A 57,671-nucleotide genomic window follows, 5' to 3' on the forward strand; every position below is an offset into this window, starting at 1 on the left:
CCGCCGGTACCACTGTGGGCCTGTGTTACCGTCACGGCTTTCCTCGCCTGCATGATCTACAGCGGGCTGAACTGGCGGCTGGGCAATAGCGCGGAACCCTTATTACGCGATATCTATCAAACGCCGTTGCCACAGGTGAACAATGGCCGCAATGCCAGCTCCCCCCAGAGTCTGCTCGATCTGCGCAAGGCGCTGGGTGATGTGATTGTCGCCGAACAACTGGAGGTCAGCGATGGACCTTTTGGCAGCAAGGTGCTGTTATCCAGCGACAAGCTGTTTGACCGGGATACCACCACACTGAATGCGGTTGGCCGGGCGCTGATTACCCGCGTCGCGGCGGCAATGAATGATATTAAAGGCAAAGTGGTCGTCACGGTTTATACCGACGATCGGCCGCTGCGTAATAGTCGTTTTGCCTCAAACTATGAATATTCACTGGCGCTGGCGCGCACCATAGCCAGCCAGCTGGAACAGCAACTGGCGCCCGGTCACGATATCCGGGCGGAAGGTCGCGGTGATAGCGAAGCGCTAATGCCCAATGACAGTAAGGAAAATCGCGCCCATAACCGCCGCGTTGAGATTACCCTGTTTGCCGCGCCAGAGCCACCGGCCACCCCGGCTAATAAAGGAACGCCGTGATGCGTAATCTACTGTTTTCACTGCTTACCAACCGCCTGCTATGGGGTTTTATCGGCATTACCGCCCTGAGCAGTGTTATCTGGATGCTCGGCCCGCTGATGACCATTAACGATCTGCGCCCGCTGGAAGCGCCGCTGCATCGTCAGATCCTGACTGGCATCAGCTATTTTTTCTGGATCCTGTTTCAGCTGATCCCGCATCTCTACCGCGCCTGGTTTAACAGTAAATTGCTGCATAATCTGCAGTTCAGCAACGTTGATCACGGGGAACTGATGGCGACGGAGGAACTGTTAACCTCGCGCTTTAACGAAGCGGCATCATTACTGAAGAAAGCTCACTTTTATCAGCAACCCCCCTCCAGCTGGTTTCAGCGTTACAGCGCCCGTTATCTCTATCAGCTGCCGTGGTATATGATTGTCGGCGCGCCTGGCGCCGGTAAAACCACCGCCCTGATTAATTCGGGTCTGGAGTTTCCGCTCACTGACAGCATGGGAAAACAGGCGATACGCGGCGTGGGCGGCACCCGCCACTGCGACTGGTGGTTTACTGACCGCGCGGTGCTGCTGGATACCGCCGGACGTTACACGCTGCAGGAGAGTATGCGTGCCCGTGATGCCAGCGAGTGGCAAACCTTTATTAATCTGCTGAAGCACTATCGTGCGCGTCAGCCGATTAACGGCGTGATTATCACCATCAGCGTCGCCGATCTGCTCAGCGATTCCGCCGAAGCACGCTATATCCAGGCCACCGCGCTGCGCAGCCGCATGGCCGAATTGCATCAGCAGACCGGCATCCATTTCCCGGTGTATGTAATGGTAACCAAGACCGACCTGCTGAAAGGGTTTATGAGTTACTTTGCCAGCCTCGATAAATCACAGCGCGAACAGACCTGGGGTTTTACCTTCCCGTGGGAGCCTAACCGTAATAGCGAGCGCGCGCTTAACCGGCTGTTTGATCAGCAGTTCCGCGTCCTTTCCAGCCGCCTGACCGATGATCTGGCCAGCAAGATGGCCCAGGAAAATGATTTAACCCGCCGCGCCGACTGCTTCCTGTTCCCACAGGAATTTGCCTCGCTGCGCCCGCTGCTGGCGGAATATCTGGACATTATTTTTTCTCCCGGCGCCGGTGAAGTCGCCTGGTCGGCGCGCGGTTTATTCTTTACCAGCGGTACCCAGGAAGGTTTGCCATTCGACCGCGTGATGGGCGAACTGACGCGCAAACTGCAATTACCGCAGGCGCAACGTCACTCCATCGCCAGCTGGGATAGCGTTAACCGCGCCGCGCCGATTCCGGGTAATAAGGGCCAGAGTTTTTTTATCCACGATCTGTTAAGCGAAGTGATTTTTAAAGAGAGTGGCCTCGCCGGCAGCGATCGCTCCTGGGAGTATCGCAATCGCCTGATGCACTGGACCGGCTATGCGGCACTGGCGTTAACCCTGATGGTCACCAGCGCATGGTGGTTATTGAGCTACTATCAAAATCAGCGCTATTTACAGCAAATTGCCGCGCGCGTCCCGGCTATCTCGCAGCAGGCGGCGCATTTTTCCGCAGTGGATAACGGCAATATCCTTGATCTGCTACCCTTCTTAAATAATCTGGTGAAATTGCCGCAGCCCGAGGGATTTTCCCTCGACCATCCGCCGCTCAGCATGCGTGCCGGGTTATACCGTGGTGACCAGGTGAGTGATGCGGCCTGGGCGATGTATCAGAATGCGTTGCGATCGCTGTTACTGCCGCGCGTGGCGCGCCAGATCACCGCTACCCTGCGCAATGATCACGGCGAGGATAATGAGTTCAGCCGTAATGCGTTGCGTGCCTATCAGATGTTGTATCAGCCGCGTAATTACGACGGCGAATTTCTGCGTGGCTGGGTGATGCAAAATTTCCAGCGCACCCTGCCAGCGGAGGTCACCACGCGCGATTTACAGCAACTCGACTGGCACCTCAGCCAACTGCTGGATCGTCAGATCCAGACATCGCCTTATGCACGCGATAACGCATTAATGATGCGTAAGCTGGCGGACAATCTGGACAGAGCAGGCCAGAACAGCCCTGCTCTGGCGTTAACGCCAGGCGTGCTGTTTCCAACAGCGACCCGGAACGTTCAATAATCCGAAGGATAAGGTTATGGCAGAGAGACTAAGCCTCGGTTGGTACGGGAAGCTGCCGATCACCGGTGACTTTATCCAGCGAGCGTTGCCTGAACCCATCGTCGCCAGCTGGTCGAACTGGTTTCAGCAGGGGCTAACCCACTGGCACCATCACACCGGCGCGACCAGCGATGAGTTTTTACGCGCGCCGGTATGGAATTTTGTGTTGCCGGCCACCATTGGCGTGCAACGGATCCAGATGGGTTGTTTACTGCCGTCGCGCGATCGCGTTGGTCGTGCCTGGCCACTGCTGGCGCTGTGCAGCTTTGCACCGTCGGAGTGGCATCCGGCCCAGCTGACCATTTCCGGCGACTGGTATCAGGAACTGGGTGATACACTGTGGCGCGGCGTGCGCGACGGCCTGTCGCCAGAGGCGCTGGAAGCCAGTTTGCTGGCGCTGGCGCCGCTGTCGGTGCCGGAAAAGCAGCGTTCGGCGATTATGGATGTGATTGGCTATCAGGATCTGCCCTGCACCCTGAGCTGGCGCGAAGTCGCGGATCGTTTTGATCCACAGCAGTATATTAGTTACTGGTGGAGTAACCGCAGTGATGGTTACCCGCATGCCACCCATAAACATAGCGGCAATCTCACCGCCCAGCTGTTTTCGCTACTATTTAATCCGGCGGCCGGTGCGCCTCCGGGCCGTAACGGACTCTATCCGCCGATGTTTGAATAGCGTCTTTTGCCGTTTTGGCCTTTTAATGCAGGATACCTCATGCGATTTACCATTGTGCAGAGCAAAACGGCAATGCCGCAAACGGCATTTGATTTCCATCCTCCGGGCGGAACCATTGGCCGCAGCGTCGACAACGATCTGGTATTGCCGGATGAAGATCGTGCTATTTCGCGCCTGCAGGCGCTGGTGCATATTACCGCCAGCGGCGATTGCCGCCTGACCAACCGTGGCAGTGTCACCTCAGTGGTACTGAATGGCAACTCGCTGGAGTGTGGCCGCCAGGTTGAATTGCAGCACGGTGATATTCTGGATATCGGCAGCTATCAGATTGAGGTCAGCGATCCGCATCGTCCTGCGGAAAACCGCGCCGGTACCCTCGACCCGCTCGCTCTGTTTGGCGAACACCACCCGCCGATCATTGACCCGCTGGGTATCCTGGCCCCGGAAGCGTCGCCAGCCGCCGGCGGCAGCGACCCTCTCCATGCGGAACCGTCGGCGGCGCGCAGCGTCAGGAACAGTGGCGCCCGGCTGGATATCGACCCGTTACCGCATGAAAGCAGCGAGCGCAATGGCGACGGCAATACCAGCAGTAATGAGAGACTGATTCGGGCGTTGCTGGAAGGCATGGGGCTGGACAGTAGCCACAACAGCAGCCTGTGCAGCGAAGAGGATATGCGCATGACCGGTCGCATGCTCAGCCTGTTCTCGCAGGGCACGGTGGCGCTGCTCTCTTCGCGCTCCATTCTGAAACGTGGGGTGAAAGCGGAAATGACCATGATCCTCAACGAAGCCAATAACCCGTTTAAGATCCTGCCATCAGGCAAAACCGTATTGATGCAGATGTACCAGAGTCAGATGCCAGGCTTTATGCAGCCGGAGCAGGCGGTACGCGATGCACTGGTGGATCTGCAGGCCCATCAGCTCGGGATGATTGCCGGTATCCGCGCGATTATTGCCGCCATGCTGCAGTCATTTAATCCGCAACGGCTGGAAGAGAGCGCCCGGCGTGATGGCATATTGCCAAAAATCAGTTTTACTACCTCGCGCAAAGCGGCGATGTGGGACTACTTTGTGCGCAACTACCAGAATACCTCTGGTGAAATTGAAGATGACTTCCATACCCTGTTTGGCGAGGCGTTTCTGCATGCATACGACGTCGAGGTGAACCAGTATAAAGATTCACAACTGAAAGCGGACGACGAATGAAAATAACTTTTGCCTCCACCTCGCAGATCGGCGGGCGTGACAGCAATCAGGATTTAACCGGCAGTCTGCCGGGTGATCATCGCGCCTGCTTTCTGGTGTGTGATGGAGTTGCCGGTTTACCAGGCGGTGATAAAGCCGCGCGGATCGTCTGCGACAGATTGCTCAATGAGCTGAACCAAGACCGCCGTTACTCGCCGCAAGAGACGCGGCTGGCAGTGGAGAAAAGTGCGCGTTCGGTGCGTGAAGCGCAACAGATAAATCCGAAATTCTCCCATATGAGCACCACGCTGGCGGCCCTGTTTATCGACCGTGACCAGCAACTGGCATGGTGGGCGCACGCCGGTGACAGCCGCATTTACCACTTCCGCCGCGGCTATATTTATCAGGTAACACGCGACCATAGTCTGGCGCAGCAGATGAAAGATGCCGGTTATGAAAATACCGGAATTAACAGTAATTTACTTTATAATGCGCTCGGTGCCGAAGTCGAACGTGATGCCAGTTATAGCGATGCGCTGGCGCTGGAAGATGGCGACGCCTTTTTAGTCTGTACCGATGGTTTCTGGCTTAACCTGACCTCTCAGGAGATGGAACAGGCGTTGCACATGGTTAACTCACCCGACGAGTGGCTGGCCCTGATGCAAATCGCGATAAATCGCAGCGCAAAAAGCGATAATTTAAGTGCCGTCGCCGTATGGGTTGGCTCACCACAGGAAACGACATTATTACAATCACTATCAGATTCGGCACGCTTTCTGCCGCCTCGCGATTAACACCAAGGAATGTTATGAAATACTGGTTGTCCGGCGTTATGACATTGTTGATGGCTTCTGCCGCCAGCGCGGAGGACTATCGGGTAGTCTATTCACCGAGCCTGGCGCTGGAAGTGTTTATCGACAACGTTGAAAGTAACGCGCCGCAGGACTGGTGCAAACAGACGCTACATCTGCGTATTGTCTCGGAACAGAGCAAAGAGTCGCAGGTGTTAGACAGTTTCCTGCCGCGCGTAGGCAACCTGCTGGCCAATCAGTGCGGTAAACTGGAAGAACTACCGTGGCAGATGACCAATAAACAGGGTTCCGTATTGGCCAGCGGTACCGCGGCCAAACTGCAAAGCTGGCGGCCGATTATCACCGCGGATGCTACCGCCACTGCCAATGCCAGCAATGCGGCCCCGCTCGATCTTTCTCGCCCGGCTGATAATCAGCCATTACAACACTTTGACCTGCCCGGCGGCTGCCACTTCCGTACCTGGTGGGATGAAAATGGCCAGTCGATGTTTATTCCTGACGATCGCGCAATGAGCTGTTCCACTGAGGGCTGGGTGGAGGGCGACAGTCAGATCACGCTTGCCAGCGATGGCGCTACCCGGGCGATAGCGGTCAACTTCTACCAGGGTTATCCATTACAGAATATGCATCCGGGTAAAAATGCGCTGGATGTGGTCGCGATTAATAACCAGCGCATGGTGGTCGCCACCAAAGAGGCGGCGGACAGCTGGCTGGTACTGCCATTTGACCCGCGTCTCCACGTCTGGTCGTTCAACGGCACGCTGCTGGTGAAGATGAAAAAGGATGAGGCCGCCGATGTTGCGACGGTGAAAGCGCGGGTTGATGCGGTGAAGAAAAGCTGGTCAGCCCAATATGACCCTAAGGTGAAACTGAATGTGCTGTTGATCGACGAATTACATGCCGATCTTGCCGATCCGGCGATTGGCGCATACCGGACCCTTAATTAATCGCAGGCCTTCAGCCGGCGGTAGTCAGGCCCGCCATACTTCAGGCTGCAGGTGCGTTGGTCGCCCCGCTGCCGTGTCACACAGTGTTTTGTGCGCGCGGCGACTGGCAGGCTTGCCGCCTTCCTGCAACTCGAATTATTTAGTGTATAGCTCGCAGAGAGTGTGAAATATGTCGGCAAATGAGAATCAAAAAACCGTGCCAAATGCATTACCTAACGGGCACCGTTTTAATGAATTCGAGATTAAAGAGGTTATCGGCGGCGGCGGATTCGGCATCGTCTATCGCGCCTGGGACCATTTACTGGAACGCACCATCGCCATTAAAGAGTACATGCCGATCTCTCTGGCGATGCGCAACGAGGATCTGAGCCTTGGCCTGCGCGGTGAGCGCTATCATAAAATGTTCCATGCCGGACTGAACAGCTTTATTCAGGAGGCACGCCTGCTGGCACGGTTTAATCACCCCGGCCTGCTTCACGTATTGCGTTTCTGGGAAGAGAACGGTACGGCCTATATGGGTACCCTCTACTACAGCGGTATGACGCTGAAAGAGTGGCAGCTGACCAGCCCGCAAATGATCGACGAGAACTGGATCCGTCAGCTGCTACCGCCACTGTTTGGCGCCATTAATACCATTCACCGCGCGGGCTATCTGCACCGTGATATCTCACTCGATAATATCCAGATTCAGGAAAATCAGCTGCCGGTACTACTGGATTTTGGTTCTGCGCGTAAAGAGATTGGTAATCTCTCTGATGAAACAGAGATTATGCTGAAACCAGGCTTTGCGCCGATCGAGCAATACAGCGAAGAGAGTGATAGCGAACAGGGGCCATGGACTGATATCTATGCCCTTGGCGCAGTATTACATACGCTGGTCAGCGGTAATCCGCCTCCGGCCAGTGTGGTGCGCTGTATCGAAGACAGTTACCAGCCGCTGGCCACCCTGCAGCCGGCAGGCTATTCGCTGCCGCTGCTGCATGCCATTGACCGTGCGCTGGCGATGAAGCCCCAGGATCGACCACAAAGCATTGACGAGCTTGCCGCACTGATTGACCTGCCGGTCAGCGAAGTACAGGAGCTGGTAAGCGCCATCAGCGTGCCGTCGTATGAGCAACAGATGGAAGCGGAGATGATTGAACCGGCAGATAGCGTGGTGCTGGCGGTCAATCCGGCGGCGGGCGCGGCAGAGAATGTGGCGGTGCCGGTACGTCGTCGTAAACTCTCCCCGGCCCTGCTGCTGCTGAGCGGCGCGGCGCTGGTGGCGGTTATCGCCCTGACGGTAATACTCAACCGTAGCGATAGTGACAGCGAGGTGGAACATGCCGCCTCCGTCAGCAATGTGCCAGTGAGGGCAGCGGCGACCTCCGCGGTCAGCGATAAGGTCGTCGCCAGCGCGCCGACCCTGGCCACGGTCTATCTGAAGCTGAAAAGCGGTGAGAACGTGCTGTTAAACGGTGAGGTGATGGATGTGAAACCAGGCAACAGCGGCTATGCCTCACTGAATCTGGCCGCCGGCGAATATAAAATTGAAGTTCAGCAGAAGGATCGCGTGCATTCGCAGACGCTGAAAATCGATCGCGCCGGAACATGGTTGATTAATCCGGGGTCGTGACGCGGCCGGGCCCCCCTGATGGCTCCCCGACCATCATCCCACGCAGCGGCGGTATTTATGCCGCCGGGTATGGGTGTAATGCCTGTAACTGACGCACCTGCTGCACCAGATCGGTCAGGCATTCATCATGCATGCCTCGCTTCAGCAGCTCCTGCTCCAGTGAGTACAGATACTGCGCATTGGTGCCCAGCGGCCCACTGGCACGGGCAATCAGCGGCGCGATGGTTTTTGCGCAGGAATCGGACTCATACAACGGATGGCGCGGGTCCATCACAAACACCAGCGCGCTGACCTTACGCCGATCTTCCAGCACCAGCTCACACCAGGTCGGCAGATAGCAGCCGGTGATCATTTCACGCTTCCACAGCAGCTCCAGCTCTTCATGCAGCTTATCTTCCGGCAGACGGAACGCCAGCCCGCGGGTGGTTCCACCCTGTTTCAGCGCCAGCATCCGTCCGGGCTGATGGTGGGTGCCGCGTCCGGCCGTCAGGCGCAGACAGAACGCACGATGCCAGCCCTGTAAGGTCCCGCTGGCAACTTCATCCGATTCAAACACCGGGTTCCACATCAGCGAGCCATAGCCAAAAATCCATACCGGACTATTATCAGGGCGACAGGCAAGGGCTGCCGCCAGTGACGCTGCCCGCTGTTCGCAGGTCCATAACAGCGACTCCTCGATGGTGCCAAAAGCAGTTTTACAATCAGCTTTTAATAAGAAATCCCGCGTTAACATATGAACCTCCCACGCCACAGCTCCACTTCCCTGTCACACACAACCACTTTTCCTTCAGTATTTAATTATTTGAGCAACTCTCGTTGCGCTTACCACTATGACCTTATTCATTTATCAGCCGCCAATCAAGTTTGAAGGCGATCACAAAAGAAAAAAAGTGTCATAAACTGCATCGGCAGGCTGGCGGTATTCTTGAGCACTATGTTGTCAGCGTAAGGCAAATTTTCTCCGGCACGCGCTAACGCGGGATTTCAGGGGGGAGTTATTTACGCTGCCACTTATCATCATCCCCTTTTGCATACTGATTTTTCACTGCAGACCAGGCGACCTTATGCGCCACTTCTTCGCGTGATTCATCACCCCGCCGCTGCTGTTTATCCTGGTACTGATCCCAGGCGCTGTTAAACGCCTCCTTATAGATCTCCTGGGCATGGGCAGGCAGCACGTTTTTTACGCTATCGGGTAACTCGGATTTACTCTGATAAGGCATGATTTTTCTCCTTTTCAACTGACTCCCTTTAAGCCTGGTTGATTATCACCAGAGTGCAAAGTCGTGGTTACGCCAGCATACCCACTAAACATCGATAAGCGCTTATTTATCACGATTATCCATTAAATTAAGCAGATAAAAACCAATGATAATTGAGGATATTGGTTTTATAACCCTATTAAAAATCATCATATATTTATCATATAACGCGGTTATCATAATTCTGCTACGTTTATTCACCCAATGGGTAAAATTACGTAAAAGTTGAATAATTATACAGCTAACTTGTTACACTGCCGCTGCGGGTAAAATACACTAACTGTAGTAAGGAGATGAATGCCTATGGGAGTGCATGAAGGCGCCAAAACGCGCCATAGCGAATATTCACTGATTTTTCCCGTTGCCGCTCTGAGTGTGCTGGCGATGTGGGGCTCATCCACCTCCTTTCCGGTTGTGATTGCGATTAACCTGCTGGCGCTGGTCGCCATTCTCAGCAGCGCCTTTAGCGTCGTGCGCCATGCCGATGTGCTGGCACACCGTTTGGGCGAACCCTATGGCTCACTGATTCTCAGCCTATCGGTGGTGATCCTCGAAGTCAGCCTGATCTCGGCATTAATGGCCACCGGCGATGCGGCACCGGCGCTGATGCGTGATACGCTCTACTCGATTATTATGATTGTCAGTACCGGGCTGGTTGGCTGTGCGCTGCTGCTGGGGGGCAATAAATTTGCCACCCAGTATCTGAATCTGGCGGGAGTAAAGCAGTATATGATCGCCATTTTCCCGCTGGCGATTCTGGTGCTGGTGTTTCCGAACGCGCTGCCTGGCGGCAACTTCACCACTGGCCAGGCCCTACTGGTCGCCGCGATTTCCGCCTCGATGTATGGCGTTTTTCTGCTGATTCAGACCAAAACCCACCAGAGTCTGTTTATTTACGAACATGAAGATGAAGGCGACGGTGATGACCCGCATCACGGTAAACCTTCGGCGCACAGCAGTCTGTGGCATACGCTATGGTTACTGATCCATCTGGTTGCGGTGATTATCGTAACCAAAATGAACGCCAATCCGCTGGAGTTCCTGTTAACTGAACTGAATGCGCCGGCCCAGTTTACCGGTTTCCTGGTGGCGTTACTGATTCTGTCGCCGGAAGGATTAGGCGCGATTCGGGCGGTGCTGGCGAATCAGGTACAGCGCGCGATGAATTTGTTTTTTGGCTCCGTGCTGGCCACCATCTCATTAACCGTACCGGCGGTGTCGATTATCGCTACCCTGACCCACCAGCAGCTGATTTTCGGTCTGGAACCGCCCCATATGGTGATGATGATTGCGACGCTGATCCTCTGCCATATTTCGTTTTCCACCGGCCGTACCAATGTCCTCAACGGGGCCGCGCATCTGGCGCTGTTTATCGGTTATCTGATGACGATTATGCTGTAGCATTCGGCAGCGCGCTGTTCAGGGCGGCATCACTGTCGCCCCTTCGGGGTAACGGGCTCCCAGGGGGTATTAATGCCGCCCTACGGGGCGCCGGTCTGATACTGCAGAATATGACCACCACCGGTCAGGGTTAAATTCCCCTGTTCCAGCGTCACCTGCGCGCCATTTGACAATGTGTCAGCGACCACATGATCCCACTGACTGAGCAGGGCATCACTGCAGATCATCCGCGTCGTCCCCATCTGCTTCACCGTCAGCACATTGCCCTGTAACTCACCCTGGCCAAAAAAGCGATTACACATTTTACCGCTAATACGTAAATCGCCGCTGAAGGCGATTTCCGCTGGCTGGCCCTGATGGCTGTGGGGCGCGACACCATCAACGCTCTGTAAAACAAAGCGCTGGTTTGCCAGCTGCTGCGCGTTAAGCGGCGTACTGGACGGCTGGCAACCACCGATCATCACGGCCAGCAACGCCAGCGAAAGAATTTTACTCATGGTACTGCTCCTTATTGTGGGACTCTCCATAACGACAGAATACGTTAACCAACCGCATAGCCAACCAGTGTACCCACGCCAGCCGATATTCCCATAGCCAGCGCACTCCAGAAAGTGACTCGCAACATGCCCGGCAACACGGCAGCACTTCCTGCTCTGGCTGCCACCGCACCCAAAATCGCCAGCGATAACAGCGTAGAGAGCGTCACCGCCGGCAGCGTATATTCTGGCACGGTGATTAACGCGACGACAAGCGGAAGCACCGCGCCGACAGCAAAACTTAACGCTGAAAACAACGCAGCCTGTAACGGGCGCGCACTACTGATTTCGGTTATACCGAGCTCATCGCGCGCATGCGCAGCGAGAGGATCATGAGCCATCAGTTTCTCTGCAACCTCCCGGGCAAGAGCAGGTTCCAGCCCCCGGCGCAGATAAATTGCGGTAAGTTCATCCGTTTCACCGGGGAAATCGGCATGCAACTCGGCCTGCTCCTCTGCCAGCGCCGCTTTCTCGCTATCCGACTGCGATGATACAGAAACATATTCACCGGTTGCCATCGACATCGCACCAGCAACCAGACCGGCGATACCTGCCAGCAAAATATTTTGCTGACTGTTGCTGGCTGATACCACCCCGAGCAACAGACTGGCAGTAGAGACAATACCGTCATTGGCGCCCAGTACAGCGGCTCTCAACCACCCCACTCGCGCGATACTGTGTTGCTCAATATGCATCCGCTGAGGCCCTTATGTCGGTTTCAGTTTAGTTTTGCCAGGTCATGCGCAATATCGCTGTGGCGGCCGCTGTCAGCGATTTCTCTGCCCGGCCGCGCCGGCGCTTTTAACGCTTTCTCGAGATAAATTTTGGCCAGCGCCTTATTACCCTGTTTAAGCTGAAAATCACCGTAAAAGTAATTGGGATCGATACCATCCGGATTGAGCGCCAGGGCTTTTTTCAGCATTTCATTGGCTTTGTCATTATCGCCAAAACCTATCGGCCAGCCTGGCACCTGATAGTAAAGCGCGCCAAGACTGGTCCATGCCGAACCTTGCAGCGCGTCCGGATCAATGGCAATCGCCTGCTCCAGGCTGCTACGCGCTGTTTTTACCAGACTCAGCGCCCCCAGTCCGCCTTTCGCTCCCGCCCAGCTGCTGTCGATGATCGCCGACCAGATCAGCAGGCTGGCATCTTTGGGATTCGCAGAGTCTGCCGCCGCATGCGCTTTTTCACTCAGCGAACTAAAACAGGCGATTTTTTGCGCATCCAGCGTGCGGTATTGACAAACAGACCAGCTTTGTTGCAGATCGCTTAAGGTGACCGCTGCCTGCGATACGGCAGGCAGCAGCAGAATGAATCCCGGAATTATCGCGTTAAGATGTCTCATTTTATCGTACCTGTTGTCGACTGGCGGGCAAACCGGTTTATCACGGCCATTTTCTTACTGAGTGCGCGATCAACAACCGATGGCACCAGAGCATTAATTTTCACAAACAGACGCTCGGCAAATCCGAGTCGCTTGCGTTTTTGCTGCCGTTCAAGGGAAATCACTATTTCACGGGCAACCTGTTCCGGTGAATCACTGCTGTTTCCCAGCGAATCATTCATCGCGGTTGCCATCTCGCTGTTAAACCCAGTGCGTGTGGCGCGCGGAGCAATATACAGAACAGATAGCCCGGAGCCTGGCTGTTCGCGCCCCAGAGCCTCAGAAAAACGATGTGCCACCGCTTTCGTCGCACTGTATACGCTGTAACCGGGATGCCCTATCTCACCCAACACCGAGCCAATATTGAGAATGATGCCGTTAGTATTGAACTGGCGACACAACGCGCTGGTTAGCAACAACGGCAACTCCACATTAGCGCGGATCTGATCGCGGATATCGCCGAAAGTCTGATCTTCAAATAGCGCGAAGCGGCTACAGCCGGCATTATTAATCAGAACATCCAGCCGGGAGTCCCCACTGAACATTGCGGCAATACTCAGAATTTCATCATCGCTGTAGCTGTTCATCGCCAGAACCCGATGACGGTCATGATGTGGCAGTTGCGCACAAAGTGCGGCAAGTGCTGATGCATTCCTTCCGGCCAGCCAGAGACAGGCACCTTTAGCTGCCAGTGCCTGCGCCAGTGCCTGACCAATTCCCCCGCTGGCGCCGGTCAGCAGGATATTTTTATTCTGCAGCTTCATAGACCGGCCCGCTTAACTGATTAAGCATCTCGCCATACAGTGAATAAACCCGTTGGGCGGTATGGATGATGGCCTGCTGATCGTCCGGATCAGTAACACGATCCATTAGTGAAGCAAAAAACTGCAGGTGTTCAACGTCCAGCGCACCATGTGAACGCAAATAGCTGGTGGCGCTGTCAGACAGGTTGAGCGTTTTCTGAATCGCTTCAGCCACCGGCGTAGCGATAATGACACTGGTGCCTTCCAGTACATGGACCATGCCAAAAATACTCATCGGGTTGACACGCTCAATCCGGTGATAGAGGTAGGCGATCATCAGTTCAATCGGCTGGCCCGGGAGGCCATTTTTCACCGCCTCAGCGTCACCGCCACAATGACGAATATCATTGAGTATCCATTCCTGATGGCCATACTCCTCGGCAATATATTCGGCAATCGCGCCTCTGACCGATTCGTGTGAAGCTGGCAAACGACTGCCAGCACACATTAATAGCGGTACCGTATGGCTGACGTGATGCCAGGCCTGGGTAAGAAAAGCGATATACATCGCGCGGGTGATATTTCCCTGACTGCAACGGGCAATAACCGGTGCAGAAAGCATTTGCTGGCGTACCGCCTGCGTCTGTTGCTGAAGTTGTTGATAAAAGGACATTATGCTTCCTCACTCTGACTGAGAATCTGTTCACGCATCATTTGCCAAATTACCCCACGGCGCGCACGGCCATTAGCGGTTAACGCTGCCGGAGAGGAGATCGCCGGGGTAAAGATCAGATGATGTAACCGCGCATAATCCGGCAGCGTTGCGGATAGCGCATTCAGCTGTTCACGCGCCGCTGGCTCCATTCCAGGCAGAGCATCGACCAGCGCCACATTTTTCGTCATACCTTCGCCAAAAATCACCACGCGGCGCACCGCCGGGCAGGTGATGGCTTCGGCCTCGATCCATTCCGGCGAGAAGTTACGACCAAATGCATTAATCTGTACATTGCTGCGTCGCCCGGTGATGTAAACAAAGCCCTCATCATCCATATGGGCGATATCGCCGGTTTTAACCGGCCCGGTTGCTGCCGGCGCATTCAGATAGCCGGCAGCGTTACCCGGGCTCTCTACCCACAACTCACCGTCGCCGTCGATAGTGACGCTGATCCCGGGCAATGGCTTACCGGCACTGCCGGTCCTGCTGTTACCCGGCAAATTCAGCGTAACGACGGAACCACATTCAGACAGACCATACCCTTCATAAACCGGCAGACCCTTTGCCGTCGCGTGGCTGAGCAGCGCGGGCGAGATTTTCCCGCCGCCGGCCGCCACCAGACGCAAAGACGCGGTGCTTGTGGGATAAGCAGAATGAATATGCAGCAGCAGGCGCAACAGCTCAGGTACCAGAACCAGGCTTTGTGGCTGCCACTTTGCCAGTACCTGCGCATAGATGGCAGGACTGAACTTGCTGGAACCTTCGAACCCGGTCCCGGCTGCAGACAGAATAACGGTTGCCGCACCAAGCGACAGCGGGACATAAATACCGCACAAATTTTCCAGTAAGGTGCACAGCGGCAGCGTCACCAGATGGCGCTGTAATGCCAGCGGCAGCATCAGCGTACCGAGGGTTTCAGTACTCCATGCCAGGTTTTTGCGGCTCAGGCAAACACCCCTCGGTTCACCGGTAGTGCCGGAGGTATAAGTCACTTTAGCGGTACCCGCCGGCAGAACGGGAAGATTGCCGCGCGGGCACCTTTGTAGCTGGCCGAAGGTAAAATCAGCCGGCGTCCAGCCAGTGCGCAATGCGCCACCAACGATTGCGTCGGCACCGCTGCTATCAAGCAGCCAGCGCTGCTGCCGATCGGAAAAAAATGCAGGTAGCGGAATACAGACAATACCGCTGCACAGGCAGGCAAGATCGATAATCGCCCATTCCGGACTATTATCCAGCGCCAGTGCCAACCGGTTGATCTTCATTGCGCTAAGTTGGGCCGCCGCATCACAAACCGCAGCGTGATATTCCCGCCAGCTCCAGCTACCCGTTTCACTGTGCAGTGCCGGTTGATCGGGGTATTGTTGCGCCCAGTGTTCAAGCTTTGTCAGAAACATGCTGTACTCCTGAAGTCGATATCCATGGCGCTGCCGGGATCTCACGGAAAAGGCTGAAGAGCAGGCTGTTACGGCTAAGCTCGCTCTGACCACCGGCCAGTTCACCGGCCATTAGCTGCGGCTGATACTGATAGTAACTTCCCCACTGATCTGCCATCTGCCCAAGACGTTCGGCACTGGCTTCCGCCAGCAGAACCGGTTTCAGACTGAGCCGGGCAAAGATATTGCGGATTTTCCGCGTGCCGGTGAACACGATGTGCGTAAAGTGGTAATGGTTAAGCAGCAGACAAACTGCGGCATACATTACGCGCGCGGCTCCTTCAGTCGCCGCAAAATTACCGATTTCGACAATACGTTCACGGCGCAGGCCGCTGGCGAAATGGTGATGCATCAGTTGTTCTACCGGCTGATCGATATAGTTCTCGAGAAATAACCGGCCTTCAGACGCCAGCCGGATACCACAGACCGCTTTAAGCTCCCCCTGAGAATCATGCATACTGAGTAACCATGGCATACATTCAGTCAGGCTGGCCTGGTAGGCTTGTTGGTAAATGTCGCGAATAAAATCAGTCGCTTCATTAATTACCAGCCCACCGACACTCCATTTCAGATTACAGGGCGACATTATATTCACGGCAATATCTCTCATCTTCACATTAGAAGATATCCACCTGCAGGTTGACTTAACCTTCAGCAGCGTTTTATTTACGCCTGGCTCTTACTGCCCCGCCGGTTGAGAATTAAATGAATAATTCCCATTGCGCCATGTGAATAAAAATAGATTTCAATAAACAGGGTAAGAAACTTATGCCACAGCAGAATGCTTTCAGCCAAAGGGCTTTGTAGGCTATTCAGCCAAAACCATGCGCCGCCGCAAGCAGCCACCACGAGCAGCGTAATGACGCCCATTCCCTGAACGCTGGCGGCGATGCCTCCGGCATGCGCTTCAGGAAGTTCGCAATCGAGAATCGTGTTGATATCCTGTCGGATGGCGCGAAAATCGAGGCATAACCATGAGTAATAGAAGCGAAAGCCACGCTGCGTTAGCATCCATGCCAGCATAAACAGACCGCAGAAAATCAGACTAAATCCCGAAATAATATGCACCCATGTAATAATACCGGTGAGGCTATGTTTCCCCAGCGCGTCGACTTCAGTCAGATTTGAATTTAAAATCTGCGCCAGGATTAATAGTGCGACCAAAATATGCAGGTATCGGAAAACCTTATGATCGGCATGCGGACCGAAATTCAATAGTTGTGATTTCATAGCGGGCGCCTTCTGTACGCCACCTCCCAACAATAGACTCCAGTATAAATGGCAATTGTTAACTGAACCTTAATTTTTGATTAACGACAGAGGAAACAATGTGAATTTTTTATTATAGCGGGTAGGCGAAAAGGAATTAAACAGATGAAAAATAAATATGATAATAATTACTATTTATCTTACCGGCTGTGATCAACGACGGTCAGCATCGCCCCAAAAAAAAGCCAGTCACCTTATATGACTGGCATTTAGCCCGCAGGCATTTCCCGATCGCCGCAGACGGCATTACTGCTGCTGCTGTCAGTTGCTGGTATCGAGTTCCGGGAAATTCTTCACCAGATCGTCAATCGCTTTAATCTGTTTCAGGAAGGGTTCCAGCTTATCCAGCGGCAGCGCGGATGGACCGTCGCACTTCGCATTCGCCGGATCCGGGTGCGCTTCAATAAACAGCCCCGCCAGACCTACCGCCATACCGGCACGCGCCAGTTCAGTTACCTGACCACGACGACCGCCGGAAGCGGAGCCAAACGGGTCACGACACTGCAGGGCATGGGTCACGTCGAAAATGACCGGGCTGCCGTTAGTGACTTGTTTCATCACGTTAAAGCCCAGCATATCGACGACGAGGTTGTCATAACCAAAGTTCGCACCGCGGTCACAGAGGATCACTTTATCGTTGCCGCCTTCCGCGAACTTCTCGACGATATTCCCCATCTGACCCGGGCTGACAAACTGGGGTTTCTTAACGTTAATTACCGCTCCGGTTTTCGCCATCGCTTCCACCAGGTCGGTCTGGCGCGCGAGGAAAGCCGGCAGCTGGATCACATCAACCACATCGGCCACCGGCTGCGTCTGGCTGGCTTCGTGGACGTCGGTGATCACTTTCACGCCAAACGCCTGCTTCAGCTCCTGGAAGATTTTCATCCCTTCTTCGAGGCCAGGGCCACGATAAGAACGAATTGATGAACGGTTTGCTTTATCAAAGGACGCTTTAAATACGTAAGGAATACCGAGTTTATCGGTGACGGTGACGTAATGTTCACAGATACGCATCGCCAGATCGCGCGATTCCAGAACATTCATGCCGCCAAACAGTACAAATGGCAGGTCGTTTGCAACTTTGATGTCACCGATATTAACTACTTTCTGAGTCATGCCTTCGCCTTTTTTTTCTTCAGGTCTGCCCGGGTTTAGTGAAGCGTAACCTGCTTATGCTCAATCGAATGAATTTGTACTTTAATCATTTCGCTGACCGGATCTTCCGGGCACTGCTCAACGAAATAGGTCAGGTCGGTTAGCGCAATATGTTCGCACTCCAGCTGGGCGTAGATCAACCCGCGGTCACGAATTTCATACGGGTCGTGCGGATCGATCTGCAGCAGCACATTACTGACGTTCAACGCCATCTCCATGCGCTTCTCTTCCATCAGCGCCGACTTCAGCGTGTCCAGCATTTTGCGGATCACCGTGGTGGATTCGGCCTCTTCCAGATCGTCTTCATACAGCTCCGCCGTCGGACTGATATTGCCCTTCAGCCACACTTCCAGCGTATGTTCGTCAAGAGTTTCGCCATTAAACGGATTGATAAGCCACATTTCGCCATCAAGCCAGTCGGCGCGCAGGATCAGCTGCGTCGGGAAAATCACCGGCATCAGCGGCAGGTCCAGCTCTGCGGCAATATGCAGCAGGATAACGCCCAGTGATACCGCCGTGCCCTGGCGGCTTTTCAGTACATTGTCCAGCCACAGCGCGTCTGACAGCTTATAGATACCGCTGGCGCCGCCAAATCCCCACTGCTTATAAAACAGCTCCAGCAGTTTTTCCAGCTTCAGATCCTGCTCGGTTTCAGCAGCGACATATTGTTGTGCTTCCGCGACCAGCGCGCGAAGCTGAGTTCCTACATCTTCTGATGGAAAATCGTCGCGGATCTCACGCGATGCCGCAATCACCGCCTCACAAAGCGGTGACTGTGAAAAATCAAACTTCGCAACTGACGTCATACAATCCCCAACAGTGGCATTTTACTTATGGCCAGCTTGATGATCAGCCCGATCACCACTAACGCCACCAGGAAGGCAATCCAGCGCACTTTGTCGGCGCGCGGGCGGCGTCCCAGGACGATAATGCCGAGCACGATATAGATAATAACGCCAAACAGCTTCTCAGTCAGCCAGCTACCTTGCGGTGAAAACGGATAAAAATGGGTAATGCTTACTAACAGAATACCGGAAACAAACAGTAAGGTATCGTTCAGATGTGGAACAATGCGCACCCAGCGGCGTTGCAGCATCGCGGAACCCGCCTGTTGCCAGTAAAAACGCAGGATAAACATCACGATAGTAATGACAACCGTCAGCAGATGAAAATGTTTTATTGTGGCGTAGTATGCGACCATAGAAGTTCCTTATTCCGATATTTTCCCGCCGGTGACCCGATCGTTGCCGCCGTAATCCTGACAGGTTTCCACCTGCAGAAAATTGTGATAGCGCAAGATCTCACGCACCGCGCCAGCCTGCTGCCAGCCATGCTCAAACAATAACCCGCCCGCCGGCAACAAAAATTGCCGCGCGGCGGCGGTAATGCGTTTAATATCCGCCAGCCCCTGGTCGTCAGCCACCAGCGCACTCAGTGGCTCAAACCGCACATCCCCCTGCAACAGATGCCGATCGGCAGCATCAATATAGGGTGGATTACTGACGATCAGATCGAAAAATTGCTTTTCCAGCGCTGAGAACCAGTCGCTCAGCACAAAGTGTACATTGCCGATCTGCAGTTTATCGGCATTATGCTGCGCCAGTGCGACCGCTTCAGCAATCCGGTCAACACCGACCACCTGACAATCGGGACGTTCACTGGCCAGCGCCAGCGCCACGGCGCCGCTGCCGGTGCCGAGATCGAGGATACGCGCCGGAGATGACGGCAGACGCGCCAGCGCCTGCTCGACAAGGATCTCGGTATCGGGACGGGGAATCAGCGTCGCCGCAGAGACCGTTAGCGGCAGCGACCAGAATTCGCGCTCTCCGGTCAGATGGGCGACCGGTTCGCCACGGGCGCGGCGCGCAATCAGGGCATCAAGTTGCGCCAGCTGCGACGCCGTCAGCAACGTCTCATCAAAAGCGATCAGCCAGCTACGCGACTTGCCGGTCACAAAGCCCAGCAAGATCTCCGCATCGCGCTTTGGACTGTCGCCACCGCACAAGGTGGCGGTGGCCGCTTTCAGCCAGCTGCGGATATCCATTAATCCTGCTCGGACAACGCGGCCAGCTGGTCAGCCTGATATTCCTGCACAATCGGCTCAATCAGCGAATCCAGTTTGCCTTCCATCACTTCATCCAGACGGTAGATGGTCAGGTTGATACGATGGTCCGTAACGCGCCCCTGCGGGAAGTTATAGGTACGGTTGCGATCCGAGCGGTCGCCACTTCCCAGCAGATTACGCCGCGTCGAAGCCTCGGCAGCGTGTCGCCTGGCGATTTCGGCGGCGCGAATACGCGAGCCGAGCACCGCCAGCGCTTTAGCTTTGTTTTTATGCTGTGAACGCTCATCCTGACACTCGACCACAATACCGGTTGGCAGGTGGGTAATGCGGATCGCCGAGTCGGTGGTGTTAACGTGCTGACCGCCCGCGCCCGAAGAACGGAAGGTATCAATACGCAGATCGGACGGGTTAATATCCGGCAGCTCGGCTTCCGGCAGCTCCGGCATCACCGCCACGGTACAGGCTGAGGTGTGAATACGTCCTTGTGATTCGGTTTCCGGCACCCGTTGCACACGGTGTCCACCCGATTCAAACTTCAGACGGCCATAGGCGCCCTCGCCGATCACTTTGGCAATCACCTCTTTATAGCCGCCGTGCTCGCCATCGTTGGCGCTCATCACTTCCACCCGCCAGCGGCGCGCTTCGGCATAGCGGCTGTACATACGGAATAGATCGCCGGCAAAGATCGCCGCTTCGTCGCCGCCGGTTCCGGCGCGCACTTCCACATAGCAGTTACGCTCATCATCGGGATCTTTCGGCAGCAGCAGCACCTGCAGCTGTTGTTCCAGCTGTTCGCTGCGCTCGCGTGCGGCGTTTAACTCTTCCTGCGCCATATCGCGCATTTCCGGGTCGGCGATCAGCATTTCCGCCGTTTCAATATCTTCCTGCACCTGCTGCCACTGACGAAAACACTGGCTGACGTCGGTAAGCTGGGCATATTCGCGGGAAAGCGCGCGAAAGCGATCCTGATCGGCGATAACGCCCGCGTCACCGAGCATCGCCTCCACTTCTTCGTGGCGCTCCTGCAAGGCTTCCAGTTTGGCAACAATAGAAGTCTTCATGTGGTGTTATTTACCTTGTATATGGAATTCGATAAGTCAGGCCGGGTCGCAAAATCTGTCGTGACGCAGCTAGTCCAGCCCGAGGCTGTCACGCAGAATCTGCAGACGTTCGTCATCGCCATCGCGAGCGGCCTGCTGGAGGGATTTGGTAGGGGCATGAATCAGGCGGTTGGTCAGTTTATGGGCGAGGTCACGCAGAATCTCCTGCGCATCGCCGCCCTGCTGCAGCGCCGCCAGCGCACGTGCTTCAAGATCTGCACGGATCTGATCGGCCTGCGAACGGTAATCACGAATGGTCTCCACCGCGCTTTGCGCCCGCAGCCAGGCCATAAATTCACCGCTCTCCTGCAGCACGATACTTTCAGCCTGAATGGCGGCCGCTTTGCGCTGCGCCATATTTTTTTCGATGATCTGCTGCAGATCATCCACGCTGTATAAATAAGCATTCGCCAGTTTGCCGACTTCCGGCTCCACATCGCGCGGAACCGCGATATCCACCAGCAGCATCGGCTGGTTGCGTCGTGCTTTTAACGCGCGTTCCACCATACCCTTACCAATAATCGGTAACGGACTGGCGGTGGAACTGATGATGATATCGGCTTCGGCCAGGCGGACATCAATATCCGCCAGATTGATCACTTCGGCGCCCACTTCATCCGCCAGCAACTGGGCGCGTTCACGCGTACGGTTGGCAATCATCAGTTTCCTGACGTTATGCTCGCGCAGATGACGCGCCACCAGTTCGATGGTTTCACCAGCGCCGACCAGCAGCACATTGACTGTCGACAGCGATTCAAAGATCTGACGCGCCAGCGTACAGGCGGCAAACGCGACGGACACCGCGCTGGCGCCAATATCGGTTTCCGTACGCACCCGTTTCGCGACGGAGAAGGTTTTCTGGAACATGCGCTCCAGTTCGCTGGAAAGCGAATTGCCGCGCTGAGAATCAGCAAAGGCTTTTTTTACCTGACCGAGGATCTGCGGTTCGCCCAGCACCAGTGAATCAAGACCGCTGGCGACGCGCATCAGATGGCTTACCGCTGCGTTATCATGATGCCAGTAGAGGCTTTTACGCACCTCATCGGCACTCAGCTGATGATAGTCACAAAGCCAGCGCACCAGCTGCTCCTGCAGATTCTCTTGTTGTTCGACGCTGAGGTAAAGCTCGGTGCGGTTACAGGTAGACAACACCACGCCGCCCTGCACAAGTGGCTGCGCCAGCAGGCTGTTAAGCGCCTGTTCCAGCGTGTCCGGCGAAAAAGCGACTTTTTCACGCAGCGCAACAGGTGCCGTTTTGTGGTTAATTCCGAGGGCCAGCAGGGTCATGGTGAATTAGGTCTGGTTATCACACTGATATTGTGGTTTTGTGAGGCGCATTCTACAAGATGAGCGAGATCAATAAAAGCCATACAGAGCATATGCCTGTAATAGGTTGTGTCTTGATCCAGCCAATTGCAGTTAAATAAGACAATTTGAGCATTGACGGCTTAGACGCGGATGGTTAGCGTTAGCGGTTACTTTGGGCAAGCATGCCCTGAATGTGTCTGAGGAGACGACCACCTATGTATTCACAGAAACTCCGCCTGATGCGGCTTGTACCGCTTGCGGGTCTGTTGCTGGCAGCCTGTAGTATCAATAAACCACAGGGCCCGGGTCAAAGTGTTAACTCTCCGCAGTGGCAACAACATCAGCAAAGTGTTGAAAAAATCACCCAGTACCAGACCCGCGGCGCTTTTGCCTATCTTTCCGATAAGCAAAAAGTCTATGCCCGGTTTAACTGGCAACAAACCGCGCCGGATCGCTACCGTTTACTGCTGACCAACCCGCTCGGCAGCACCGAATTGCAGCTGGATGCGCAGGGTTCGGTGGTGCAACTGGTCGATAACAAAGGTAAACGCTATGTCAGCAACGATGCGCAAAAGATGATTTCGCAGCTGACCGGCATGGATATCCCACTGGAGAATCTGCGCAAGTGGATGATGGGCCTGCCAGGCGACGCCAGCGACTATCAGCTGGACGACAAGTATCAGTTACGCGAGCTGAACTACAGCCGCAACGGACAGAACTGGAGCGTGAGCTGGCAGGATTACGACAGCAAAGTGACGCCTGCCCTGCCCGCCAGCCTCGAACTGCGCGAAGGCACGCAGCGCATCAAACTACGCATGGATAGCTGGGCCGTGAAATAATGATGACCACCTGGCCTGCTCCGGCAAAGCTTAATCTGTTTCTCTATATCACCGGGCGTCGCGCGGACGGTTACCATGATTTGCAGACGCTGTTTCAGTTTCTTGATTACGGCGATACGTTGCATATTTGCGCGGATAACAGCGGCGATATCCGCCTGCTGACGCCAGTCGACCAGGTCGCGCACGAGCAGAACCTGATGGTGCGCGCCGCGCGGCTGCTGCGGCAACAGGCGTCAGCCGCGGGCACCCTGCCGGCACGGGCGGGGGCTGAGATCACTATCGATAAGCGGCTGCCGATGGGCGGCGGGCTGGGCGGCGGCTCCTCTAATGCCGCCACCACGCTGGTCGCGCTTAATCAGCTGTGGCAAACCGGTTTTACCGCCGATCAGCTGGCGGCGATGGGATTAACCCTTGGCGCCGATGTGCCGGTGTTTGTAAAAGGCCATGCCGCTTTCGCCGAAGGGGTGGGTGAAAAATTACAGCCGGTTAATCCGCCAGAAAAATGGTATCTGGTGGCCCACCCTGGCGTCAGTGTGCCGACACCGTTGGTATTCAACGATCCAGAGCTGAAACGAGACACCCCAAGGCGCGATATTTCGCACATAATGCAGGCACCTTTTAGCAATGATTGTGAACCAGCAGTAAGAAAACGTTTTCGCGAGGTTGAACAGCTAGTTTCCTGGCTGCTAGAATACGCGCCGTCGCGTCTGACTGGAACCGGTGCTTGTGTGTTTGCCGAATTCGACACTGAGTCCGCTGCTCGTCAGGTGCTTGAGCTGGCCCCGAATTGGTTGCGGGGGTTTGTAGCGCGAGGCGTTAACGTCTCACCGTTGCATCGTAGCCTTTCAGGGCATTTAGCGATTACGTGACAGTGTCGCCCGTTCCTGATACTGCACGTGGCGCATTAACACACCCGTATGAAACAGTTGTAATGCTATGGCGCCCGTGGCCAATTACGACTATGTTCATTCTCTGGACGCAAAGCCTGAGGTTCTTCTCGTGCCTGATATGAAGCTTTTTGCTGGTAACGCTACGCCGGAACTAGCACAACGTATTGCCAACCGCCTTTACACCAGCCTGGGCGACGCCGCTGTCGGTCGTTTCAGTGATGGTGAAGTCAGTGTACAAATTAACGAAAATGTACGCGGTGGTGATATTTTCATCATCCAGTCCACCTGTGCCCCAACCAACGATAACCTGATGGAACTGGTTGTTATGGTTGACGCGCTGCGTCGTGCTTCCGCTGGTCGTATTACTGCTGTTATTCCTTATTTTGGTTATGCGCGTCAGGACCGTCGTGTCCGCTCAGCGCGTGTGCCGATTACTGCGAAAGTGGTTGCGGATTTCCTCTCCAGCGTGGGTGTCGACCGTGTTCTGACCGTGGACCTGCATGCAGAACAGATTCAGGGATTCTTTGATGTCCCGGTTGATAACGTATTTGGTAGCCCGATTCTGCTGGAAGATATGCTGCAGATCGGTCTGGAAAATCCGATTGTAGTCTCTCCGGATATCGGCGGCGTGGTACGTGCCCGTGCTATCGCTAAACTGCTGAACGATACCGATATGGCAATCATCGATAAGCGCCGTCCGCGCGCCAACGTGTCTCAGGTGATGCATATCATCGGTGACGTTGCTGGCCGTGACTGTGTGCTGGTTGATGATATGATCGATACTGGCGGTACGCTGTGTAAAGCAGCGGAAGCGCTAAAAGAACGCGGTGCAAAACGTGTATTTGCCTATGCCACGCACCCGATTTTCTCTGGCAATGCGGTGGAAAACCTGCGCAACTCGGTTATTGACGAAGTTGTGGTATGTGACACCATTCCGCTGCCGGAAGAGATCAAAGCGTTGCCAAATGTGCGTACCCTTACGCTGTCTGGCATGCTGGCCGAAGCGATTCGCCGTATCAGCAATGAAGAATCAATCTCTGCGATGTTTGAACACTAAACATCAGCCAGAGCGCAAAAAGCCGGGCTTGCCCGGCTTTTTTTATACTGCCAGCGGATGATGCTGCGTAAGAAAATCGATAAACACGCGCAGCTTGGGCAGCAAATGCCGGTTGCCCGGCCACAGCAGCGAAAACTGTCCGCCGCCGCTGACATGCTGGTCCAGCACACTGACCAGACTGCCGTTAGCCACCTCCTGCGCGACGGCGAAGTCCGGCACCCAGACCAGTCCCAGTCCACTCACCGCCGCGGAAATTTGCGCCTCCAGATTGCTGAATACCAGTTGCTCCGGTAACGGACGCTCCGCCTGCTGAGTAAACTGCCAGTCCTGCAGTACGCCGCTACCACTGAAGCGGTAGCGTAAGCAGGCATGGCGGATCAATTCGCCAGGCGATCGGGGTGTGCCGCGCCGCGCCAGATAAGCAGGAGCAGCCACCAGCTTAAAACGATAGCTACCCAGCCGTTTCACCCGCAACTGAGAATCATTAAAGCTGCCGCTGCGCACCACCACATCCATGCCTTCGGCAATCACATCCACCAGCCGGTCGCTAAAGTCGAGGTCCAGTTCAATATCCTGATAGGTTTCGATAAATTTCGGCAGCAACGGCATCAGCATACGGTAACCAATGGCCGGCAGGCTGACGCGTAACCGGCCGCTGGGTTTCGCCGCCACCCGCGATAGCTCATGCTGCGCCTCTTCAATCTCCGCGACAATGCGTCGCGCTCGCTCGTAAAACAGGGCCCCTTCATCCGTCAGGCTGATACTGCGGGTGCTGCGATTGAGCAGGCTGACGCCAAGACTGTTTTCCAGCCGCGCCACGCTTTTACCAATCGCCGAGGCGGATACCCCCAGACGTTCCGATGCGGCAATAAAGCTGCCGGTTTCTACCGCTTTCACCAGCGCGCTTAGCCCACTCAAGCTCTCAAGGGTCTTCATTACGGAGTTTTTATCCTTTCAGTCACGAACTGCGGCCCATTTTTAAGCGTAGCGGGTCATTTTATCCTGTTATCCTGGCACACATTAATTCCGGACGCACCGTATGAGTACCCTTGTCATAACGCAAACCAGCCCACGCTGGACCTTACTGACAGTTTGCACTGCCGCGATGATCTTACCTCTCAGCTTTACCGGTGGCGTGATTGCCACCCCCGCTATCGCTCAGGAACTGGGCGGTTCGCCACTGGCACTAAGCTGGATCACCAATGCCTTTATGCTAACCTTTGGCAGCTTGCTGATGGCCGCGGGTTCACTGGCCGATCACCTCGGTCGTAAGCGCCTGTTTCTCTGCGGCGTGGCGTTATTTACTCTGGCTTCCCTGATTATTGGTCTGGCGCCCAATGTCCTGACGCTCGATTTGCTGCGTGCCCTGCAGGGCATCGCCGCCGCCTGCGCGCTGGCCGGCGGCGCGGCGGCGCTGGCCGATGCGGCGACGGGGCCTGGACAGGCGCGCGCCTTCAGTCTGCTGGGAACCAGCTTTGGCGTTGGTCTGGCCAGCGGCCCGGTGGTGGCCGGTTTGCTGATTAGCCATGGTGGCTGGCGCAGTGTATTTCTGCTGCCGGCCCTACTGGGTGGCATTGCCGCGCTGATCGGTTACTGGCGCATGCGTGAGTCCAGGTCATCACAACGTAGCGCAATTGATATCCGTGGAATTGTTACTTTTAGCCTGGCGCTCACCGCCTTCACCTGGGGGATTTTGCAGGTCAGTGAAGATGGCTGGCGTCACCCACGGGTGATCGCCCTGTTCGCCAGTACACTGCTGTTTGTCATACTGTTTATTATCAGTGAACTGAAGGCGCGTCAGCCGATGCTCGATTTGACACTGTTCCGCTACGGCCGCTTTCTCGGGATCCAGCTACTGCCGATCGCCACCTGTTACTGCTTTGTGGTGCTGCTGGCGCTGTTGCCGGTGCGTTTTATGGGGATTGGCGGTTACAGCAGCCTGACCACCGGCCTGTTTATGCTGGCAATCTCGGCGCCTATGCTGGTCGTCCCCAGCCTTGCCGTTACCCTGACGCGCTGGTTCTCACCCGGCGTGTTGTCAGGTGCAGGGCTGGTGATCGCCGCTGGCGGTCTGCTACTGCTTAGCCAGGTCAATAGCGGCGCTGATATCCGTTGGGTACTGCTGGCGATGGTGATTATCGGCGCCGGTAGCGGCCTGCCATGGGGACTGATGGATGGTTTATCGGTCAGCGTGGTACCCGAGGAGCGCGCAGGTATGGCGACCGGAATCTTCAGCACCATTCGCGTAGCGGGCGAAGGGGTGGCGCTGGCGCTGGTCACCACCCTGCTAAGCGGACTGATCGCCACTCCACTGGCGGCGATAACCCCGGCCGCCAGCGCGCGCAGCGCGGCACAATACCTGGCAAGCGGCAACCTGTCTGCCGCCGCCCGGCAACTGCCGCTGTCTGAAACAGCGCTGCAGCAAATCTGGCTACAGGCGTTCGACCAGTTATTACTGCTGTTGATGGCTATCACCCTGCTGTGTGCTTTGCTGGTACAAATTAGTCTCCGGCATAAAACGGCAAATTAACCCTCTGGCGGATGCTCGCGGTCCGCCGATTTAACCCGCCTGAACGGCGGCTTATCCCGCTATTTTCCGCCTCTGACGCGCAGAAAAGCGCCGGCAAATGCTTTTTTTATTGCGCAACTGGTCAACTTCTTTTGCCATCCGGCTATTAGTGGTATTTTGCAGCGGTCGTTTCCGTGGAATGTTCTTCCCATGCATCTCGATGTTTATACCCTGTATATCTGTGAACTCTATGTGCTGGGGTTTGTCAGCATCATCATGCTGTTTGCCTGGATTGGTTCACAATACGATCGCGTGTTGGGGTTTGCCTGTCTGGCCATGGGCCTGACCCTGCTGTCGGTGCTGCTCAGTAGTCTGCGCAGTTATGGTTTCGAGTTTCTGCCGATTTTCGTGGGTAATGTCATGGTGATGCTGGCCTATGGCATGCTGCTCAATGCGTTGCGCTGCTTCTGTAATCAGCCCGTCAGCAATCACTGGGGGCTGGGAGCACTGCTGTGGGCGCTTCTTTGCCTCTGGCCGCCATTCTACTCCTCACTGCAGTGGCGCATTATCGTCAGCTGCATGCTCTGCATGGTCTACACCAGCGCCTATATTTCCCTGCTGGCCCGCTCCCGCAGTAGCCTGCAGCTGACCTACTGGCCGGCGCAATCGCTGCTGTGGATCCACCTGGGATTTATTGTTGCCCGCCTGCTGTTCGATGCCGGCATCGTCAATCCGGTCCATGGCGCCATTGGCGGCTCGATGTTTTCGCTGTATGTGATTCTGGAATCCATTCTGTTTATTATTGGCGCGACATTTATCATTCTGGCGATGGTCAATGAGCGCAATCAGATTCGCTATAAACAGGCCTCGCTCCGTGATCCGTTAACCGGCGTCTGGAACCGGCGCGCACTGTTTGATAACGGCGAAAAGCTGTTGCTGCGCTGTCATCGCCGCGGCGAACCGCTGACGGTGATGTTATTTGACCTTGACGACTTTAAGAGTATCAACGATCGCTACGGCCATTATCAGGGCGATCGTATTCTGATCGATTTTTGCCGACTGGCCAATGCATTGCTGCCCGCTGAGTGTCATTTTTCCCGGCTGGGCGGCGAGGAGTTTGCGGCGGTATTGATTGCTGATGATGACACGGCAATAACATTAGCGGAACAGTTACGCGCGGCGGTAGCGGCATCGGCACCAGATGAGGTCTGTTACTCGGTGAGCATTGGTATCTGTACCCGCTGGCAGCACGAGCGTTCGTTTGCCGATGCGCTAGCCGCCGCTGATGAAGCGCTGTATCGGGCAAAAGCTAACGGCAGAAACCGGGTGGAAACAGTAGCGCCGCAGCTCAATCCCGCCGGGCCGGCACTCAACTGAAACCCCGGGCAGTAGCGCCCGCAGACGGATTCAGAGAAGACAAGGGCGACACTGCTGTCGCCCGGGTTCGCTTATGAATGATGATGGCCATCGCGACGGCAGCGCTTGTCGCCACAATGACGCAACCAGTAATAGCGGTCGGCGACTTTTTCACGTCCGCTAACGCGCGCCCCCGCCAGCCACAGCAAGGCGCCGATAAAAATGCTGAATATCGCGCCATGAGCAATATACTGTGGTAAATGCAACTGCGGCAGCTGGTTAAGAATGGAGTAACCCACGCCTACCACCATGGTGAGTAAGCCAAGAATCATCAGGGCGTTACCCGCAACATTTGCGTTTTTGCGTTTCATCTGTCACCTCCACTACCTGCGTAAGCTGGCAATAGCACAAATTGCCTGGTAGCCATTAGTTTAGGAAATGACCAGCGGTTCCGTTGCGTGGTGGATCACAAACTGCCGTTAAATTTGACATTTCTTTACGTATAACAGCCTGAATTTCTATAGAAAATGTATTATTTACTCACTGAATTATTGCACTCTACCGAGGGATTTTTGTGTTCTGGCAGGCATCACAGTAAACTAATGCCCTTTGATTAAGCACTTATCAGGAATCCACCACGTGAGTAGCATTAAACTGATTGTTGGCCTCGCCAACCCTGGCGCCGAATACGCTGCAACCCGCCATAACGCAGGTGCCTGGTACGTCGACCTGCTGGCTGAGCGTCACAATCAGTCACTGAAGGAAGAGAGCAAATTCTATGGCTATACCGCACGTCTGAATATCGGCGGCGAGGACGTTCGCCTGCTGGTGCCGACCACCTTTATGAACCTGAGTGGCAAAGCGGTGGCGGCGATGGCGACCTTTTACCGCATTACCCCGGAAGAAATTCTGGTGGCGCACGATGAGCTGGATCTGCCGCCTGGCGTTGCGAAATTTAAACAGGGTGGCGGCCATGGCGGTCATAACGGCTTAAAAGATATTATCAGCAAGCTGGGTAACAGCCTCGATTTCCACCGTTTACGTATCGGTATCGGTCATCCGGGAGATCGTAATAAAGTGGTGGGCTTTGTGCTGGGTAAACCACAGGCTGCCGAACAGCAGCTGATTGATGATGCTATTGATGAAGCCGCGCGCTGCACGGAAGTGTGGCTGAAAGAAGACCGTTTAAAAGCGATGAATCGCCTGCACTCATTTAAAGCGGGATAATCCTCCGGCAGGGAGCCAGCAACGGCTCCCGGCTTACATACAGCGCCATCTCACGCCGATCAGGCGTCATCCGCCGCCACTTTATAATCAGGGTCGTCCAGCTCATGCTGGCAATAAGGTCCGGCCTTACGCAACAAGCTAATGCAATCCGCACTCAAATGACGCAACCGCAAACTTTTCCCCGCCTGCTGATAGCGCGTACTAAGCTTATCAATCGCCTCAACGCCGCTGGAATCCATTACCCGGGTACGGGCAAAATCAATCACCACGTTTTGTGGATCGTTTTGCGGTAAAAACAGTTCAGCAAAGCCAGTGGCGGAACCGAAAAACAGCGGTCCTTCCAGCAAATAGGTTTTGCTATCATCCTGCTGCTGCTGGTGCAAAATGGTGATACGGGCATGTTGCCAGGCAAAGACCAGCGCGGAGATAATCACGCCACAGATCACCGCCATCGCCAGATCGGTAAAAATCGTCACCAGGGTGACGGCAATCATAATCACCGCATCGGCTTTCGGCATGCGTTTCAGCCGGCGTAATGAGCTCCATTCGAAGGTTCTGATACAGACCACAAACATAATGCCCGCCAGTGCCGCCACCGGCAGCAGGGCAATATATTGTGACAGGCTGACCACAAACAGAATTAACAGAATGGCGCCCACCGCATTAGAGATGCGCCCGCGTCCGCCGGAGGTAAAGTTAATAATCGACTGACCAATCATGGCGCATCCGGCAAAGCTGCCAAAGAAGCCGCAGAGGGTATTGCCGACGCCCTGCGCCACACACTCTTTGTTGCCGGCGCCCTTCTTACTGCCCATCTCGTCCAGTACCGCCATGGTCAGCAGTGACTCAATCAGCCCCACCAGCGCGATAATCACCGAATACGGCAGCACAATTTTTAGTGTTTCCCAGCTTAGCGGCGCGTCCGGCAGATGGAACATCGGTAAGCTGCCGGAGATATCCGCCAAATCGCCGACGCGTTTGGTATCAAGCCCAAAACCGATGGCGATCGCACTGATAGCGATCAGCGCAGCCAGTGAACCCGGAATGATTTTGCTCACTTTCGGAAACAGCCAGACAATCAGCATTGCCAGCGCCACTAATCCATACATTAGCGGTCCCTGATTTTTAATCATCGGCAGTTGCGCCAGCATAATCACAATCGCCAGCCCGTTGACAAAACCAAATATCGCCGGTTGCGGTACCAGACGGATAAATTTGCCGAGACGAAATACGCCAATCGCAATCTGCAGCACGCCAGCGAAGATGGTTGCCAGCAGGACATATTCATAGCCATGCTGGTTAATCAGGCTGATTAACACCACCACAATTGAGCCTGCGGCTCCCGAGATCATCCCCGGCTTGCCACCCAAAAAGGCCGTCACCAGGCCCAGCATAAAGGCGGTATGCAGGCCAATGGTCGGCGAAAGCCCGGCCAGCAACGAAAAGGCGGTGGCTTCCGGGATCAGCGCCACGGCGACAACACAGCCTGCCAGCACGTCATTTTTGACGTCAGAAGCCCTGAGGTTGCTCAGGTTAAACATAGTTTTTCCACTTTTTATGGCTAATAAGCATGCTGTGCAACCGGGGATACCGGGCACGATAAAGTTGTCGATCGGACAACGGCGTCAACAGGCGTTGCGCAGGAAGGGGGGACGTTTCAGGGTGGCGTAAGCAGAAACTGGTTCATCCGCAGGGGTCTCCTGTTAACAAAAAGTTATCTTAGTATCGGAAAATCAGATCGCGATCACAAGCCAAAACTTACCCTGCAGAATGAAATCGCCGCATTCAGGTAATAATTACGTGTATAATGCCGGAAGTTTTTTCTATATCATTATTAAGGTATTTTATAAATACCTTAATTATCAAGCTATTAAGGTGATTCAAACATGGGATTCAAATGCGGTATCGTGGGCCTGCCTAACGTGGGTAAATCCACCCTGTTCAATGCGTTGACCAAAGCGGGAATTGAAGCAGCGAACTTCCCGTTCTGCACCATTGAGCCGAATACCGGTGTGGTGCCAATGCCTGATTCACGTCTCGACCAGCTGGCCGCGATCGTTAAGCCACAACGTATTCTGCCAACCACCATGGAATTCGTTGATATCGCCGGCCTGGTAAAAGGCGCGTCGAAAGGCGAAGGTCTCGGCAACCAGTTTCTGACCAATATCCGTGAAACCGAGGCGATTGGCCATGTAGTGCGCTGCTTTGAAAACGACAATATTATCCACGTTGCGGGCAAAGTTGACCCGGCGGAAGATATTGACGTGATCAATACCGAGCTGGCGCTATCGGATCTGGAAACCTGCGAACGCGCGCTGCACCGCGTACAGAAAAAAGCCAAAGGCGGCGATAAAGACGCCAAAATTGAACAGTCGGCGCTGGAAAAATGTCTGCCGCATCTGTCTAACGCCGGTATGCTGCGCGCACTGAAGCTGGATGATGATGAAAAAGCCGCGATCCGTTATCTGAGTTTCCTGACGATGAAACCCACCATGTATATCGCTAACGTGGATGAAGAGGGTTTTGAAAATAACCCCTATCTCGACCAGGTGCGGGCGATTGCAGAGCAGGAAGGTTCGGTGGTGGTCGCGGTATGCGCCGCGGTGGAATCTGATATCGCCGAGCTGGACGACGCCGATCGCGCAGAGTTTATGGCTGAGCTGGGTCTGGAAGAGCCGGGACTGAACCGCGTCATTCGCGCCGGCTATGCCCTGCTGAATCTGCAGACTTACTTTACCGCCGGCGTAAAAGAAGTGCGTGCCTGGACCATTCCGGTCGGCGCCACCGCCCCGCAGGCCGCCGGTAAGATCCACACCGATTTCGAGAAAGGCTTTATCCGTGCGCAAACTATCGCTTTTGATGACTTTATTACCTATAAGGGTGAACAAGGCGCAAAAGAAGCCGGTAAAATGCGTTCAGAAGGCAAAGAATATATTGTTAAAGATGGCGATGTATTGAACTTCCTGTTTAACGTCTGACCCGTCCCTGCCCTGTCATGGCCGCTCATGAATCTACATGAATGTCCATAACCCACTGAAAAGCCACGCAACTGCGTGGCTTTTTTATTTCATGACCGTTCATGAACTTTCCTGCCCGTTCACCTAAAAGTGAGTATGGGGATGAGTATATTTTTCTTTTCTCCCTCACAGAGGTGAGTACAATGCCTGTACAAGGAATGTACGGAGGTGGGTATGCTTACCGATACACAGTGTCGCGCTGCGAAACCTAAAAATAAGCTGTACCGGCTCAACGATTTTGACGGGCTGTACCTGGAGGTTAAGCCAAACGGCAGGAAGGCATGGCGTTACCGTTTCAAACAGAATGGTAAGTCGACTATGTTTGCATTAGGTGAGTACCCGGATATGAAACTTGCTGAAGCACGACAAAAATGTCAGCAGGCACACCAGAAGGCGTCGCCCGTCATAGCGAAATCAGCGGGGGTGATTCCAGTGGAATCACCCTGAGCGTTAATTATCCCAATCCCGGTGTGAATATGTGCTGTTCCGCCTGCGCCAATTTCGTTTTGTTAGATCTGTAAGAACGCTGTTCCAGATAGCTCCCGCCATCAGGCTTACCAACTCGTGATGCATCCGAAATTCGCGAGCACGTAATGCGTGAATGTGCTGTCATTAACAGTCATCCCGCGTACAGGGAATGAAGGCTTTTCAGCCATATACTCCGGGGAACTATCATGACTCAGCAAAACTGGTTTAACCTGAATATCAGTGGATTAGGTTATATAAACCGCATCCGTGAAGTGGAACCGAAAAGGGTCCGGCATTTCTGTGCTGCGATATTGCGGCGCTGCGCGGCACTTCAGATGATGTTGAGTACCTACGCTTCGACTGTCTGGTGAGGGGCTTCGCGCTCCTGGCTCTGCGGCTGGTCTCTGTCTGACATAAAGTCCGCGCTGACCGATTCACCGTCAAACCAGCTGTCCCAGGATTCTCCGGCGGGAGTAATGATGCGTGTGCGCCCGACGGCTGTTACTTCGACACGTTTTACGTCGTCTGGCAATGCAACGGCCTTGGGCAGACGCACTGCCTGGCTGCGGTTACTCAGAAAAACAGTGGTTTCCATAACGTCCCCTCTGGATATACCGATTGCATATCCCAGGATAATTTCTGCACGATTCATGTCAATGGGGAGATTTAGGCCAATGACCTTGCACAGCATAACTTTAGACTGGAAACACCTTGACCCATTGAGCAGCTGGGCGCGCGAAAATCTTTAAAGGTAAATGTTCCGGTTTACCGGGGTACTTACACATCTGGCATCAATTTACCAAAAACAGTTTCTGACTAACCCGTTTCCGGGTAAGTCAGTTGAGTCTTTTTCAGTCAGTATCGTTGCAGTACAAGTCACAATACATTCTTACGCCCCATTGTCCTGCCAGACTCCGCTAAGGAAATGGGAGATATCATTCACAATCATGCTGTGCACAGCCATTCGATCGACCCCCGGTGGGTCTTCACATAGCACTTGCGTGGCGGCCCGCAACTCTGTCGAGCAGGGGGCGAGGAAGACAAAGTGCCCGGCGCCTGGAATGACTTTTAGCTGAGGATTGGCGGGCAGGATTTTCGCCAGCTCGCCGGCGTTCTGGCGCCAGGAAAGCTCTTCATCTTTATCACCAGTGAAGATTAGCGTCGGTTTGGTGAAGGCTTTAAGAGAATCAGGGGAGAAAGGCGCACTGACTGGTGCCATCAGAACCCAGGCTTTAATGCGCGGGTCTGATTCAGGTGCGAGAGCGGGACTGTCGTTTTTAATATGCCCTTTTGCCAGACACAGGGCTTCTGTCTGGTGACTTTCACAGTAGCTAACGTAGCGCGATGGATCAATCCTCCCACCCGCCAGAAGTAACCCCGTTTCACCACCGGATGAGAAACCGATAAAAGCAATTTTGTCGGCGTCAATATGCTGACGAATACCCGGGTTACTCAGTGCAGCGGTGATCGCAGCGGAGATTTGCAGGGGGCGGCCGTACAGGGTGCTGGCCGCACCCGCGCCTGACTGGTCCCGGTAATTATCACCGGGGTGACTCAGGGTGATCACGATATTGCCCTGACGGGCAAGTGAGGTTGCCAGATCATGATGGCTCCACAAACTGCCCGCGTTGCCATGTGAAATCACAATCAGGGGATAGCGCCCTGGTGCCATTTTCACTGCGTTGCGTGCCGACACATGGTAGGGGCCAAAGCTGCTCAGTGTATTGCCTCCCACATTGCCGGGATAAAACCAGACAGCCTCCATAGGCTGCTTTGTTACTGGATCATTGACTGCCAGCCTGCGGAAACCCGCCTCATCAGCGGGCTGGGCCCAGGCAGAAAGTGTAAAGCCCGAACAGAGGGCATAGAGCGCGATATGGCGAATAAACTGAAGTGCACCGCTGAGTAACTTACTCATTAAAATCATCACCTTTTGTTCAATCAAATTTGCCCTGAATCAGACTAACACTTCTGCCGCGCTTTTCTGGCTAAGAAAACCGTTCGGACTGGCGGTCAGACCATAAGCTCCTGACTGGAAAATAACAATATAATCTCCCGGTCCTGCTACAGCGACATCCCCCTGGTTCAGCAGAATATCCAGCGGTGTGCACAGCGGCCCCACCACGTTGGCCACTTCGCGCTGTTCGCCCTGTACTCTGTTACCGATGACTGCAGGGTAGTTGCGACGGATAAGCTGACCTAAGTTGCCTGAAGCAGCAAGATGATGGTTCATCCCGCCATCTGCGACCAGATAGGTCACGTCATGCGACACCTTGCGGTCAATGATTTTCGCGACATAGATACCTGCAGGGGCAACGAGAAAACGGCCCAGTTCCAGAATGATCTCGGCCTCGGGCAGGTGCTGCTCTGCTTTGGCGACCAGGGCATGCATGGCTTCCCCTACGGATGCCACATCCAGCTCTTTGTCGCCCTGAAAATAAGGAACACCAAACCCGCCACCAAGATTAAAGCGCCGTACCGGCCCGGGGGCAATCCAAGTGTAGTCCCCCTGAATTTAGTCTTACTGCTTGTTAGAGTCCTCTGGTTAAAATACAACCAAAGGAGGCTCATCATGAAGAAAGCGCGTTTCACTGAAACTCAGATCCTGCGAGTTCTAAAAGAAGTTGAAGGGGGTCGGCATGTTAAGGATGTGTGCCGCACTGCCAAACCGAAAGAAAAACTCTATCGACTCAATGAATTCAATGGTCTCTACCTCGAAGTGAGGCCCAACGGCAAAAAGGCATGGCGCTATCGGTTTAAACTGAACGGTAAATCCGGCATGTTCGCGTTGGGTGAGTATCCAGCGGTAAAACTTGCCGGGGCGCGGGAGAAATGCGAGCAAGCGCGTAAGCAAGTTGCATAGGGAGTCAACCCGGCACAGGCCAGGCAGTTAGATAAAATCCGCAAGGTCATCTGGCAGCTACTGCACCGGAAAGGACTTCATATCAATCACAAGCGGGGGAATCGGATTTATCATCTTATCGGCGTTGGCGTAAAACGCAGGCGGCGTCGTAAGAGGCTGGCAACTCAGTGGCGTCCACTACTGCGTCCGGAAGCACCCAATCTGACCTGGTCGATGGATTTTGTCATGGATGCGCTGGCCATTGGCGCAGAATCAAGTGTCTGACCTGTGTGGATGACTTCAAACGCGTGGATTGTTTTTATATTACTGGAATCTAAAAAAACGCTCCCTTTTGAGGAGCGTAAGCCAGAGAAATCGGCGTCAAATGAGGATCTATCAAGTGATGCTGCGGGTTAATACGGGTTAATTCTGGGCGCTCTGGCTGCGGTGTTTTTCAGCCTGCTGCTGATGGATAATTGAAGACTGCCCGTTATTTGCCTTCTCATGCACCACAGTGGCTTTCTCATGCTCATTCATTTCTGAGAATGACGTTGCACTTTCAGTAGTGGTGCCGGGCTTGACTTTCATCATTTTTTTATGCATTTCAGCCATATCCTGATGTGCGGCAGAAGTGCTGTTCTGCATCATTTCATGTGACATTGCGGCCTGGTCGTGGTCACTCATATCCATCATTTTCATGCCCTCTCCCTGAACTGCACTTTTGTCAGTAGAGGACTGCATCTGATGGGCTGGAGCCTGGGCATTATTTACCTGGTCATGCATGTTCATTGTTTCTGCAGCCCAGGCGGATGAAGCGACAGCCATAATTGCCACAAGTGATACAAGAGTCTTTTTCATGATTGGATCTCCGGTGTTTAAATACCCGAAATAATCAATACTTTAACAAAATAATAAAAGCATATGATCACAGGGCGGATTAATTGTCACTCAGGGCCTCATGTGATTGTGTTATCACACTGGTCCTGATTTATGACTGATTATAAAAAACCGCCTCTGTTTATCGCGTGACTGAGTGATGACATTTCTGTCACCTGCGTGTTTTCCGGACAAAACAGCTTTACCTCATCAGCAAGCGAACACTGAAGAAAATAGTCTGTCCCTGTTGTTCAGCCGACAGCACTCCGCCATGAGCGTGTATGATCGACCGCGTTATTGATAAACCGAGCCCGGCCCCTTCAGTGTTGTGAACGCGTGATGAGTCCGCGCGATAAAATCGATCAAACAAGCGCTCCAGATTGGCAGGCACGCCGCCAGACACCGGATTCGAAATGACCACTTCAACATAGCCACTACCCTGAGCTATCAGTATCGTTGTACGGGTATTATCAGGAGAGTACTTGATGGCATTGGAAAGCAGGTTACTGAAAGCGCGTCGCAGCATATCACTGTCCCCTGCCACGCCCCCCTCGCCTTCAACGGTGATTGTTTTCCCTGTTTCTTCTGCAAGGGGCTCAAACAGTTCACGTAATTCATTCAACTCTTCAGCCAGATTCACATCATGTTTATCCAGCTGCAGCAAACCATGTTCAGAACGAGCCAGAAAAAGCATGTCACTGGTCATTCGTGACAATCTTTTGAGCTCTTCCAGATTCGCAAATAAAATTTCACGGTAATGCGAAACATCTCTGACCTTGGCCAGGGCAAACTGCGTCTGCATCATCAGATTACTGACCGGCGTACGCAGTTCGTGCGCAATATCGGAAGAAAAATCGGACAGTTTCCGGAAGGAGCCCTCCAGGCGGTCGAACATATTGTTAAACTCCCGCATGGTCTCAGAGATTTCCGGCGGAGCCTGATCGGGATTGAGACGCTGGTCAAGGCTGTGCACTGTCATGGAGGAAGCCAGCTGGGTCATTTCCCGCAACGGTTTCAGGCCTATGCGTGTGGTCAGCCAGCCCAGAAATATCGAAATAAAAACCAGACCTGTATTAAACCAGAGCAGCCAGTTACTGAGCTTATCCATAAACAGGGTGTGATACCCTGTATCCGTGGCTACAGTAATGATGAAGTGTTGACTTTTACCCTCTTCCGGCGCTACGGCTACACGTCGCGAGATACTACGGTATACGGTATTATTTTCTTCAGTCTGGATCATATAGTCCAGAATATCCCCGGACTGATTTAGCAGGGTTGCAGGGGCAAGCGAATTTTTAGCATAGAGTTCCACAATTTTTTCATTTTCCATATTTTTAATAGAAATGAATAATCCATTATGCCCCACCATTGCATCATTTATTTTTTCGGATAAAGATTTAATATCCGTTTTTCTCCTGTATGTTTCTGTTTTAAGAAACTCTTCGGTAAGCTGTAGTTTACCTGTCAGGAAATCACGGTCCTGATTATCAAAATAGCTGTTCAGCGTGCTGATCAGAATAAAACTAGAAAGCCACCATACCGTAAGCATGACTGCAGAAAAAATCAGGCTCAGGCGGGTGGTCAGGGAAATGTTGAATCTCACTCTTCTTTGATCTCCAGTACATAACCGGCACCGCGAACGGTGTGGATAAGTTTGGGCTCAAAGTCATCATCAATTTTACTTCTCAGACGTCTCACGGCCACATCAATCACATTCGTATCGCTGTCAAAATTCATATTCCAGACCAGGGATGAGATCAGACTTCGGGGTAATACTTCTCCCGTACGCTGAAGCAGCAGTTCAAGCAGCACGTACTCTTTCCCGGTGAGATGGATCTTTTTACCCGACCGGGTTACGGTCCGGCGGACCATATCAACGGTCATGTCAGCAATAGTGCAGACTGTGGCGCTCTGCGCACGGGCCCGGCGCAGTAAAGTTCTCACGCGCGCAACCAGTTCGGTAAAATCGAAAGGCTTGATCAGATAGTCGTCTGCGCCGAGTTCAAGCCCTTTCACTTTGTCCCGTACGTTATCCTTTGCCGTTAAAAACAATACTGGCTCTTCATGACCCGAGGCCCTCAGCGAAGTGATGATCTGCCACCCATCGAGATAAGGCAGCATGACATCCAGTATGATTAAATCGTAATATCCCTTTGATGCAGCTCCGAGGCCGTCACGTCCATTATCGAAGAGGTCGGCCTGGTATCCCTCCTCAATCAGCCCCTGCTGCAGGTAGCGGCCTGTTTTCTGTTCGTCTTCAACGATTAAAATTCGCTGCATAATCCACTCGCTGACATGATAGTAAAAATTTTTACGGCTGACTCCTTCAGTATCCTAGCTGGCCTGAGACGGAGCAAGCATTCCAAGCCAGGAGACGGCACCCAGAATGGTGACAGCAATGACGAACTCGGTCAGGATACTGTTTCGCATCAGGACGACGCTGCGAACATAATTTCTTTCCCTGACCATGACCTCAAGCCGGGGACCAAGGTGAAACCGATTTGCTGCTGCCAGCAGAAGCATCAGAACAAAAAGCGCCGTTTTTGCAAGCAATATGCTCCCCCAGGAGCTGCTGAACAGAGGGGCTAAGTCACCCTCAGCAATATACAGATAGTTGACCAGCGCACTCAGGCTCAGGGCCACAACGATCACTGTTCCTGCCGTTGCAAATCTTGCTAATGAGTCAGAAATAATGCTGACACTCAGTGCATTATGGTTGTTTTTGCGCATTAGTAAGATGGCGAATGCGGCCAGTGCGCCTGTCCATGCTCCTGCAGCGCCGAGGTGTATCAGATCACTGAGCAAGTGAAGATAGTAATGTACGCCATCATGCATAACGGCATGTCCGCCCCATGCCAGTGTGGCCAGCGCCACTCCGCCACTGATGGTTATCAGCAGACAGGAAAGCACTCTTTTTTTAGTGTACAGGAACAGCCCACCGAGTGTGATAAACAGGGCAAAGAGTCTGACAACCCAGCTGATCCCAACGTCGGTTTCTTCAATCACCATTTCGATAATATGAATGGATAATTCTCTGAAATCTGTCACTCCACTCATGGCATTCGATACCAGCAGCATATTCATGCCTGTCAGCACGATGCCGGTCAGTACAGCAAAAGCGATAAACGACCTGAAATTAATTAAGTTATGCATTTCATCCCGGATGCCGCTTCTTCCATATATCTGGAAGAAGGGCAATCCAAACAGAATCATTAAATCAAGATACAGTAGAAAACGAATAACAATCATAATCAGGTCGTTCATGATATTACTTCACCGTAAAGGTATAATTACCGGTAATAGGATGTGTATCTGATGAAACCGCACGCCAGTCCACACGATAAGTGCCGGCTGGTAAGGGTTCTCGCGGAATAATAATCATAGACTTGGGATCCGACCCCGGTGCTACTTTAGCTGCAACTGGCATCGGTGAATGCGATGACATACCTTTCATTCCGGTCATTGTCAGTTTTGCGCCTGAGAATTTTACGGTTAGATCTTCCGTAAAATTAAGCTGAATTTTTTCTGGAGCCGTTACGGCTGAATCAGCCTGCGGAACCGAGCTTTTTAATTCCGGATGAGCTATAGCAGAAAAAACGACGCCCATAATCAGCCCACTCGTCAGAATGGCTTTTTTTAATATCAACATATTCTTTACCTGTTAAGTTGAGTGTTTTTGTTCCAGTGCATTAAAACCAAATTCTTGCGCCCGCCAGGAATACTATCTGACTGTCTTTTTCGCCTTCCCTTTTCGCCATGTCGGACGTTGTTCCGTACAGCTGATTCCAGGAGACGCCAATATAAGGCGCAAACTCACGCTGGATTTCATAACGTAGCCGGAGCCCGAGTTCGGTGTCGGATATCCCTCTGCCCTGCCCCCGCGATTCATCATTCTGGCTGTAGATATTCACCTCGTAGGAGGGCTGCAGTATCAGTCGGTTAGTCAGTAAAACGTCGTATTCTCCTCCCAGACGAAGGGCGGCCTTTCCGCCATTGCTAACAAAACCCGTGATTTCGGATTCAAAGTTATAGAGGGCTAACCCCTGAAAACCGACAGCAGCCCAGGTCTGGGCAGATACCGGTCTGAAATCCTGTCTTATACCGGCAACCAAATCCCACCAGGGCCCTACCGCGTGTCCCCAAAGAAGCTGGGCTTCTGCCGTCTCCGTTTCTCCCCCACTCCGTTCACCTTCGCTCTTGATCCACAGCCGGTCGATGTCGCCACCCACCCAGCTGTTAACGCTCCAGCTGAAATTATTACGGTTATCTGAACGTTGCCATTCAAGCTGATCGAGAAGAACCAGATAATTAATTGCGCTGTCATGAACAGCATGGCCCTTTAAATTGCCAAACGCAGCCTTCCGATCGGCTTCGGTAACGGGCGGAATAGGCGTTCTGCTCTCGGTGACAACGGGCTCCATGGCAGTCATTTCAGTTAAACTGGTATCGGCTGACATCTGCATAGCGGACATATCATGCCCGGAGTGCGAGTCGGCGGGCGTGACTCCCGCAGCAAACGCGACCGGTGACGCTATCAAACCGGCTGCAAGCATATATATCGCGCTGGCATTCATCTTCATTTGCATTACTCCTCCACCCGGACTTCACGAAACATTCCCATTTCCATGTGATAGAGCAAATGGCAGTGGTAAGCCCAGCGGCCAAGTGCATCAGCTGTCACTCTGTAACTGCGCTTTGTACCAGGAGGAATATCAATGGTATGTTTACGCACCATAAAATTACCGTTTTCATCTTCCAGATCACTCCACATACCATGGAGATGAATGGGGTGAGTCATCATGGTGTCGTTGACCAGCGTGATCCTGAGCCGTTCACCGTATTTGAGCACCACCGGAGCGGCGTCTGAAAACTTGATACCGTTAAACGACCAGGCAAACTTTTCCATATGCCCCGTCAGATGCAGTTCGATGGTGCGACCAGGCTCTCGTCCATCCGGATCCTCAAAGCGGCTTCTTAAATCTCCATATGTGAGAACCTTACGACCGTTGTTGCGAAGCCCAATACCCGGATCGTTTAATTTCGGCGAGACGTTCATCGCCTGCATATCAACCAGCGGATTATTCGTTTCTGACGCAGGATGGCTCTGCATTCCCGGCATTCCTGCCATCTGGGAATGATCCATACCGGCCATACTGCTGTGATCCATCCCTGACATATCATGGCCCATTCCTCCCATACCCATATCATCCATTGTCAGCAGTGGACGTGGATCGAGTGCGGGGACGGCAGCACTTAAACCTTCTCTCGTGGCCAGCGTTCCCCGGGCGTAGCCGGTACGATCCATCGATTGTGCGAAGATGGTATAGGCCTCACTCTGAGGCTCCACGATGACGTCATAGGTTTCGGCAACAGCGATCCTGAATTCATCAACGGTGAGCGGATTAACATACTGACCATCTGCAGCGACCACCGTCATTTTCAGACCAGGTATGCGAATGTCGAAATAGGTCATCGTCGAACCGTTGATAAAGCGTAAACGTACTTTTTCGCCGGGGCGGAACAGCCCGGTCCAGTTTTTCAGCGGCGCCTGTCCGTTCATGAGATAGGTGTAGGTATAACCACTGACATCCGCGAGGTCAGTCGGATTCATTTTCATTTCAGCCCACATTTTCCGATCGGCTATGGTGGCTGACAGGCCTTTGGTATTCACATCCCGAAAAAAAGACCCCACGGTCGGTTTATTGAAATTGTAATAATCAGACTGTTTTTTTAACTTTTTCAGCAAGCTGTCAGGATTTTCATCCGTCCAGTCAGATAACATCACCACATGCTCCCTGTCATAAGCAAAAGGCTCCGGTTCCCGGGCATCGATAATGATGGCACCGTAAATCCCCTCCTGCTCCTGGAGACCTGAGTGGCTGTGATACCAGTACGTTCCGTTCTGCCTGACCCTGAAGGTGTAAACGTAGGTATCATCAGGCTCGATACCCATAAAACTGAGCCCCGGCACACCATCCATATTGGCCGGAAGAATAATGCCGTGCCAGTGTATGGACGTCTGCTCATTGAGGCGGTTTTTGACTTTCAGGGTGATGGTTTCACCCTCTTTCCAGCGCAGGGTCGGCCCCGGCAGACCACCATTGATAGTCTTGGCCTGATGTTCGCTGCCGGTAATATTTACAGCCGTTACACCAATAGTCAGGTCAAAATTTGTGCCCTGCAGGGACGCTGCGGGTGGCAGACTCAGGGTGGAGCGTGCATTAAAGCTCCATACGCCAAGACTTCCGGCTACGCCAGACAGGGTTAATCCCTTCAGAAATGTTCGTCGTGACGTTTTTAACTGCATGCGAGTTCCCTTAATTTATTTATGGTCATTAGCGGAATTCGAGAACAGGTTATAATCAACTTTCCCGGTTCTTCTTCTTACAATGAAATGAAGCTAGCACAACTAAAAAAACAATTTCATTACAATACTGTAATGAAAGTCGTTGTATTACATTTGCGTCATTTTCCCCACGAGAGGGATATTTTTATATATGATCAAGTGGACATCTTTTTATGCGCCACCGAAGGTATTTATTATGAAAATTTTAATCGCAGCCACTACTTTAACTACGTTATTTTTTGGATCAGCGTTTGCGCAGTCCAGTAGTCTGTCCCATGATGCACATCGCTTCGTAAATAATGCCACAGCGTTTCCTCATGTTGAGGCAGCCAGGCATGAACAACCCCGCGTAAAAATAATTAAAACCAGCGCAACCCCTTTCTCCGAAATGAATGAACATGAAAGAGAAATTATTGCCCATTCCTTTATGAATAACAGTACGTCGTATGCCCATCAAAAAATGATTGAGGCTCATAAAAAAAAGCTGAACGAAAGTGAGACAAACGCAGAAACCTCATCCTTTAGCGAAATGAATGCCGGAGAGAAAGCCGCCCTGGTCCATGAGCGTGTCAATAACTCAGGGGCTGAAGCTCACCAGATACAGGCAAGAACCCTTCGGGAATTGTATGAAAGTAAGGGGTAGCAGGCGGAGTGCGCGCGGCTTTCGTATGAACAGTTAGCCTCACAGAAAGGACACAAGGCGGGGCGTTAACCTCACAGCGTCCCGCCGTAATCTTTTTCCGTCATGCTATTCTTCGTTGTCCGGGTGGTCATAAAGCAACCAGAGCATCTGCAGTAAACGGATTAAATGATATGTTACAAAAAGGACAATCATCAGCGCAGCTCCGGGAATACTGGCAGATGACTTATCTCCTGAAATCCCATAGCATATCCCGCAGTGATAATGCTAACGGCGACTTTCAGTAAATGTATTCTACCGATGTTGTAAAAGATAATGCTTTTGTAGCTGCCTCCCGTGCAGGTCTGGGAAAAAATGAAATTGCTATCCTCCAGCGCTCCCTGCCTCCCCGGTATGATCTTCGACATTTAAAAAATAATGAATCATTAAAACTACTGCTTCAAAAAAAGGCGGGACAATCCCGTGTCGTGGCCTATAAATTCACGTCAGGTAAATTTAATTACACCGCTTATCGTATTTCAGACAAGAGGTTCTACAACCTGGCGGATACCGGCAGCAGGGCCGGACTGGATTATCCGCTGCCGGTCACCGCAAGACTCAGCTCACCTTTCAATCCGGCCCGGCTTAATCCGGTATCGGGGAAGGTCAGCCCGCATAATGGCATTGATTACTCAATGCCCATGAATACGAAAATTGTCAGTGTTATCAACGGGAAAGTTACCCACGCTGAATACAACAGCACCATGGGCTATTTTGTTGAAGTGTCCGGCAAAGACAGTGTTAAAACGCGCTATCTTCATCTCAGTAAAATCCTCGTTAAAAAAGGAACGCAGGTTTCCCGGGGAACCGCTATCGCGTTGTCCGGTAACAGCGGGCGATCATCCGGTCCTCATCTTCATTATGAACTGGTCATCAACAATAACCCGGTCAATTCGCTGGCTTTCAGGGCTGCAGGGCCAGCGGATAACAATAAACTTGAACAGCACGCGTACGCCCATGCCCGTGACTATGGGCGATATCTGGACTAATACCTAGGCCGCAGGGCGGCCCGTCGTGGGTTAGTTTTGTTTATCATCCCTGTCGTCGTGATGCTGATGTTGCCCATGCCCTCCGTGGCCGTGAAACAGGTGCATGAGGGGGCATATCAGCAGCAGCAGATAAGGCCAGTAGCCGGCCAGATGTGACCAGTGCTCCCGTAAAAGCGCAAATACCGCGATCGCGGCGACAGCAATCAGAGCATAAGTGGTACTTTTCATAACGGACTCCTTCTGTCAGCAAATGCGCATTTATTCATGCGCTTATTTGCCGAGCCTGATACTTCTCAAACGTAACGCATTGACGATAACGCTGACGGAGGAAAGGGCCATAGCCGCTGCCGCGATCACCGGCGAGAGCAGTATGCCATACACCGGATAAAGCAGGCCTGCCGCCACGGGCACTCCGAGGGCATTGTAGATGAAGGCAAAAAACAGATTCTGCCGGATATTCTTCATGGTGATCTCAGACAGTTGGCGGGCCCTGTTCAGCATCATCAGGTCACCTTTAAGAAGCGTGATGCCGGCGCTCTCTATCGCCACATCTGTACCCGTACCCATTGCAATCCCCACGTCAGCTGCCGCGAGTGCAGGTGCATCGTTCACGCCGTCACCCGCCATCGCCACCACATGACCTGATGCTTTCAGCCGGCTAATCACTGCTTTTTTACCATCAGGCAAAACCCCGGCTTCGACCTCTTCTATTCCGAGCTTATGTGCCACGGCTTCAGCGGTAAGCTGGTTATCCCCTGTCAGCATGACAATACGGATACCCGCCTGACGTAAGGCCTTAAGTGCCTCGGGCGTGGTTGCTTTCAGGGGATCAGAAATAGCGATCAGGCCGGCAAGCTGCCCGTCTGTCGCCACATAGATAACGGTAGCGCCTTCCCTGCGCAAGGCATCCGCAGTCGTCTTCTGGTTATCAATAACGATACTGTTTTCCTGCATGGCCAGCTCATTACCAATAATAACCCGCTGCCCTTCAACATGCCCTGAGACCCCTTTACCCGACGGAGCATTAAAATCACTGACTGCCGGTACCGTGATCCCTTTTTCACGGGCTGCGTTGACCACTGCCATACCCAGCGGATGCTGTGATCCTTTTTCTACGGCGGCCGTCACACGTAATAGAGCCTCTTCGCCGCCCTGAATCAGGCTGATTATGCCAGTCACAGTGGGCGCACCTTCCGTGAGCGTGCCGGTTTTATCGACAACCAGGGTGTTCACTTTTTCAAGGCGTTCCAGGGATTCAGCATTTTTGATTAACACCCCTGACTGGGCTCCTTTACCCACCCCCACCATTATCGACATGGGTGTGGCCAGTCCCAGCGCACAGGGACAGGCGATAATCAGGACCGAAACCGCGGCTATCAGGCCGTGTGTCACCCTGGGTTCAGGCCCCCAGACAGCCCAGACCACAAACGCGACAGCCGCAATGAGTATCACCAGGGGAACAAACCATCCCGAGACACTGTCAGCCATTCTCTGAATGGGAGCGCGTGAGCGTTGCGCATCAGCGACCATCTGTACAATACGGGACAGCATTGTTTCATCACCGACTTTCTGCGCCTGCATGATGAGGCTGCCGGTCTGATTAATAGTCCCTCCGATAACGCGGTCACTTTCCGTTTTGGTAACCGGCATTGATTCCCCGGTTACCATCGATTCATCCACGGTGGTACGGCCTTCGACAACGATGCCATCAACTGGAATACTCTCTCCGGGCCTGATACGGAGCTTATCGCCTGGCAGGACGTCTTCTGCATTGATATCAGTTTCATGGCCATCAGGATCCAGACGTCTGGCGGTTTTGGGGGCGAGATTTAGCAACGCGGTAATGGCACCTGACGTTTGTTCCCTTGCCCGTAACTCAAGAACCTGCCCCAGCAGGACCAGCACCGTGATAACAGAGGCGGCTTCAAAGTACACGGCAACCTGGCCATTCATGATCCTGAAGGACGCAGGAAACAGAGAGGGAAAGATCGTGGCAATGACGCTGTACACCCAGGCCACTCCCGTGCCCATTGCAACGAGAGTAAACATGTTCAGCGAGCGGTTGCGTAGCGAGGCTCCGGCACGCGAGAAGAATGGCCAGCCGCACCACAACACCACCGGAGTGGCCAGGAGCAACTGCAGCCAGGCGTTGTACTGTGCCGGAAGTAAATGCATCATTCGCGGAAACAAATGAGATCCCATTTCGAGCACCAGAACCGGTAACGTCAACAGCAATCCCAGCCAGAAGCGTCTGGTCATGTCGCGAAGTTCATCACTCTGGCCCGTGGATGCAGTGGCAACAAGCAGTTCCAGCGCCATTCCACAAACAGGACAACTACCAGGACCACTACGACGGATCTCCGGATGCATTGGACATGTCCACACACCTTCAGAAACCGCTTTCTCCGCCTGGCGGTGAGACTGTTTTATCTTATCAGGGCTGACTTCATGGTGTTCATGGTGATGGGATTTTTCGCTGGCATCTTCGGTAAGATAATGATCGGGATGGGCTGTAAATTTGCACTCACAGTTGGCGGAGCAGAAGTAAAACTGATGGTCATGGTATCTGATGCTGCTGTGCGCCTTTTCCGGCAGAATGGACATGCCGCACACGGGATCCCTTACCTTGTGCAATAACCGGTTATCGTCAGAGGATGATTTCTGTTGTGAAGCGGCATGGTTATTGTGTTCCACTGCGTTATCATTTTTCACAGTAATTCTCCTCATGCCTCACCTGAAGTGGTTAATATCTTCAGAGTATGTCACGGATGCGATTACCACGAATTTCACCGATGGCAGTCTGGCTGCTGCCGCCATCCCGTTATCAGCGTCTATTCGATTCGCTGGAAGACGTTCTTACTTCCATCCGGTGCGAAGGCAATAACATCATAAGCCTCTTTTCGGGCCCCCATCTCCATTCCCGGACCTTCTGCTGGCATGCCGGGGGTGGCGAGACCGTATATATCCGAACCAGACTGCATTGCCTTATGTATCGTTGTCGCAGGCACATGGCCTTCAATAATCAAATGACCTGCAACCGCCGTATGGCAACTTCTTAGTCCTGCAGGAATAGAATACTTATCTTTCAGGGCTGACAGCGCCTGATCATTCATGACGTGCGTTCTCACTTCAAACCCGTCTTTTCCCATCGCTGTGCCCCATGACGAGCAGCATCCGCAATTTTCAGACTTGTACATTTCTATTACTTTTTCACTCGCCATTGCCGGCAGTGAAAGGGCGAGAGCCAGGGCCATTAAAACCGCTTTTTTCATCATTACCTCTGTATATTTTCAATACGAACATGATGTGGGCGAATGTGTTCAAAAGGACACCCGTGATGGGTGTCCTTTCAGTGTCAGGACACGCTTGCTTTATGTCTGCGTAGCCAGATTAATTTGTAGGCAGCAGGAATAATAAACAGGGAGAGCAGCGGAGCCGTGATCATCCCACCAATCATAGGCGCCGCAATCCGGCTCATAACTTCTGAGCCCGCACCGGTACCCCAGAGTATGGGTAACAGGCCTGCAATGATAACCGCCACGGTCATGGCTTTTGGCCGGACACGCAGCACGGCACCATGGTAAAGGGCTTCATCAAGACCTTCTGCCGTGAACGTTTCCTTGCGGGACAATTCCGGGTGCGCTTCAATGGCATGACGCAGGTACATCAGCATGACCACCCCAAATTCTGCCGCCACCCCCGCCAGCGCGATAAAACCGGTTCCGGTCGCCACAGACATATGGAAGCCCTGCCAGTAGAGGAACCATATCCCACCGACGAGTGCGAACGGCAGACTCATTAGAATAAGCAACGCTTCATCAACGCGACGGAATGCCAGGTACAGCAGAATGAAAATGATCATCACTGTCATCGGTACCATCAGTTTCAGTTTTTTATTGGCATGTTCCAGAAGTTCAAACTGCCCTGAAAAAGACACACTGGTACCCGGTCTCAGCTTCACCTGCTGGCTGATAGCCGTCTTAATGTCGTTTACCACAGACACCATGTCCCTGCCGCGCGCATCTATATAAATCCAGCTGGCAGGCCGGGCATTTTCCGTTTTCAGCATGGTGGGTCCGGAAACGACACGAATGTCAGCGACATCACCCAGCGTAATTTGCTGCTTCATCGGTGTCAGGATCGGCATCTGCCTCAGGGCCTGCGGGCTGTTCCGGTAATCCTGCGGGTAGCGGATATTAATCGGATACCGGGCCACGCCTTCCACCGTTTCGCCTGCCATCGCGCCACCGATGGCTGAGGAGACGAAAAGCTGAACATCGCCGACCGTCATACCGTACCGGGAAGCTTTTTCCCGGTTGATATCCACGTCAATGTAGCGCCCACCTTCCAGACGTTCTGCCAGAGCAGACACTACACCCGGCACGGTTTTGGCTACCGCCTCAATACTCTGTGCTGTCGCATCGATATCCGACAGAACGGTACCTGACACCTTGATACCTATCGGGCTTTTAATCCCGGTAGAGAGCATATCAATACGGTTACGGATAGGGGGAACCCAGAGGTTAGCCAGGCCCGGCAAACGGACCGTCTTATCCAGTTCGTCAATAATCTTGTCAATCGTCATGCCTGGCCGCCATTGATCTTCAGGTTTCAGCTGAATTGTGGTTTCCACCATTTCAAGTGGGGCGGAATCCGTTGCGGTCTCGGCCTTCCCGGTCTTGCCAAAGACTGAGGCCACTTCAGGAACGGTTTTGATTAACTTGTCCGTAGTCTGTAAGAGCGCCGCAGCCTCTGCCGGCGACACGCCAGGTAACGTTGACGGCATGTACAGCAGGTCCCCCTCGTTGATCTTCGGCAGAAACTCACCGCCAACCTGACTTAGCGGCCAGATAACCGTAAAAATGGATAAGGCCGCAACCAGCAGGATTGTTTTTGGCCAGTGGAGTACCCTGAGTAGTAACGGGTGATACGCTTTAATCAATAATCGGTTGAGTGGATTACTGGTCTCCGCTGGTATTTTTCCCCGGATCCAGAATCCCATCAGAATCGGGATGACGATAATTGCCAGCGCGGCCGCACCTGCCATGGAATACGTCTTCGTAAAGGCCAGTGGACCAAACAGGCGCCCTTCCTGACCTTCCAGGGTAAAAATAGGAATGAACGACAGGGTGATGATCAGCAGACTGATAAACAGCGCAGGGCCAACTTCCACGGATGCATCGGTGATGACCTTCCAGCGGGTGGCGTTGTCAATCTGCGCACCGGGATGCTGATGGTCCCACTCTTCCAGCCGTTTATGCGCATTTTCAATCATGACGATGGCCGCATCCACCATCGCCCCGACGGCAATCGCGATCCCGCCCAGTGACATAATATTGGCGTTCAGCCCCTGGAAGTGCATGACGATAAAGGCGATGCACAGGCCAAGTGGCAGAGAAATAATCGCCACCAGTGCAGAACGGACATGCCAGAGAAATAGCGCACAGACAATGGCAACAACAATGAACTCTTCAAGGAGCTTATAACTCAGATTGTCAATGGCCCGGTCGATTAACTGGCTGCGATCATAGGTGGTCACAACCTCTACACCTTCAGGCAGGCTGGCCTTCAGCGTCTCCAGTTTATCTTTTACGGCCGTGATAACTTCCCGCGCATTTTTACCCGAACGCAGGATCACGACGCCGCCGGCGACTTCTCCCTGACCGTTAAGCTCTGCTATCCCGCGCCGCATTTCCGGACCGGTCTGTATGCGGGCAACATCACGCAGATAAACCGGGATCCCGTTCTCTCCGGTTTTCAGGACGATGTTATTGAAATCATCAATGGTCTGGAGATATCCGCTGGCCCGGACCATATACTCCGCTTCCGCGATTTCAACGGATGAGCCACCCGCTTCCTGGTTAGACGATTCAAGAGCCTGTTTAACTTCAGGCAGGCTGATGCCGTACTGGGTCAGCTTTACCGGATTTACCTGGATCTGATACTGCTTCACTACGCCACCAACCGACGCAACCTCTGCAACATTCGGGATGGTTTTCAGTTCAAATTTCAGGAACCAGTCCTGCAGGGAGCGCAGTTCCGAAAGATCGTGTTTTCCGCTGCGATCGACCAGGGCATATTCAAATATCCAGCCCACGCCGGTGGCATCAGGCCCAATTTCAGAGCTTACGCCGGCAGGCAGTTTCCCCTGTACCTGATTAAGGTATTCCAGGACACGGGAGCGGGCCCAGTACAGATCGGTACCATCGGCAAAAATGACATACACATAGGAGTCACCGAACTGAGAAAAACCGCGCACGGTCTTTGCGCCCGGCACCGACAGCATGGTGGTGGTGAGCGGATACGTGACCTGGTTTTCAACAATCTGCGGAGCCTGGCCAGGATAGCTGGTTTTGATAATCACCTGCACATCAGACAGATCGGGCAGCGCATCCACAGGGGTGTTGATGATAGTCCAGGCTCCCCAGATGCTGAGAAACAGGGCTCCCATCATGACCAGGAAACGGTTGGCGACTGACCGCCGGATAATCCATTCAATCATCGTCGTATCCTCAGTGTCCTGAATGTACGTTGACGGGCTGGTCAGACATTGCCGGCATTGCGTCTTCCGTTTTTTCAGGATGACGCATACGCTCCAGCGCACCGGTAATATTGGCTTCTGAGTCAATCAGGAACAGACCGCTGACTACCACGGTATCCCCTTCGTTCAGCCCGGCACCGATACCAGACTGTTGCTGTGATTCGTGCAGAACATGGATCTTTTTCGGCACAAACCTGCCCTCATCATCAACAGTAATCACGCGCTGTTCTTTACCGGTATCTATCACGGCCTGGCTGGGTATCAGCAGCATTTCCTGGCTTCGCGTATTCAGTTTCAGATACGCATTCATACCCGGCTTAAGTAGCTCGTCCTTGTTACTCACCTGCAGACGTACCTGCAGCGTGCGGGTTGTCTGATCCACGCTGGGAAGAATGTTCCATTTTTCAACATGGAATGTTTTGTCCGGATAAGCCGGTACTGAAATTTCAAACTGTGATGTGTCTTTCAGCAGATATGCGATGGATTCCGGGACTGCTGCACTGATCCAGACCGGATCCATTCCCTGTATCTGTGCCACTACTTTATCTTTCGAAATATTCATTCCAGTACGCAGGTCAAATGCAGTAATGACGCCATCTATAGGTGCCTTAATGGTAAAGCGGGTCTGGATATTCCGGGTTGAACGCAGCCTCTGGATATCCTCTTCCGGCATGCCTGCCAGACGAAGCCGTTCCAGTACCCCTTTAATTTGCGTGGACGTACCTCCGGTACCAGATAACAGGAGAAACTCACTTTGTGCCTCCACCCATTCCGGAATGGTTATATCGATAAGCGGGGTACCCGTTTTCACATGATCCCCAATCGTCAGGGGATACACTTTTTCAACGAAGCCGTCAGAACGCGCCTGCACAATGACAAACTGATATTCGTTATAACTAACATTGGCTGGGATCGTCTGGGAATAATTCAGCGTTCCGCGTGTAACTTTTTGCGTTTTTAATCCAAGGTTCTGAACCTGTGTCGGATCAATACGAATACCGTCACTGCTTTTCTCGCCGTTTTCATCAGCATATTTTGGAATCAGATCCATATCCATAAAGGGTGATTTACCGGGTTTATCAAATTTGGTATCTGGTTTCATTGGGTCATACCAGAAAAGAACCTTTCGCTCCGATACCATCTTTTCTGTCTTTTCGGTTTTCACTGCTTTTTCAGAAGAGTTTACATAATGATAAGCAGTAACAGATATCAACCCTCCTGCTATGAGGCTGCTGATAATCGTTGCAGCATATTTTATCTTTAAAGAAGCCATACAATTTTCCGCTAAAAAAACAAAACCCCTGGCATATGCACCTGATTGTTAATTCATAGAGATAACTTTATGAATATTCAGACACACAGGATGTATTCTCTCCAGACTGTAATCAGGACTGCGTATCTTTAATGCTTTTGAGCAAAGAGATATTTCCTTGCTGAATAAAAGAAAAATCAACATGGCTGCCAGCTTTCAGGGCAGTAATACTTTCATCAGCATTAATAAAGGTGAAACGCATGGTCATTGCAGGCCAGCCGATCGCAGGGATCGCTTCATGGGAAATGGTGATTTTTTTACTGTTAAGATCAATGTCTTTTACAACACCCGTCCCCTTGATAATTTGCTGTAGCACGGTGTCACCAGCAGTATTCATTTCACCGTGCTGATGTTCTTCTGCATAGATGCCAGCAGAGAAGATCACCGAGAGAGCACCAAATAAAATCGCTTTAAGTGAATTACGCATTTTTTAATTTCCTGATTGATTAAATAAATTTACTCTACCCAACCGCCACCCAATGCGGTGAACAGATTAATTTCATTGACCTGCCGGGAATAAATAAGGTCGAGAATGGCTTGCTGCGTTGCGAACAGTGAGCGTTCCGCATCAAGCACTTCAATGTAACTAACGGCACCACTGGAATATAATCCTCTGGCACGCTGAAGGGTTATCTGTAGCGAGTTAAGATAACGCTGCTGAAAGGCAAGTTGCTGGCTGATGCTATCTCGCAGTGCGAGCGTGTCGGCAACTTCCTTAAATGCTGACTGAATTTTTTGTTCGTAATTGACAACCGACTGTTGCTGGCGAATTTCAGCCAGTTTCAGATTGGCTTTGTTCCTGCCGGCATTAAATATAGGGATTTCAATTTTAGGAATAAAATTCCACATCCCGCTAGCAGACGTGAAGAGGCTGGACAACTCCGTACTGCTTGCTGAAAGACCACTTGTCAGGGTAATAGACGGGAAAAAGGCAGCACGCGCAGCGCCAATATTGGCATCAGCTGCTTTCAGTTGATATTCTGCCTCCATAATATCAGGGCGCTGAAGCAGAATTTGTGATGAAAGATTTGGTGGCAGTTTTACTGGCTTGATATCGTTGTCTTTCATCCCCTTTTCTGACGGAAGCGCACGATACGTTCCCAGAACAAGCTGCAGTGCATTATTTGCCTGTGCCAGATCGCCTTCTCTTTTTGCAATCTCTGCGCGGGTGCTTTCAATTTGCCCCCGAGCCTGTTCAAGAGCCAGAACATTTGTACTCCCGGTTACCAGTTGTTGCTCGACGAAAGCATAGGACTGTTCATAATTTTTCAGCGTTTCCCGCGCGATACGGAGTTGCTCATAAGCAAGTTGCTGACTGAAATAGCTCTGTGAAACGTTAGATACGAGCAGGATGTGTACGGCACGACGGGCTTCTTCACTGGCAAAATAGTTCTGTCTGTCAGACTCGCTCATATTCCTGAGTTTGCCGAAAAAATCGAGTTCATAGCTGAGATCCAATCCAGCTTCGTACTGTTGAGTTGTCGGCTTGTCACTTTTCAGACCACCGCTGTAAGTAATATCTGATGATGTATTCAGTTGGGGATAACGATCCGCATTCGTAACGTTAAACTGAGCCCGGGCCTCTTCAACCTTCAGGGCGGCCATTCTCAAATCACGGTTATTATTCAATGCTTCAGTGATCAAGCGGGTAACCTGGGGGGCGACAAAAAAGTTACGCCATCCGGAGTCCTGATAGCCATTTACCGCTGGTGTCATGCTGTTGCGGGAAAGGGAAAACTGCTGTGGTACCGGTGCTGCCGGGCGCTGATACTCAGGTGTCAGTGAGACGCAACCTGCCAGAATGAATATCGTGCTGATGCTAAGTAGTTTTAATTTGAACATGTCGTTTCTCGTCCAGGCAGCCCTGATAAATGGTTCAAATGATATCCGTAAAAATGATAAGGCTACTTTAACGAAAGCACTCTGTTTGGCGGGTGACAAGATAATGACAATGTTGTCATTTTTAATTTAAACCGTTGATAACGGACTTACGCTCACTAGAATGGCAGGGGAAGGCTTATAGGGGATAAGATGAAAATACTGATCGTTGAAGATGAAATCAAAACAGGTGAGTATCTCAGCAAGGGACTTACCGAGGCCGGGTTCGTGGTGGATCACGCCGACAACGGTCTGACCGGATATCATCTCGCCATGACAGCAGAATATGATTTGCTGATTCTGGATATCATGCTCCCGGATGTGAATGGCTGGGATATTATACGTATGCTGCGTACAGCGGGTAAGGGTATGCCGGTTTTATTACTGTCTGCCCTCGGTACTATCGAGCATCGGGTCAAGGGACTTGAGCTTGGTGCAGATGATTATCTGGTTAAACCATTTGCATTCGCTGAACTTCTGGCTCGTGTCAGAACCCTCCTGCGTCGTGGCAATACAGTGATATCTGAAAGCCAGTTTAAGGTTGCCGATCTGACGCTTGATCTTGTATCGAGAAAGGTTAACAGGGCGGGAAACCGTATTCTGTTGACCAGTAAAGAGTTCAGCCTGCTGGAGTTTTTCATTCGTCATCAGGGAGAAGTGTTGCCCCGATCTCTGATAGCATCCCAAGTCTGGGACATGAATTTTGACAGTGACACGAACGCAATCGACGTCGCGGTAAAGCGGCTTCGCGCTAAAATAGACAATGATTACGAGCCAAAGCTGATCCAGACGGTTCGCGGCGTGGGTTACATGCTGGAGGTCCCGGATGCGTAATACGCCCTCCAGGCGCCCTTTCTCCCTTGCCCTGAGGCTGACCTTTTTTATCAGCCTGTCCACGATACTGGCGTTTATCGCATTTACCTGGTTTATGTTGCATTCCGTTGAGAATCATTTTGCCGAGCAGGATGTCAGCGACCTACAACAAATCAGCACTACAATGCACGGTATACTGCAGTCGCCGGCAGATTCTGATGAGAAAAAGATAAGCAAACTAGAGGAATCGATTGCCAGTTACCGCAACGTTGCCGTTCTGCTTCTTAATCCCCTGGGAGAGGTATTGTTCAGTTCGGCACAAGGGGCAGCATTACGCCCGGCCGTGAATACGGCAGACTTTAGCGAGCACAGTCGCGCACGGGATGTTTTTCTCTGGACTGTGGAGGCTCCTGCCCGGCCGATGCTCTCACCCCCTGATATGAAAATGGAAACGTACAGGATAATCGCCTCATCAGGGGTGACGGCATTTCAAGGGAAAAACCAGAACTACGTCATGCTTATCGGGCTCTCCATTAATTTTCATCTTCACTACATCGATGCGCTGAAAAAGAATCTGGTTGCAATGGCCACTGTCATCAGCCTGCTAATTATTCTCATTATTCGGATTGCAGTTCGCCAGGGGCATTTGCCCCTGCGTAACGTCAGCAATGCCATTAAAAATATCACCTCTGAGAATCTTGATGCCAGGCTTGAACCGTCGCGAGTTCCCATTGAGCTGGAACAGCTGGTAATCTCTTTCAATCACATGATTGAAAAAATTGAGGATGTCTTTACCCGCCAGGCCAATTTCTCTGCAGATATCGCGCACGAAATCAGAACCCCTATCACCAATCTGGTGACGCAAACTGAAATTGCGCTGAGTCAGGACCGGACACAGAAGGAGCTCGAGGATGTCCTGTACTCCAGCCTCGAAGAGTACAACCGGATGACAAAGATGGTCAGCGATATGCTTTTCCTTGCACAGGTTGACAATAATCAGTTGATCTCTGACCGGGTAATGTTTGATTTGAGTACGGAGGTCATTAAAGTCTTTGATTTCTTTGAAGCCTGGGCGGAAGAACGCAACATCATGCTGAAGTTCAACGGTGTACCCTGCCTGATAGAAGGGGATCCACAGATGTTCAGAAGAGCAATCAATAACCTGTTATCCAATGCATTGCGCTATACACCGCAGGGACAAGCAGTGACCGTCTCGATTAGAGAACAGGAAAGCTATTTTGACCTGATAGTCGAAAATCCGGGAAAACCTATCCCTGAAGAACATTTGCCAAGACTGTTTGACCGCTTTTATCGGGTGGATCCATCCAGGCAACGAAAAGGAGAAGGCAGCGGTATAGGTCTTGCCATTGTGAAATCAATTGTGGCCGCACATCACGGAAAAGTCCACGTGGAATCCGATGTTCATTCGACACGCTTCATATTATCAGTACCAAGACTGGATACCATAAACCCGGCAAGTCAGCACTGATTTTCAGGAATAAAAATGACAAAGATGTCATCAGGTTGTCACGCGGTAAACAGAAGCTATTCGATATAATCAGTACAACTTATCTGTAAGGCTGAATTACTTCATCAATACGGGTCATCAATAGTACCCCATGAGATGAATATACAGC

At 52.7% G+C, this 57,671-nt stretch carries 55 protein-coding genes and 4 pseudogenes (1 of these 59 only partly in view); 23 read left to right on the plus strand and 36 right to left on the minus strand.

The genetic code is table 11. From position 1 onward, the window contains the following. The 7 genes from icmH to JWF83_RS15145 form a co-directional block, all read left to right on the plus strand. Positions 1–639, plus strand: the 3' portion of a protein-coding gene (gene icmH / locus JWF83_RS15115; protein ID WP_413651494.1) for a type IVB secretion system protein IcmH/DotU. It extends 585 nt beyond the left edge of the window; 639 of the gene's 1,224 nt are visible here — the last part of the coding sequence; its start codon lies beyond the left edge, outside the window; its stop codon occupies positions 637–639. Beyond that, positions 639–2,750, plus strand: a complete 2,112-nt coding sequence (gene tssM / locus JWF83_RS15120; protein WP_413651152.1) for a type VI secretion system membrane subunit TssM — start codon at positions 639–641, stop codon at positions 2,748–2,750. The genes icmH and tssM overlap by 1 nt, the downstream gene beginning before the upstream one ends. A gap of 16 nt (positions 2,751–2,766) precedes the next feature. Continuing rightward, a complete protein-coding gene (gene tagF, locus JWF83_RS15125; RefSeq protein ID WP_413651153.1) occupies positions 2,767–3,465 on the plus strand; it encodes a type VI secretion system-associated protein TagF in 699 nt (232 codons plus the stop codon). Between the two features lie 39 nt (positions 3,466–3,504). Then, positions 3,505–4,671 carry a type VI secretion system-associated FHA domain protein TagH gene (gene tagH / locus JWF83_RS15130; RefSeq protein WP_413651155.1) on the plus strand — a complete coding sequence of 389 codons (1,167 nt, stop codon included), beginning with the start codon at positions 3,505–3,507 and terminating at the stop codon, positions 4,669–4,671. Beyond that, positions 4,668–5,444, plus strand: coding sequence for a PP2C family protein-serine/threonine phosphatase (locus JWF83_RS15135; RefSeq protein ID WP_413651157.1), 777 nt, complete (start codon positions 4,668–4,670; stop codon positions 5,442–5,444). Before tagH ends, JWF83_RS15135 begins: the two co-directional genes overlap by 4 nt. Before the next feature lie 14 nt (positions 5,445–5,458). Beyond that, complete coding sequence (locus JWF83_RS15140) at positions 5,459–6,409, plus strand: hypothetical protein (RefSeq protein WP_413651158.1); 951 nt, start codon at positions 5,459–5,461, stop codon at positions 6,407–6,409. Between the two features lie 169 nt (positions 6,410–6,578). Then, positions 6,579–8,024, plus strand: coding sequence for a serine/threonine protein kinase (locus JWF83_RS15145; protein WP_413651159.1), 1,446 nt, complete (start codon positions 6,579–6,581; stop codon positions 8,022–8,024). A 55-nt stretch (positions 8,025–8,079) separates the two neighbouring features. Here the strand turns inward: JWF83_RS15145 and JWF83_RS15150 are convergent, their stop codons facing one another. Continuing rightward, entirely contained in the window at positions 8,080–8,757 is a 678-nt protein-coding gene (locus JWF83_RS15150) for a gamma-glutamylcyclotransferase (protein WP_413651161.1), read from the minus strand. A gap of 262 nt (positions 8,758–9,019) precedes the next feature. Then, positions 9,020–9,247 (minus strand): putative cation transport regulator ChaB, encoded by a 228-nt coding sequence (gene chaB, locus JWF83_RS15155; protein WP_413651163.1) that lies wholly within the window; start codon positions 9,245–9,247, stop codon positions 9,020–9,022. 342 nt (positions 9,248–9,589) lie between these two features. On the opposite strand from chaB, the gene chaA reads away from it, so the two are divergent. Next, positions 9,590–10,687, plus strand: coding sequence for a sodium-potassium/proton antiporter ChaA (chaA, locus tag JWF83_RS15160; protein WP_413651165.1), 1,098 nt, complete (start codon positions 9,590–9,592; stop codon positions 10,685–10,687). An 80-nt stretch (positions 10,688–10,767) separates the two neighbouring features. Here the strand turns inward: chaA and JWF83_RS15165 are convergent, their stop codons facing one another. From JWF83_RS15165 to hemA, 14 genes are all read right to left on the minus strand, one after another. Continuing rightward, positions 10,768–11,184 carry an META domain-containing protein gene (locus JWF83_RS15165; protein ID WP_413651166.1) on the minus strand — a complete coding sequence of 139 codons (417 nt, stop codon included), beginning with the start codon at positions 11,182–11,184 and terminating at the stop codon, positions 10,768–10,770. Positions 11,185–11,228: 44 nt separating this feature from the next. Further along, complete coding sequence (locus tag JWF83_RS15170) at positions 11,229–11,918, minus strand: VIT family protein (protein WP_413651167.1); 690 nt, start codon at positions 11,916–11,918, stop codon at positions 11,229–11,231. Positions 11,919–11,941: 23 nt separating this feature from the next. After that, positions 11,942–12,568: a tetratricopeptide repeat protein gene (locus tag JWF83_RS15175; RefSeq protein WP_413651169.1), complete on the minus strand. Its 627-nt coding sequence runs from the start codon at positions 12,566–12,568 to the stop codon at positions 11,942–11,944. After that, a complete protein-coding gene (locus JWF83_RS15180; protein ID WP_413651170.1) occupies positions 12,565–13,371 on the minus strand; it encodes an SDR family oxidoreductase in 807 nt (268 codons plus the stop codon). The genes JWF83_RS15175 and JWF83_RS15180 overlap by 4 nt, the downstream gene beginning before the upstream one ends. Beyond that, entirely contained in the window at positions 13,355–14,023 is a 669-nt protein-coding gene (locus JWF83_RS15185) for a TenA family transcriptional regulator (RefSeq protein WP_413651172.1), read from the minus strand. The genes JWF83_RS15180 and JWF83_RS15185 overlap by 17 nt, the downstream gene beginning before the upstream one ends. Further along, on the minus strand, positions 14,023–15,459 hold the full coding sequence (locus JWF83_RS15190; protein ID WP_413651173.1) for an AMP-binding protein: 1,437 nt from the start codon (positions 15,457–15,459) through the stop codon (positions 14,023–14,025). The genes JWF83_RS15185 and JWF83_RS15190 overlap by 1 nt, the downstream gene beginning before the upstream one ends. Further along, on the minus strand, positions 15,440–16,084 hold the full coding sequence (locus tag JWF83_RS15195) for a thermostable hemolysin (protein WP_413651174.1): 645 nt from the start codon (positions 16,082–16,084) through the stop codon (positions 15,440–15,442). Before JWF83_RS15195 ends, JWF83_RS15190 begins: the two co-directional genes overlap by 20 nt. Before the next feature lie 80 nt (positions 16,085–16,164). Further along, positions 16,165–16,728, minus strand: coding sequence for a cytochrome b/b6 domain-containing protein (locus JWF83_RS15200; protein WP_413651175.1), 564 nt, complete (start codon positions 16,726–16,728; stop codon positions 16,165–16,167). 300 nt (positions 16,729–17,028) lie between these two features. Continuing rightward, positions 17,029–17,883 (minus strand): 3-deoxy-8-phosphooctulonate synthase, encoded by an 855-nt coding sequence (gene kdsA, locus JWF83_RS15205; protein WP_413651176.1) that lies wholly within the window; start codon positions 17,881–17,883, stop codon positions 17,029–17,031. A 35-nt stretch (positions 17,884–17,918) separates the two neighbouring features. Continuing rightward, positions 17,919–18,728, minus strand: a complete 810-nt coding sequence (sirB1, locus tag JWF83_RS15210) for an invasion regulator SirB1 (protein WP_413651178.1) — start codon at positions 18,726–18,728, stop codon at positions 17,919–17,921. After that, positions 18,725–19,123, minus strand: coding sequence for a SirB2 family protein (locus JWF83_RS15215; RefSeq protein ID WP_413651179.1), 399 nt, complete (start codon positions 19,121–19,123; stop codon positions 18,725–18,727). Before JWF83_RS15215 ends, sirB1 begins: the two co-directional genes overlap by 4 nt. Positions 19,124–19,132: 9 nt before the next feature. Next, the gene (gene prmC, locus JWF83_RS15220) at positions 19,133–19,966 is read right to left on the minus strand and encodes a peptide chain release factor N(5)-glutamine methyltransferase (protein WP_413651180.1); all 834 of its coding nucleotides are present in this window, start codon (positions 19,964–19,966) and stop codon (positions 19,133–19,135) included. After that, complete coding sequence (prfA, locus tag JWF83_RS15225; RefSeq protein WP_413651182.1) at positions 19,966–21,048, minus strand: peptide chain release factor 1; 1,083 nt, start codon at positions 21,046–21,048, stop codon at positions 19,966–19,968. Before prfA ends, prmC begins: the two co-directional genes overlap by 1 nt. 69 nt (positions 21,049–21,117) lie before the next feature. Continuing rightward, positions 21,118–22,374, minus strand: coding sequence for a glutamyl-tRNA reductase (gene hemA / locus JWF83_RS15230; RefSeq protein ID WP_413651183.1), 1,257 nt, complete (start codon positions 22,372–22,374; stop codon positions 21,118–21,120). A 236-nt stretch (positions 22,375–22,610) separates the two neighbouring features. Between hemA and lolB the strand changes: the two genes are divergently transcribed. The 3 genes from lolB to prs all read left to right on the plus strand — a co-directional run bounded on the left by lolB (position 22,611) and on the right by prs (position 25,181). Further along, positions 22,611–23,234 (plus strand): lipoprotein insertase outer membrane protein LolB, encoded by a 624-nt coding sequence (gene lolB / locus JWF83_RS15235; RefSeq protein ID WP_413651185.1) that lies wholly within the window; start codon positions 22,611–22,613, stop codon positions 23,232–23,234. Further along, positions 23,234–24,103: a 4-(cytidine 5'-diphospho)-2-C-methyl-D-erythritol kinase gene (ispE, locus tag JWF83_RS15240; RefSeq protein WP_413651187.1), complete on the plus strand. Its 870-nt coding sequence runs from the start codon at positions 23,234–23,236 to the stop codon at positions 24,101–24,103. Before lolB ends, ispE begins: the two co-directional genes overlap by 1 nt. A gap of 130 nt (positions 24,104–24,233) precedes the next feature. After that, positions 24,234–25,181: a ribose-phosphate diphosphokinase gene (prs, locus tag JWF83_RS15245; RefSeq protein ID WP_013201847.1), complete on the plus strand. Its 948-nt coding sequence runs from the start codon at positions 24,234–24,236 to the stop codon at positions 25,179–25,181. Between the two features lie 42 nt (positions 25,182–25,223). Here prs and JWF83_RS15250 read toward each other — a convergent pair whose 3' ends face one another. Next, positions 25,224–26,117, minus strand: a complete 894-nt coding sequence (locus JWF83_RS15250; protein ID WP_413651188.1) for a LysR family transcriptional regulator — start codon at positions 26,115–26,117, stop codon at positions 25,224–25,226. Positions 26,118–26,220: 103 nt separating this feature from the next. Between JWF83_RS15250 and JWF83_RS15255 the strand changes: the two genes are divergently transcribed. Beyond that, a complete protein-coding gene (locus tag JWF83_RS15255; RefSeq protein WP_413651189.1) occupies positions 26,221–27,711 on the plus strand; it encodes an MFS transporter in 1,491 nt (496 codons plus the stop codon). 189 nt (positions 27,712–27,900) lie between these two features. Beyond that, the gene (locus JWF83_RS15260; RefSeq protein ID WP_413651190.1) at positions 27,901–29,067 is read left to right on the plus strand and encodes a GGDEF domain-containing protein; all 1,167 of its coding nucleotides are present in this window, start codon (positions 27,901–27,903) and stop codon (positions 29,065–29,067) included. A 71-nt stretch (positions 29,068–29,138) separates the two neighbouring features. Here JWF83_RS15260 and ychH read toward each other — a convergent pair whose 3' ends face one another. After that, on the minus strand, positions 29,139–29,417 hold the full coding sequence (gene ychH, locus JWF83_RS15265) for a stress-induced protein YchH (protein ID WP_413651191.1): 279 nt from the start codon (positions 29,415–29,417) through the stop codon (positions 29,139–29,141). Positions 29,418–29,685: 268 nt separating this feature from the next. Here ychH and pth point away from each other — a divergent pair, with 268 nt between their 5' ends. Continuing rightward, positions 29,686–30,273, plus strand: a complete 588-nt coding sequence (pth, locus tag JWF83_RS15270; protein ID WP_413651192.1) for an aminoacyl-tRNA hydrolase — start codon at positions 29,686–29,688, stop codon at positions 30,271–30,273. 59 nt (positions 30,274–30,332) lie between these two features. On the opposite strand, the gene JWF83_RS15275 is transcribed toward pth, so the two are convergent. Further along, complete coding sequence (locus JWF83_RS15275; protein WP_413651193.1) at positions 30,333–31,814, minus strand: SulP family inorganic anion transporter; 1,482 nt, start codon at positions 31,812–31,814, stop codon at positions 30,333–30,335. A gap of 345 nt (positions 31,815–32,159) precedes the next feature. Here JWF83_RS15275 and ychF point away from each other — a divergent pair, with 345 nt between their 5' ends. The 3 genes and pseudogenes from ychF to JWF83_RS15290 all read left to right on the plus strand — a co-directional run. Beyond that, a complete protein-coding gene (ychF, locus tag JWF83_RS15280) occupies positions 32,160–33,251 on the plus strand; it encodes a redox-regulated ATPase YchF (RefSeq protein WP_413651194.1) in 1,092 nt (363 codons plus the stop codon). A 213-nt stretch (positions 33,252–33,464) separates the two neighbouring features. Beyond that, a pseudogene (locus JWF83_RS15285) lies at positions 33,465–33,689 on the plus strand (Arm DNA-binding domain-containing protein); the annotation flags it as partial. A gap of 275 nt (positions 33,690–33,964) precedes the next feature. Beyond that, a pseudogene (locus tag JWF83_RS15290) lies at positions 33,965–34,134 on the plus strand (DUF3577 domain-containing protein); the annotation flags it as partial. On the opposite strand, the gene vapB reads toward JWF83_RS15290, so the two are convergent. From vapB to JWF83_RS15305, 3 genes are all read right to left on the minus strand, one after another. After that, positions 34,108–34,353 carry a toxin-antitoxin system antitoxin VapB gene (gene vapB, locus JWF83_RS15295; protein WP_413651195.1) on the minus strand — a complete coding sequence of 82 codons (246 nt, stop codon included), beginning with the start codon at positions 34,351–34,353 and terminating at the stop codon, positions 34,108–34,110. The pseudogene JWF83_RS15290 and the gene vapB overlap by 27 nt on opposite strands. Before the next feature lie 294 nt (positions 34,354–34,647). After that, positions 34,648–35,676 carry an alpha/beta hydrolase family protein gene (locus tag JWF83_RS15300; protein WP_413651196.1) on the minus strand — a complete coding sequence of 343 codons (1,029 nt, stop codon included), beginning with the start codon at positions 35,674–35,676 and terminating at the stop codon, positions 34,648–34,650. 39 nt (positions 35,677–35,715) lie between these two features. Further along, on the minus strand, positions 35,716–36,273 hold the full coding sequence (locus JWF83_RS15305) for a hypothetical protein (RefSeq protein ID WP_413651495.1): 558 nt from the start codon (positions 36,271–36,273) through the stop codon (positions 35,716–35,718). A gap of 57 nt (positions 36,274–36,330) precedes the next feature. On the opposite strand from JWF83_RS15305, the pseudogene JWF83_RS15310 reads away from it, so the two are divergent. Both JWF83_RS15310 and JWF83_RS15315 read left to right on the plus strand, forming a co-directional pair. Beyond that, positions 36,331–36,618 (plus strand): annotated as a pseudogene (locus JWF83_RS15310) (integrase arm-type DNA-binding domain-containing protein); the annotation flags it as partial. A gap of 51 nt (positions 36,619–36,669) precedes the next feature. Next, positions 36,670–36,929 (plus strand): annotated as a pseudogene (locus tag JWF83_RS15315) (IS3 family transposase); the annotation flags it as partial. Positions 36,930–37,023: 94 nt separating this feature from the next. Here JWF83_RS15315 and JWF83_RS15320 read toward each other — a convergent pair. The 7 genes from JWF83_RS15320 to JWF83_RS15350 all read right to left on the minus strand — a co-directional run bounded on the left by JWF83_RS15320 (position 37,024) and on the right by JWF83_RS15350 (position 43,783). Next, the gene (locus JWF83_RS15320) at positions 37,024–37,458 is read right to left on the minus strand and encodes a copper-binding protein (RefSeq protein ID WP_413651197.1); all 435 of its coding nucleotides are present in this window, start codon (positions 37,456–37,458) and stop codon (positions 37,024–37,026) included. Between the two features lie 220 nt (positions 37,459–37,678). Then, positions 37,679–39,079, minus strand: coding sequence for a sensor histidine kinase (locus JWF83_RS15325; protein ID WP_413651198.1), 1,401 nt, complete (start codon positions 39,077–39,079; stop codon positions 37,679–37,681). Beyond that, positions 39,076–39,756 (minus strand): copper response regulator transcription factor PcoR, encoded by a 681-nt coding sequence (gene pcoR / locus JWF83_RS15330; protein WP_413651199.1) that lies wholly within the window; start codon positions 39,754–39,756, stop codon positions 39,076–39,078. Before pcoR ends, JWF83_RS15325 begins: the two co-directional genes overlap by 4 nt. Positions 39,757–39,810: 54 nt before the next feature. Further along, the gene (copD, locus tag JWF83_RS15335) at positions 39,811–40,740 is read right to left on the minus strand and encodes a copper homeostasis membrane protein CopD (protein WP_413651201.1); all 930 of its coding nucleotides are present in this window, start codon (positions 40,738–40,740) and stop codon (positions 39,811–39,813) included. 4 nt (positions 40,741–40,744) lie between these two features. Next, positions 40,745–41,125, minus strand: a complete 381-nt coding sequence (copC, locus tag JWF83_RS15340) for a copper homeostasis periplasmic binding protein CopC (protein ID WP_413651202.1) — start codon at positions 41,123–41,125, stop codon at positions 40,745–40,747. A 40-nt stretch (positions 41,126–41,165) separates the two neighbouring features. Continuing rightward, positions 41,166–42,056: a copper resistance protein B gene (locus JWF83_RS15345; protein WP_413651203.1), complete on the minus strand. Its 891-nt coding sequence runs from the start codon at positions 42,054–42,056 to the stop codon at positions 41,166–41,168. A gap of 5 nt (positions 42,057–42,061) precedes the next feature. Next, complete coding sequence (locus JWF83_RS15350) at positions 42,062–43,783, minus strand: copper resistance system multicopper oxidase (protein WP_413651205.1); 1,722 nt, start codon at positions 43,781–43,783, stop codon at positions 42,062–42,064. Positions 43,784–44,018: 235 nt separating this feature from the next. Between JWF83_RS15350 and JWF83_RS15355 the strand changes: the two genes are divergently transcribed. Both JWF83_RS15355 and JWF83_RS15360 read left to right on the plus strand, forming a co-directional pair. Further along, positions 44,019–44,465, plus strand: coding sequence for a copper resistance protein (locus tag JWF83_RS15355; RefSeq protein ID WP_413651206.1), 447 nt, complete (start codon positions 44,019–44,021; stop codon positions 44,463–44,465). Positions 44,466–44,749: 284 nt separating this feature from the next. Then, positions 44,750–45,490, plus strand: a complete 741-nt coding sequence (locus tag JWF83_RS15360) for a peptidoglycan DD-metalloendopeptidase family protein (protein WP_413651207.1) — start codon at positions 44,750–44,752, stop codon at positions 45,488–45,490. Between the two features lie 30 nt (positions 45,491–45,520). Here JWF83_RS15360 and JWF83_RS15365 read toward each other — a convergent pair whose 3' ends face one another. From JWF83_RS15365 to JWF83_RS15395, 7 genes are all read right to left on the minus strand, one after another. Continuing rightward, complete coding sequence (locus JWF83_RS15365) at positions 45,521–45,718, minus strand: DUF2933 domain-containing protein (protein ID WP_413651208.1); 198 nt, start codon at positions 45,716–45,718, stop codon at positions 45,521–45,523. A 42-nt stretch (positions 45,719–45,760) separates the two neighbouring features. After that, complete coding sequence (silP, locus tag JWF83_RS15370; RefSeq protein ID WP_413651209.1) at positions 45,761–48,217, minus strand: Ag(+)-translocating P-type ATPase SilP; 2,457 nt, start codon at positions 48,215–48,217, stop codon at positions 45,761–45,763. 104 nt (positions 48,218–48,321) lie between these two features. Then, positions 48,322–48,762, minus strand: coding sequence for a DUF411 domain-containing protein (locus JWF83_RS15375; RefSeq protein WP_413651496.1), 441 nt, complete (start codon positions 48,760–48,762; stop codon positions 48,322–48,324). Between the two features lie 83 nt (positions 48,763–48,845). Further along, positions 48,846–51,992 (minus strand): Cu(+)/Ag(+) efflux RND transporter permease subunit SilA, encoded by a 3,147-nt coding sequence (gene silA, locus JWF83_RS15380; protein WP_413651210.1) that lies wholly within the window; start codon positions 51,990–51,992, stop codon positions 48,846–48,848. Between the two features lie 10 nt (positions 51,993–52,002). Further along, the gene (locus JWF83_RS15385) at positions 52,003–53,304 is read right to left on the minus strand and encodes an efflux RND transporter periplasmic adaptor subunit (protein WP_413651211.1); all 1,302 of its coding nucleotides are present in this window, start codon (positions 53,302–53,304) and stop codon (positions 52,003–52,005) included. 112 nt (positions 53,305–53,416) lie between these two features. Then, positions 53,417–53,770 (minus strand): cation efflux system protein CusF, encoded by a 354-nt coding sequence (gene cusF / locus JWF83_RS15390; RefSeq protein WP_413651212.1) that lies wholly within the window; start codon positions 53,768–53,770, stop codon positions 53,417–53,419. Positions 53,771–53,799: 29 nt separating this feature from the next. Beyond that, entirely contained in the window at positions 53,800–55,185 is a 1,386-nt protein-coding gene (locus JWF83_RS15395) for an efflux transporter outer membrane subunit (protein WP_413651213.1), read from the minus strand. Between the two features lie 189 nt (positions 55,186–55,374). Here JWF83_RS15395 and silR point away from each other — a divergent pair, with 189 nt between their 5' ends. Then, a complete protein-coding gene (gene silR / locus JWF83_RS15400) occupies positions 55,375–56,055 on the plus strand; it encodes a copper/silver response regulator transcription factor SilR (RefSeq protein WP_413651214.1) in 681 nt (226 codons plus the stop codon). After that, positions 56,048–57,523, plus strand: a complete 1,476-nt coding sequence (locus tag JWF83_RS15405) for a Cu(+)/Ag(+) sensor histidine kinase (RefSeq protein ID WP_413651215.1) — start codon at positions 56,048–56,050, stop codon at positions 57,521–57,523. Before silR ends, JWF83_RS15405 begins: the two co-directional genes overlap by 8 nt. Positions 57,524–57,671 lie beyond the last annotated feature (148 nt).

The sequence above is a fragment of the Pantoea sp. B65 genome (assembly GCF_047308185.1).
Classification (GTDB): Bacteria; Pseudomonadota; Gammaproteobacteria; order Enterobacterales; family Enterobacteriaceae; genus Erwinia.

Excerpts from the sequence above, each read along its gene's own strand:
- JWF83_RS15195 (WP_413651174.1), bottom strand. The coding sequence starts at position 16,084 with ATGTCGCCCTGTAATCTGAAATGGAGTGTCGGTGGGCTGGTAATTAAT.
- ychF (WP_413651194.1), top strand. The coding sequence starts at position 32,160 with ATGGGATTCAAATGCGGTATCGTGGGCCTGCCTAACGTGGGTAAATCC.
- JWF83_RS15140 (WP_413651158.1), top strand. The coding sequence starts at position 5,459 with ATGAAATACTGGTTGTCCGGCGTTATGACATTGTTGATGGCTTCTGCC.
- JWF83_RS15375 (WP_413651496.1), bottom strand. The coding sequence starts at position 48,762 with ATGAAAAAAGCGGTTTTAATGGCCCTGGCTCTCGCCCTTTCACTGCCG.
- JWF83_RS15320 (WP_413651197.1), bottom strand. The coding sequence starts at position 37,458 with ATGAAAAAGACTCTTGTATCACTTGTGGCAATTATGGCTGTCGCTTCA.
- JWF83_RS15190 (WP_413651173.1), bottom strand. The coding sequence starts at position 15,459 with ATGTTTCTGACAAAGCTTGAACACTGGGCGCAACAATACCCCGATCAA.
- copC (WP_413651202.1), bottom strand. The coding sequence starts at position 41,125 with ATGTTGATATTAAAAAAAGCCATTCTGACGAGTGGGCTGATTATGGGC.
- cusF (WP_413651212.1), bottom strand. The coding sequence starts at position 53,770 with ATGCGTAATTCACTTAAAGCGATTTTATTTGGTGCTCTCTCGGTGATC.
- JWF83_RS15165 (WP_413651166.1), bottom strand. The coding sequence starts at position 11,184 with ATGAGTAAAATTCTTTCGCTGGCGTTGCTGGCCGTGATGATCGGTGGT.
- chaA (WP_413651165.1), top strand. The coding sequence starts at position 9,590 with ATGGGAGTGCATGAAGGCGCCAAAACGCGCCATAGCGAATATTCACTG.
- silP (WP_413651209.1), bottom strand. The coding sequence starts at position 48,217 with ATGAGGAGAATTACTGTGAAAAATGATAACGCAGTGGAACACAATAAC.
- JWF83_RS15150 (WP_413651161.1), bottom strand. The coding sequence starts at position 8,757 with ATGTTAACGCGGGATTTCTTATTAAAAGCTGATTGTAAAACTGCTTTT.
- hemA (WP_413651183.1), bottom strand. The coding sequence starts at position 22,374 with ATGACCCTGCTGGCCCTCGGAATTAACCACAAAACGGCACCTGTTGCG.
- JWF83_RS15260 (WP_413651190.1), top strand. The coding sequence starts at position 27,901 with ATGCATCTCGATGTTTATACCCTGTATATCTGTGAACTCTATGTGCTG.
- ychH (WP_413651191.1), bottom strand. The coding sequence starts at position 29,417 with ATGAAACGCAAAAACGCAAATGTTGCGGGTAACGCCCTGATGATTCTT.
- JWF83_RS15200 (WP_413651175.1), bottom strand. The coding sequence starts at position 16,728 with ATGAAATCACAACTATTGAATTTCGGTCCGCATGCCGATCATAAGGTT.
- kdsA (WP_413651176.1), bottom strand. The coding sequence starts at position 17,883 with ATGACTCAGAAAGTAGTTAATATCGGTGACATCAAAGTTGCAAACGAC.
- JWF83_RS15355 (WP_413651206.1), top strand. The coding sequence starts at position 44,019 with ATGAAAATTTTAATCGCAGCCACTACTTTAACTACGTTATTTTTTGGA.
- JWF83_RS15185 (WP_413651172.1), bottom strand. The coding sequence starts at position 14,023 with ATGTCCTTTTATCAACAACTTCAGCAACAGACGCAGGCGGTACGCCAG.
- sirB1 (WP_413651178.1), bottom strand. The coding sequence starts at position 18,728 with ATGACGTCAGTTGCGAAGTTTGATTTTTCACAGTCACCGCTTTGTGAG.
- JWF83_RS15385 (WP_413651211.1), bottom strand. The coding sequence starts at position 53,304 with ATGGCTTCTTTAAAGATAAAATATGCTGCAACGATTATCAGCAGCCTC.
- silA (WP_413651210.1), bottom strand. The coding sequence starts at position 51,992 with ATGATTGAATGGATTATCCGGCGGTCAGTCGCCAACCGTTTCCTGGTC.
- tagH (WP_413651155.1), top strand. The coding sequence starts at position 3,505 with ATGCGATTTACCATTGTGCAGAGCAAAACGGCAATGCCGCAAACGGCA.
- JWF83_RS15215 (WP_413651179.1), bottom strand. The coding sequence starts at position 19,123 with ATGGTCGCATACTACGCCACAATAAAACATTTTCATCTGCTGACGGTT.
- JWF83_RS15175 (WP_413651169.1), bottom strand. The coding sequence starts at position 12,568 with ATGAGACATCTTAACGCGATAATTCCGGGATTCATTCTGCTGCTGCCT.
- JWF83_RS15170 (WP_413651167.1), bottom strand. The coding sequence starts at position 11,918 with ATGCATATTGAGCAACACAGTATCGCGCGAGTGGGGTGGTTGAGAGCC.
- JWF83_RS15405 (WP_413651215.1), top strand. The coding sequence starts at position 56,048 with ATGCGTAATACGCCCTCCAGGCGCCCTTTCTCCCTTGCCCTGAGGCTG.
- JWF83_RS15395 (WP_413651213.1), bottom strand. The coding sequence starts at position 55,185 with ATGTTCAAATTAAAACTACTTAGCATCAGCACGATATTCATTCTGGCA.
- JWF83_RS15345 (WP_413651203.1), bottom strand. The coding sequence starts at position 42,056 with ATGAAGATGAATGCCAGCGCGATATATATGCTTGCAGCCGGTTTGATA.
- JWF83_RS15145 (WP_413651159.1), top strand. The coding sequence starts at position 6,579 with ATGTCGGCAAATGAGAATCAAAAAACCGTGCCAAATGCATTACCTAAC.
- copD (WP_413651201.1), bottom strand. The coding sequence starts at position 40,740 with ATGAACGACCTGATTATGATTGTTATTCGTTTTCTACTGTATCTTGAT.
- vapB (WP_413651195.1), bottom strand. The coding sequence starts at position 34,353 with ATGGAAACCACTGTTTTTCTGAGTAACCGCAGCCAGGCAGTGCGTCTG.
- JWF83_RS15360 (WP_413651207.1), top strand. The coding sequence starts at position 44,750 with ATGTATTCTACCGATGTTGTAAAAGATAATGCTTTTGTAGCTGCCTCC.
- ispE (WP_413651187.1), top strand. The coding sequence starts at position 23,234 with ATGATGACCACCTGGCCTGCTCCGGCAAAGCTTAATCTGTTTCTCTAT.
- JWF83_RS15275 (WP_413651193.1), bottom strand. The coding sequence starts at position 31,814 with ATGTTTAACCTGAGCAACCTCAGGGCTTCTGACGTCAAAAATGACGTG.
- JWF83_RS15300 (WP_413651196.1), bottom strand. The coding sequence starts at position 35,676 with ATGAGTAAGTTACTCAGCGGTGCACTTCAGTTTATTCGCCATATCGCG.
- chaB (WP_413651163.1), bottom strand. The coding sequence starts at position 9,247 with ATGCCTTATCAGAGTAAATCCGAGTTACCCGATAGCGTAAAAAACGTG.
- JWF83_RS15350 (WP_413651205.1), bottom strand. The coding sequence starts at position 43,783 with ATGCAGTTAAAAACGTCACGACGAACATTTCTGAAGGGATTAACCCTG.
- JWF83_RS15250 (WP_413651188.1), bottom strand. The coding sequence starts at position 26,117 with ATGAAGACCCTTGAGAGCTTGAGTGGGCTAAGCGCGCTGGTGAAAGCG.
- lolB (WP_413651185.1), top strand. The coding sequence starts at position 22,611 with ATGTATTCACAGAAACTCCGCCTGATGCGGCTTGTACCGCTTGCGGGT.
- JWF83_RS15180 (WP_413651170.1), bottom strand. The coding sequence starts at position 13,371 with ATGAAGCTGCAGAATAAAAATATCCTGCTGACCGGCGCCAGCGGGGGA.
- silR (WP_413651214.1), top strand. The coding sequence starts at position 55,375 with ATGAAAATACTGATCGTTGAAGATGAAATCAAAACAGGTGAGTATCTC.
- tagF (WP_413651153.1), top strand. The coding sequence starts at position 2,767 with ATGGCAGAGAGACTAAGCCTCGGTTGGTACGGGAAGCTGCCGATCACC.
- prmC (WP_413651180.1), bottom strand. The coding sequence starts at position 19,966 with ATGGATATCCGCAGCTGGCTGAAAGCGGCCACCGCCACCTTGTGCGGT.
- JWF83_RS15255 (WP_413651189.1), top strand. The coding sequence starts at position 26,221 with ATGAGTACCCTTGTCATAACGCAAACCAGCCCACGCTGGACCTTACTG.
- pcoR (WP_413651199.1), bottom strand. The coding sequence starts at position 39,756 with ATGCAGCGAATTTTAATCGTTGAAGACGAACAGAAAACAGGCCGCTAC.
- tssM (WP_413651152.1), top strand. The coding sequence starts at position 639 with ATGCGTAATCTACTGTTTTCACTGCTTACCAACCGCCTGCTATGGGGT.
- JWF83_RS15135 (WP_413651157.1), top strand. The coding sequence starts at position 4,668 with ATGAAAATAACTTTTGCCTCCACCTCGCAGATCGGCGGGCGTGACAGC.
- JWF83_RS15365 (WP_413651208.1), bottom strand. The coding sequence starts at position 45,718 with ATGAAAAGTACCACTTATGCTCTGATTGCTGTCGCCGCGATCGCGGTA.
- prfA (WP_413651182.1), bottom strand. The coding sequence starts at position 21,048 with ATGAAGACTTCTATTGTTGCCAAACTGGAAGCCTTGCAGGAGCGCCAC.